Annotated in this window: 55 protein-coding genes (1 of these 55 running past the window's edge); 51 read left to right on the top strand and 4 right to left on the bottom strand. The window is 44.6% G+C overall.

The window, feature by feature from the left end; genetic code table 11:
• From HGO97_RS23150 to HGO97_RS23055, 20 genes are all read left to right on the top strand, one after another.
• Positions 1-1,742, top strand: partial view of a sulfatase-like hydrolase/transferase gene (locus tag HGO97_RS23150; protein ID WP_216245568.1) — the 3' portion only. 478 nt of this gene lie to the left of the window's left edge; the window shows 1,742 of its 2,220 coding nt (coding positions 479-2,220); the start codon falls outside the window, past its left edge; the stop codon is at positions 1,740-1,742.
• Positions 1,739-3,019 carry a bifunctional folylpolyglutamate synthase/dihydrofolate synthase gene (locus HGO97_RS23145; protein WP_216245566.1) on the top strand — a complete coding sequence of 427 codons (1,281 nt, stop codon included), beginning with the start codon at positions 1,739-1,741 and terminating at the stop codon, positions 3,017-3,019. The genes HGO97_RS23150 and HGO97_RS23145 overlap by 4 nt, the downstream gene beginning before the upstream one ends.
• A 93-nt stretch (positions 3,020-3,112) precedes the next feature.
• Positions 3,113-3,250: a hypothetical protein gene (locus HGO97_RS23140; RefSeq protein WP_181368680.1), complete on the top strand. Its 138-nt coding sequence runs from the start codon at positions 3,113-3,115 to the stop codon at positions 3,248-3,250.
• A 23-nt stretch (positions 3,251-3,273) separates the two neighbouring features.
• A complete protein-coding gene (locus tag HGO97_RS23135; RefSeq protein WP_216245564.1) occupies positions 3,274-4,791 on the top strand; it encodes a tetratricopeptide repeat protein in 1,518 nt (505 codons plus the stop codon).
• Between the two features lie 201 nt (positions 4,792-4,992).
• A complete protein-coding gene (locus HGO97_RS23130) occupies positions 4,993-5,307 on the top strand; it encodes an STAS domain-containing protein (protein ID WP_216245563.1) in 315 nt (104 codons plus the stop codon).
• Positions 5,304-5,759 carry an anti-sigma F factor gene (spoIIAB, locus tag HGO97_RS23125; RefSeq protein WP_216245562.1) on the top strand — a complete coding sequence of 152 codons (456 nt, stop codon included), beginning with the start codon at positions 5,304-5,306 and terminating at the stop codon, positions 5,757-5,759. The genes HGO97_RS23130 and spoIIAB overlap by 4 nt, the downstream gene beginning before the upstream one ends.
• The gene (gene sigF / locus HGO97_RS23120) at positions 5,738-6,457 is read left to right on the top strand and encodes an RNA polymerase sporulation sigma factor SigF (protein WP_216245560.1); all 720 of its coding nucleotides are present in this window, start codon (positions 5,738-5,740) and stop codon (positions 6,455-6,457) included. The genes spoIIAB and sigF overlap by 22 nt, the downstream gene beginning before the upstream one ends.
• A 97-nt stretch (positions 6,458-6,554) precedes the next feature.
• Positions 6,555-6,716, top strand: a complete 162-nt coding sequence (locus HGO97_RS23115; protein WP_216245558.1) for a hypothetical protein — start codon at positions 6,555-6,557, stop codon at positions 6,714-6,716.
• Positions 6,706-7,371, top strand: a complete 666-nt coding sequence (locus tag HGO97_RS23110; RefSeq protein ID WP_216245556.1) for a stage V sporulation protein AA — start codon at positions 6,706-6,708, stop codon at positions 7,369-7,371. The genes HGO97_RS23115 and HGO97_RS23110 overlap by 11 nt, the downstream gene beginning before the upstream one ends.
• Positions 7,331-7,747 (top strand): stage V sporulation protein AB, encoded by a 417-nt coding sequence (locus HGO97_RS23105; RefSeq protein WP_216245555.1) that lies wholly within the window; start codon positions 7,331-7,333, stop codon positions 7,745-7,747. Before HGO97_RS23110 ends, HGO97_RS23105 begins: the two co-directional genes overlap by 41 nt.
• A 522-nt stretch (positions 7,748-8,269) precedes the next feature.
• Positions 8,270-9,445, top strand: a complete 1,176-nt coding sequence (locus HGO97_RS23100) for a BMP family ABC transporter substrate-binding protein (protein WP_216245552.1) — start codon at positions 8,270-8,272, stop codon at positions 9,443-9,445.
• Positions 9,446-9,659: 214 nt separating this feature from the next.
• Positions 9,660-11,228 (top strand): ABC transporter ATP-binding protein, encoded by a 1,569-nt coding sequence (locus HGO97_RS23095; protein WP_216245578.1) that lies wholly within the window; start codon positions 9,660-9,662, stop codon positions 11,226-11,228.
• Complete coding sequence (locus tag HGO97_RS23090; protein ID WP_216245550.1) at positions 11,225-12,322, top strand: ABC transporter permease; 1,098 nt, start codon at positions 11,225-11,227, stop codon at positions 12,320-12,322. The genes HGO97_RS23095 and HGO97_RS23090 overlap by 4 nt, the downstream gene beginning before the upstream one ends.
• Complete coding sequence (locus HGO97_RS23085) at positions 12,315-13,307, top strand: ABC transporter permease (protein WP_216245549.1); 993 nt, start codon at positions 12,315-12,317, stop codon at positions 13,305-13,307. Before HGO97_RS23090 ends, HGO97_RS23085 begins: the two co-directional genes overlap by 8 nt.
• Before the next feature lie 209 nt (positions 13,308-13,516).
• Positions 13,517-14,281, top strand: a complete 765-nt coding sequence (locus HGO97_RS23080; protein ID WP_168866633.1) for a coiled-coil domain-containing protein — start codon at positions 13,517-13,519, stop codon at positions 14,279-14,281.
• A 9-nt stretch (positions 14,282-14,290) separates the two neighbouring features.
• A complete protein-coding gene (locus HGO97_RS23075; protein WP_168866634.1) occupies positions 14,291-14,845 on the top strand; it encodes a signal peptidase I in 555 nt (184 codons plus the stop codon).
• A gap of 210 nt (positions 14,846-15,055) precedes the next feature.
• Positions 15,056-15,892 (top strand): transporter substrate-binding domain-containing protein, encoded by an 837-nt coding sequence (locus HGO97_RS23070; protein WP_216245548.1) that lies wholly within the window; start codon positions 15,056-15,058, stop codon positions 15,890-15,892.
• 11 nt (positions 15,893-15,903) lie between these two features.
• Positions 15,904-16,587 carry an amino acid ABC transporter permease gene (locus HGO97_RS23065; RefSeq protein WP_216245547.1) on the top strand — a complete coding sequence of 228 codons (684 nt, stop codon included), beginning with the start codon at positions 15,904-15,906 and terminating at the stop codon, positions 16,585-16,587.
• A gap of 54 nt (positions 16,588-16,641) precedes the next feature.
• The gene (locus HGO97_RS23060; RefSeq protein WP_216245546.1) at positions 16,642-17,376 is read left to right on the top strand and encodes an amino acid ABC transporter ATP-binding protein; all 735 of its coding nucleotides are present in this window, start codon (positions 16,642-16,644) and stop codon (positions 17,374-17,376) included.
• A gap of 39 nt (positions 17,377-17,415) precedes the next feature.
• Positions 17,416-18,588 carry a M20 metallopeptidase family protein gene (locus HGO97_RS23055; RefSeq protein ID WP_216245545.1) on the top strand — a complete coding sequence of 391 codons (1,173 nt, stop codon included), beginning with the start codon at positions 17,416-17,418 and terminating at the stop codon, positions 18,586-18,588.
• A gap of 53 nt (positions 18,589-18,641) precedes the next feature.
• On the opposite strand, the gene HGO97_RS23050 is transcribed toward HGO97_RS23055, so the two are convergent.
• A complete protein-coding gene (locus HGO97_RS23050) occupies positions 18,642-20,918 on the bottom strand; it encodes an extracellular solute-binding protein (RefSeq protein WP_216245544.1) in 2,277 nt (758 codons plus the stop codon).
• A 204-nt stretch (positions 20,919-21,122) separates the two neighbouring features.
• Between HGO97_RS23050 and HGO97_RS23045 the strand changes: the two genes are divergently transcribed.
• The 4 genes from HGO97_RS23045 (at position 21,123) to HGO97_RS23030 (ending at position 24,492) form a co-directional block, all read left to right on the top strand.
• Positions 21,123-22,241 (top strand): substrate-binding domain-containing protein, encoded by a 1,119-nt coding sequence (locus HGO97_RS23045; protein WP_216245543.1) that lies wholly within the window; start codon positions 21,123-21,125, stop codon positions 22,239-22,241.
• 20 nt (positions 22,242-22,261) lie between these two features.
• Positions 22,262-22,627, top strand: coding sequence for a sensory rhodopsin transducer (locus tag HGO97_RS23040; RefSeq protein ID WP_216245542.1), 366 nt, complete (start codon positions 22,262-22,264; stop codon positions 22,625-22,627).
• 74 nt (positions 22,628-22,701) lie between these two features.
• Positions 22,702-23,880, top strand: a complete 1,179-nt coding sequence (locus HGO97_RS23035) for a M24 family metallopeptidase (protein WP_216245540.1) — start codon at positions 22,702-22,704, stop codon at positions 23,878-23,880.
• Between the two features lie 21 nt (positions 23,881-23,901).
• Positions 23,902-24,492, top strand: a complete 591-nt coding sequence (locus HGO97_RS23030) for a sugar O-acetyltransferase (protein ID WP_216245539.1) — start codon at positions 23,902-23,904, stop codon at positions 24,490-24,492.
• A gap of 125 nt (positions 24,493-24,617) precedes the next feature.
• Here HGO97_RS23030 and HGO97_RS23025 read toward each other — a convergent pair whose 3' ends face one another.
• Complete coding sequence (locus tag HGO97_RS23025) at positions 24,618-25,076, bottom strand: SpoVA/SpoVAEb family sporulation membrane protein (RefSeq protein WP_216245537.1); 459 nt, start codon at positions 25,074-25,076, stop codon at positions 24,618-24,620.
• 249 nt (positions 25,077-25,325) lie between these two features.
• On the opposite strand from HGO97_RS23025, the gene HGO97_RS23020 reads away from it, so the two are divergent.
• Positions 25,326-26,276, top strand: a complete 951-nt coding sequence (locus tag HGO97_RS23020) for a CPBP family intramembrane glutamic endopeptidase (RefSeq protein WP_216245535.1) — start codon at positions 25,326-25,328, stop codon at positions 26,274-26,276.
• A gap of 126 nt (positions 26,277-26,402) precedes the next feature.
• Here the strand turns inward: HGO97_RS23020 and HGO97_RS23015 are convergent, their stop codons facing one another.
• Positions 26,403-27,119: a hypothetical protein gene (locus HGO97_RS23015; protein WP_216245533.1), complete on the bottom strand. Its 717-nt coding sequence runs from the start codon at positions 27,117-27,119 to the stop codon at positions 26,403-26,405.
• Positions 27,120-27,333: 214 nt separating this feature from the next.
• Positions 27,334-28,512 (bottom strand): iron-containing alcohol dehydrogenase, encoded by a 1,179-nt coding sequence (locus HGO97_RS23010; RefSeq protein WP_216245531.1) that lies wholly within the window; start codon positions 28,510-28,512, stop codon positions 27,334-27,336.
• A 365-nt stretch (positions 28,513-28,877) separates the two neighbouring features.
• On the opposite strand from HGO97_RS23010, the gene HGO97_RS23005 reads away from it, so the two are divergent.
• The 26 genes from HGO97_RS23005 (at position 28,878) to guaA (ending at position 57,566) form a co-directional block, all read left to right on the top strand.
• On the top strand, positions 28,878-30,821 hold the full coding sequence (locus HGO97_RS23005) for a BglG family transcription antiterminator (RefSeq protein WP_216245529.1): 1,944 nt from the start codon (positions 28,878-28,880) through the stop codon (positions 30,819-30,821).
• A 27-nt stretch (positions 30,822-30,848) separates the two neighbouring features.
• Positions 30,849-31,310: a PTS sugar transporter subunit IIA gene (locus HGO97_RS23000; RefSeq protein ID WP_216245527.1), complete on the top strand. Its 462-nt coding sequence runs from the start codon at positions 30,849-30,851 to the stop codon at positions 31,308-31,310.
• Positions 31,311-31,312: 2 nt separating this feature from the next.
• Complete coding sequence (locus tag HGO97_RS22995) at positions 31,313-31,621, top strand: PTS fructose transporter subunit IIB (protein WP_216245526.1); 309 nt, start codon at positions 31,313-31,315, stop codon at positions 31,619-31,621.
• Positions 31,621-32,706 carry a PTS fructose transporter subunit IIC gene (locus HGO97_RS22990; protein ID WP_216245524.1) on the top strand — a complete coding sequence of 362 codons (1,086 nt, stop codon included), beginning with the start codon at positions 31,621-31,623 and terminating at the stop codon, positions 32,704-32,706. The genes HGO97_RS22995 and HGO97_RS22990 overlap by 1 nt, the downstream gene beginning before the upstream one ends.
• A 78-nt stretch (positions 32,707-32,784) precedes the next feature.
• On the top strand, positions 32,785-33,669 hold the full coding sequence (locus HGO97_RS22985) for a class II fructose-bisphosphate aldolase (protein ID WP_216245522.1): 885 nt from the start codon (positions 32,785-32,787) through the stop codon (positions 33,667-33,669).
• Positions 33,670-33,694: 25 nt separating this feature from the next.
• Positions 33,695-34,408, top strand: coding sequence for a nuclease-related domain-containing protein (locus HGO97_RS22980; RefSeq protein ID WP_216245521.1), 714 nt, complete (start codon positions 33,695-33,697; stop codon positions 34,406-34,408).
• Positions 34,409-34,411: 3 nt separating this feature from the next.
• Positions 34,412-36,019, top strand: a complete 1,608-nt coding sequence (locus HGO97_RS22975; protein WP_216245520.1) for a class I adenylate-forming enzyme family protein — start codon at positions 34,412-34,414, stop codon at positions 36,017-36,019.
• A 4-nt stretch (positions 36,020-36,023) separates the two neighbouring features.
• On the top strand, positions 36,024-37,604 hold the full coding sequence (locus tag HGO97_RS22970) for an acyl CoA:acetate/3-ketoacid CoA transferase (protein WP_216245519.1): 1,581 nt from the start codon (positions 36,024-36,026) through the stop codon (positions 37,602-37,604).
• Between the two features lie 61 nt (positions 37,605-37,665).
• Positions 37,666-38,508 (top strand): 3-hydroxyacyl-CoA dehydrogenase family protein, encoded by an 843-nt coding sequence (locus HGO97_RS22965; protein WP_216245518.1) that lies wholly within the window; start codon positions 37,666-37,668, stop codon positions 38,506-38,508.
• 77 nt (positions 38,509-38,585) lie between these two features.
• A complete protein-coding gene (locus HGO97_RS22960; RefSeq protein WP_216245517.1) occupies positions 38,586-39,764 on the top strand; it encodes a thiolase family protein in 1,179 nt (392 codons plus the stop codon).
• A gap of 250 nt (positions 39,765-40,014) precedes the next feature.
• Positions 40,015-41,289 (top strand): L-cysteine desulfidase family protein, encoded by a 1,275-nt coding sequence (locus HGO97_RS22955; RefSeq protein ID WP_216245515.1) that lies wholly within the window; start codon positions 40,015-40,017, stop codon positions 41,287-41,289.
• 94 nt (positions 41,290-41,383) lie between these two features.
• A complete protein-coding gene (locus HGO97_RS22950; RefSeq protein ID WP_216245576.1) occupies positions 41,384-42,253 on the top strand; it encodes an aldose 1-epimerase family protein in 870 nt (289 codons plus the stop codon).
• Between the two features lie 212 nt (positions 42,254-42,465).
• Positions 42,466-44,106, top strand: a complete 1,641-nt coding sequence (locus HGO97_RS22945) for an ABC transporter substrate-binding protein (protein WP_216245514.1) — start codon at positions 42,466-42,468, stop codon at positions 44,104-44,106.
• A 51-nt stretch (positions 44,107-44,157) separates the two neighbouring features.
• On the top strand, positions 44,158-45,150 hold the full coding sequence (locus HGO97_RS22940) for an ABC transporter permease (RefSeq protein WP_216245513.1): 993 nt from the start codon (positions 44,158-44,160) through the stop codon (positions 45,148-45,150).
• Positions 45,147-45,971: an ABC transporter permease gene (locus tag HGO97_RS22935; protein ID WP_216245512.1), complete on the top strand. Its 825-nt coding sequence runs from the start codon at positions 45,147-45,149 to the stop codon at positions 45,969-45,971. Before HGO97_RS22940 ends, HGO97_RS22935 begins: the two co-directional genes overlap by 4 nt.
• A gap of 73 nt (positions 45,972-46,044) precedes the next feature.
• Positions 46,045-47,007, top strand: coding sequence for an ABC transporter ATP-binding protein (locus tag HGO97_RS22930; RefSeq protein WP_216245575.1), 963 nt, complete (start codon positions 46,045-46,047; stop codon positions 47,005-47,007).
• A gap of 9 nt (positions 47,008-47,016) precedes the next feature.
• Positions 47,017-47,631, top strand: a complete 615-nt coding sequence (locus HGO97_RS22925; protein WP_216245510.1) for an ABC transporter ATP-binding protein — start codon at positions 47,017-47,019, stop codon at positions 47,629-47,631.
• A 235-nt stretch (positions 47,632-47,866) separates the two neighbouring features.
• Positions 47,867-48,301 (top strand): metal-sensing transcriptional repressor, encoded by a 435-nt coding sequence (locus HGO97_RS22920; RefSeq protein WP_216245508.1) that lies wholly within the window; start codon positions 47,867-47,869, stop codon positions 48,299-48,301.
• A gap of 357 nt (positions 48,302-48,658) precedes the next feature.
• The gene (locus HGO97_RS22915) at positions 48,659-48,817 is read left to right on the top strand and encodes a hypothetical protein (protein ID WP_216245507.1); all 159 of its coding nucleotides are present in this window, start codon (positions 48,659-48,661) and stop codon (positions 48,815-48,817) included.
• Between the two features lie 180 nt (positions 48,818-48,997).
• Positions 48,998-49,249, top strand: a complete 252-nt coding sequence (gene spoIIID / locus HGO97_RS22910; RefSeq protein ID WP_216245506.1) for a sporulation transcriptional regulator SpoIIID — start codon at positions 48,998-49,000, stop codon at positions 49,247-49,249.
• Positions 49,250-49,341: 92 nt separating this feature from the next.
• The gene (locus HGO97_RS22905; protein ID WP_216245505.1) at positions 49,342-50,577 is read left to right on the top strand and encodes an ABC transporter substrate-binding protein; all 1,236 of its coding nucleotides are present in this window, start codon (positions 49,342-49,344) and stop codon (positions 50,575-50,577) included.
• Positions 50,574-52,271 (top strand): sensor histidine kinase, encoded by a 1,698-nt coding sequence (locus tag HGO97_RS22900; protein ID WP_216245504.1) that lies wholly within the window; start codon positions 50,574-50,576, stop codon positions 52,269-52,271. The genes HGO97_RS22905 and HGO97_RS22900 overlap by 4 nt, the downstream gene beginning before the upstream one ends.
• Before the next feature lie 29 nt (positions 52,272-52,300).
• On the top strand, positions 52,301-53,884 hold the full coding sequence (locus HGO97_RS22895; RefSeq protein WP_246597732.1) for a response regulator: 1,584 nt from the start codon (positions 52,301-52,303) through the stop codon (positions 53,882-53,884).
• Between the two features lie 124 nt (positions 53,885-54,008).
• Positions 54,009-54,239, top strand: a complete 231-nt coding sequence (locus tag HGO97_RS22890) for an HPr family phosphocarrier protein (RefSeq protein ID WP_216245503.1) — start codon at positions 54,009-54,011, stop codon at positions 54,237-54,239.
• A 155-nt stretch (positions 54,240-54,394) separates the two neighbouring features.
• Positions 54,395-55,768, top strand: a complete 1,374-nt coding sequence (locus HGO97_RS22885) for an MATE family efflux transporter (RefSeq protein WP_246597731.1) — start codon at positions 54,395-54,397, stop codon at positions 55,766-55,768.
• Between the two features lie 250 nt (positions 55,769-56,018).
• Positions 56,019-57,566: a glutamine-hydrolyzing GMP synthase gene (guaA, locus tag HGO97_RS22880; RefSeq protein ID WP_216245501.1), complete on the top strand. Its 1,548-nt coding sequence runs from the start codon at positions 56,019-56,021 to the stop codon at positions 57,564-57,566.
• Positions 57,567-57,671 lie beyond the last annotated feature (105 nt).

The raw sequence follows: 57,671 nt of genomic DNA, 5'->3' as shown, positions 1-57,671 counted from the left end.
ATGCACTGGCGTTGACTGGAAATTATTTCAATACATTTGAACTGGTCCTTTTGATCGTGGGAATTGTGGCAGTCGTTCTGTGGGTTATTTCCATGTGGAGGAGAGGCGGACAGTATACCGGGAAAATGCATCGTTTGATTGCATTGGCTGGTGTCGTATTCTGGATCGGTGCCTATGTGGTGCTGACTAATGTGGCAATTGACAAGCGTGTAGTTTCCAATTATTTTGGAAATATTGCCTTTGCCTATGAGGATTATGGTTTTCCATATTGCTTTACAGCAAGTATTTTTAATACCGGAATCTCGGAACCAACAGGATACAGCGAAGCTACCATGGATAAGATCAGTAACAACGGTGACATTACGAAGAGTGAGACGGGACGTTCAGAGGATGAACTGCCCAATATCATCTTCGTCCAGTTGGAATCTTACTTTGATCCTACAGAGGTAGAGTGGCTGCAGTTCTCCGAGGACCCGATTCCGAATTTGAGGAAAATGTACAAGGAGCACTCACAGGGATATTTTAAAGTACCTTCTGTTGGTGCCGGTACCGCGAATACAGAGTTCGAGGTATTGACAGGGATGAGTATGCGTTTCTTCGGTCCCGGAGAATACCCCTATAAGACTTATGCAAAGACCAAAGTATTGGAGAGTGCGGCAACGGCACTGACAAGTCTGGGCTACGGGGCGGAAGCCCTCCATAATAACGGGGGGAATTTCTACAGCCGTGCACAGGTGTTCAACCATATGGGATTTGACCATTATACAAGCAAGGAGTTCATGAATATTCTGCAGACCACGCCGAAGGGATGGGCGACAGACGATATTCTGATTCCGAATATCCTGGAATCGATGGATACGACCGAGCAGCAAGATTTTGTATTTACCATCAGTGTACAGGGACATGGGGATTACCCGACAGAGAAGGTGATTGAGAATCCGGAGATTGTAGTCAGCGGCGTGGAGGACGAAGGCAAACGTAATGCCTGGGAATATTACGTCAATGAAGTGCATGAGATGGATAAATTTGCAGGAAACCTTGTGAAAGCCATTGAAGAACACGGCGAGCCGACGGTCATCGTATTCTACGGAGACCATCTGCCGACGATGGGGCTGGAAGCAAAGGATCTAAAGAGCAGATACCTGTACAATACGAATTATGTCATCTGGGATAATATCGGACTGAAAAAGCAGGACCGCAATGTCCCGGCATATCAGATCATGGCTGATGTATTTGAACGGCTGGATATCCATTCTGGAACGGTATTTAATTATCATCAGCAGAGAAGGCAGTCCAAGAACTACCTGTCTGATCTGGAGCTTCTGCAGTATGATATTCTGTATGGTAAGCAGTATGTCTATAAAGACAGCGCCAAACCAATCACAGAAGGCCATATGGCTATGGGTGTGAAAGACACATCAATAACAGAACTGGTGTCACAGCTTGACGGGACATACAGTATTTACGGTGAAAACTTTACAAAGCAGAGCAAGGTCTATGTCAACGGTGAAAAGCAGAGCAGCAGTTTCCTGAATAATACAAGGATTGACTTGAAGGATACAAATCTGGTGGATGGAGACATCATCCAGGTAAATCAGGTCGGTTCCAGCAACACGATTTTCCGTACTTCCAAAGAATATGAATATAAAGATGGAAAACTGATAGAGCTTCCGACCGATCCAGATGCAGTGGAACAGGGAAGAAATGCTTTTGTAAATCAGGATACAGGTGAGGAAAAGTGAGATACGAAGAAGCAGTAGAATATATCCTGGACATTCCAAAGTTCACGAAGAAAAATGAACCCTCCCATACCCGACAGTTTTTAAGATGTCTCGGGGACCCGCAGGAGAAGTTCAAGGTACTCCATGTGGCAGGGACGAACGGGAAAGGCTCGGTATGTGCGTATCTGAATGCGATGCTCTTGTCAGAAGGCAGGACGGTGGGACTTTTTGTCTCACCGCACCTGGTGAAAATGAACGAGAGAATCGTCATAAACGGAGAGATGATCACAGATGAGAGTTTTCTGGACATCTTTCAATTTGTTCTTGAAAAAGTAAAGGGGATGGAGGCAAAAGGGCTGCCCCATCCCACCTTTTTTGAGTTTTTATTCGGCATGGCAGTGACTGCGTTCGCAAGGGCAGGCGTGGAATATGCCGTGCTTGAGACTGGGCTTGGCGGACGGCTGGATGCGACGAATACAGTGGAGAAGCCGCTTGTTACAGCAATCACATCGATTGGTCTGGATCATATGGCTTTCCTGGGAGATACAGTCGGTCAGATCGCCTTTGAGAAGGCAGGAATCATAAAGCCGGAGATCCCGGTATTCTATGCGGATACGCAGGAAGAGAGCAACCGGGTCATTGAACAGAGGGCTGCAGATCTTGGAGCACCATGTAAAAAAATAGGGAAAGACGCGTACGAAATTCTGGGAATCCGGGACAAACATATTGCATTTTCCTGTGTAAATGCGTATTATGGAGATACCACATGGAGCCTTAACAATATCGGAGCATATCAGCCAGGGAACGCGATGCTGGCCTTGGAGATCATGAGATATGTTTTAAAGGAGAACTCTCATCCAAAGCTGTGGAGGCAGGCATTAAGGGATCTTAAGTGGGAAGGACGCATGGAAGAGATTCTTCCAGATGTCTATGTAGATGGGGCACATAATGTCAGCGCAGTGGAAGGATTTTTAAGAAGCGTGCCACAGGGAGAAGAGAATATCATTCTTTTTTCCGCGGTCAGTGACAAGGATTATGAAGAGATGATCGCCTGCCTGTGCAGGAATCTGAACACGGCGTTTTATGTCATTACCCTGATTGAGGACAAGCGGGCAGCGGGAATGGAAGAGCTGCAGCGCATTTTTGAAAAGCATACAACAAAACCTGTGATTGTAAAAGAGTCACTAAAGGAAGCATTTTCCTATGTGCTTCAGAATCAGGAGGGCAGGAAGATCTACTGCCTGGGATCTTTGTACCTCACAGGGATGATAAAAGAATTAACATCATCAAGTAAGTAGCAGAGCGGATGTTATATGTCCGCTTTGACTAAGTCATGCGTGTCCGGGAACATCAGAAGGAACGGATGCGTCTGAATAGGAAAAGGAGGCCGCATGATGCTGGATTACGAAGAAGAACTTAAGAAGTTTAAACCAAGCCTGGAAGTAGAAGACATTGAAGATGCAGTTTATCAGGAAGATCTGTCCGACATGACGGACCTGCTTCGGGAAGTTATGGATCAGACGAAGTAAAAGAAAGATTATGGTGAGCATAGATGGACTATACGAAGAAGATCTTATACCAGTCGAACTACTGGTATAACGATGGCCTGAGGAAAGCACAGATAAGGGATATGTCCGGCGCGATTACCTCTCTTCGGCGGAGTTTACAATATAATACAGGCAATATTGCTGCCAGGAATCTTTTGGGTCTTGTATACTACGGACGAGGAGAAGTGGCAGAGGGACTGGTCGAATGGATCATCAGCAAGAACCTAAAGCCGAGAGATAATATCGCAGGATACTTTATCAATCAGGTACAGGCATCAGCCAGTGAACTGGAAGTAGTGAATCAGGCAGTCAAGAGATATAATCAGTGTCTGGCATATTGCGAACAGAACGGCGAAGACCTGGCAATCATCCAACTGAAAAAGGTGGTAACAGCGCACCCGACATTTTTAAAGGCATATCAGCTTCTGGCACTTTTATATCTCCATACGGAACAGTATGCAATGGCAAGGCAGATCCTTAGGACGGCCAGGAAGCTGGATACGACCAATGAGATGACGCTGCGCTATATGCATGAGTTGACGAATTTGCGGGGCAAGAAGGTCAAGGAAGAGAAGCCGAGAAAAGAAGCTGCGGTAGAGTATAACCTAGGGAATGAGACGATCATCCAGCCGAAACATTCGGCGGCCAAGGCTCTGGCGAGCAAGTTCACAGTTATGAATATCGTGGTAGGTGCCCTGATCGGTGCGGCGGTCATCTGGTTTTTGATCGTACCTGCGGTGGATCAGACAAAGAATGCAAAGGTCAACCAGCAGATGGTAGAATACAGTGAGCGTATCAATGCACTGGAGGCTCAGGTCAGTGCCCAGACGAGAACACTGGATGAATATCGCAAAAATGATAAGGATTCGGCGAATAATGCCCAGAGTGCAGCAGGAACGGCCGACAGCTATGAGAATTTACTGACAGCTTATAATCAGTGGATATCCCAGAGCTACACAGATGATGTGATGGCAGATGCCCTTTTGAATGTGAATAAAGACTCTCTCGGAGAGGGTGGAAAGACTTTGTATGACCAGATGTCATCGGATATCTTCCCGGGAGCTTGTGAGACCTTGTATTCAGGAGGAACTGCGTCTCTGGATGTGGCGAACTATGACACAGCGATCGCCTCTCTTGGTAAGGTCGTGAAGATGGATGAGAATTATGACAATGGTGGCGCGTTATTGAATCTGGGACTGGCATATATGAGGAATGGTGACAATGACAACGCGATCAAGTACTTAAAGCGTGTCGGAGAGCTTTTCCCGGATACAGAGAATGCGACCGCGGCTCAGAATGCACTCAACACCATCTCACAGGGAGGAAACCCTGAAGGGGATGCGAATGCCCAGAATGCTGGTGCATCAGGCTCTGACAATGCAGATACAGGCCAGGGGGATGCAGGGACTGCGGATAACACAGGTACTGATACCGGGGGCACTGCCCCGTTAGAGGACGGCACTGGTTATACCGATACAGGCGGGAACGATACTGGCAATATAGACGGTACAGAAGGCCAATAAGAAAGCAATGAAAGATACATAAGAGACGAAAAAAGGAAGAAATTCTATTGTTTCGTCAGCATTACGTAAGAGAAGGATATGCGGATATTGCATATCCTTTTTCTGATGCATAAAAACAGATAGAAAAGGTACGAGTGGAGAAAAGGGCGGGGAGCGCCTTGAACAATAGAGCAGGATTCATTAATATGGAGGAGGAGCATTATGAAATATCAGGTACAGGAAAACTGCCTGACCATCTATCTGCCAAAAGAGGTAGACCACCATAACGCAGAAGAGATGCGGAAGAACGCAGACACATTGATCGAGAAAAATCATATCAAATATGTGATTTTTGATTTTGGACTAACGGATTTTATGGATAGTTCAGGAATTGGAGTAATCATGGGACGGTACAAGATGATTCGGCTGATCGGCGGAGAAGTCTGGGCAGTACACACAAATGCGAGGATTAAAAAGATCCTGACAATGTCGGGAGTGACAAAAATAATGCAGATATATGAGGAGGACGAGGCATGAAAAACACAAATGAAATGGAGATTATATTTGACAGTCATTCGTCAAATGAAGGGTTTGCAAGAGTTTCGGTGGCAGCATTTTTGACACAGTTAAATCCTACTGTGGAGGAGGTCGCGGATGTGAAGACCGCTATTTCAGAAGCGGTGACCAATGCAATCATTCATGGATATGAGAATGAGATACATAAGGTTTCCATCCGCTGCCGGATCGAAGGGGCGCAGATCATGGTGGAAGTGAAGGATAATGGAGTTGGCATAGAGGATGTAGAACAGGCCATGACGCCCTTATATACAAGCAAACCAGAGCTGGAACGTTCAGGGATGGGATTTGCATTCATGGAAGCCTTTATGGATTCAGTAGAAGTCGAATCCGTGCCGGGGGAAGGGACCACTGTGCGGATGAAGAAAACCATCGGTAAAGGAAGTAAACTATGGACCACACAATCGCTTTAATCAAGAAATCACACGATGGGGATAAAGAAGCGAGAGAACAATTAGTAGAAGAAAATGTAGGACTTGTATGGTGCGTGGTAAAAAGATTTTATGGCAGGGGAACAGATGCGGAGGACCTTTTTCAGATTGGCAGCATCGGACTTCTAAAGGCAATCGACAAATTTGATCTGTCCTATGATGTCAAGTTTTCTACCTATGCGGTTCCTATGATATCAGGAGAAATCAAACGTTTTCTGCGGGATGATGGAATGATCAAGGTGAGCCGTTCTTTAAAAGAACTGTCTTACAAAATCTTCCAGACCAGAGAAGCACTGATTGCAAAATTGGACCGGGAGCCTACTCTGGAAGAACTGGCGGAGACTATGGAGGTGGATAAGGAAGAAATCGTGCAGGCGATGGAGGCTGGCGGTGAGGTGGAATCTCTGTATAAGCCAATTCATCAGAAGGAGGGAAGCGAGATCCGGCTTGTGGACAAGCTGGAAGAAAAAGAACGTAAAGAGGATAAGATTCTGGACCATATGTTATTAAAACAACTACTGGAAAGCCTGGACAAAGAGGAAAGGCAGTTGATCTATCTGCGGTATTTTGCAGATGAGACTCAGACCCAGGTCGGGAAAAAACTGGGCATATCCCAGGTCCAGGTCTCCCGGATGGAAAAACGTATTATCGAGAACATGCGAAAACTCGGAACCGTATGATGGGCGGGTTTTCAGCAAAGCTGAAAATTAAGGTATACTTTCCCTGAAATTTCAGATACTAATGGTGTAGTATTTTAGGAAAGGTCAGGTGATTGTTATGGAAAACGGCAGAAGGAAAATACGTATTTGTCTGTTTAGTATTGTGCTTGCAGCGGTGGTGATTGGGATTCTTTATTACTATATGAGTGAAAACAGTCAGATCAGAAGCAGTGAGGGGACTCTGGTTCAGAGGCCGAGGGTGGAATCCTATGGCTGTTAATCATGATACTGTGTACCTTAAGGGAGACCGGAATGTGGAGGTCCAGAAGAAAGATATCACACTCGGGGATATCGTGGAGCTGGAATGCAGTAATAAGGATATCATACCGAAATTAAAGACCCTCAAGCTGCTGAAGATCCCGGATAATGGGAAACAGCGATTTGTAATTTCTATATTAAAGATTATTGCCTGTATCCATCAAAAATATCCAGGACTGGAGGTTCAAAACCTGGGGGAACAGGATATTATCATCACATACGAAGAGCAGAAGACTCCTGGGATGTTCATTCATATACTGAAAACAGCAGTTGTTGTGCTGATTACATTCTGTGGTGCGGCTTTTTCTATCATGGCTTTTAATAATGATGTATCTGCATCAGATCTTTTTAAACAGATATATGAGTTTGTTACGGGAACGAAATCGGATGGATTTACGATTATGGAGGTGACCTACTCCATTGGGATCACGATTGGAATTCTTGTGTTTTTCAATCACTTTGGAAAGAAACGGTTTACCGTGGATCCTACACCAATGGAGGTACAGATGCGCCTTTATGAAAACGATATCCAGACAACGCTTGTCGAGGATGCATCCAGAAGGGAGCAGGAGCTAGATGTGGGTAAATCAAATCATATTAGCAGTCATCGGACTTAGCGGCGGTCTGGTAGTTGCAGGCGGATTGTTCTCCTTTATCATCGAACTGGGAGTGATTGCAGACTTTGCAGACCGGACCCATACAGGAGAGCATATCCTGTTTTACGAAGACTGTGTTGCCATAGGTGGAATCGTAGGTAATTTATTTTCCGTATTTCAGATTCATATCCCCAACGGGGCATGGATTCTTCCTGTCTTTGGACTGCTGGCAGGAATTTTCGTAGGATGCTGGTCCATGGCATTGGCAGAAATTCTGAATGTATTCCCTATTTTTGTGCGCAGACTGAAGATTGTGAGATATATCTCTGTTTTTGTCATTGGGATGGCCTTGGGAAAAGGGCTGGGTTCATTGCTATTCTTTTTTAAACGTTGGTAATGAAAATAGAAGGTCTGATTTAGAGATATCAGAAGGATTGGCTATGGATAATGATCAGTACACAGGGGCAGCTTCCTCATGGCAGCTGCCCCTGTGTACTGTCTTTTTTTACCGGGACGGTAATCGGATATTCCAGATACCAGCTTTTAAATTTTGGGAATGCAGTCTATGAATATCCTCCATCTCCTCTTTTACACCAAGCATCATTTCAGGTAACACCTCCTGTTATATTAGACAATGAGAATCACTCTATGTGACATAAAAATGTTTAAAATATGAAAAAATTTCCTGGAAAAATCTTTTATATTTCCAAACATTGTGGATTCTTTCTGGATATTGTTTTAATTATAAGAGGTTGGGTACATAATATCAATAAACTTATAGACAAATCAGTAAAAGAGGGGACAGATACCTTGACTTATTTTTCACAGCGGTGTAAAATTTAAGTGTAGTAAAAGGCTATCCAAGATAGGAATGTGATTCTTAAAAGGGTAGCCAGTTTTTTTGTAGGAGGAGAAGATTATGAAAAAGAAGATTTTGAGCGCAATCTTGTGCGCGACGATGGTCATCGGCCTGTTAGCCGGGTGTGGTTCTAAGCCGGCGGCTGAATCCGACAGTTCAGGCAAAGACGACAAGAAGACAGAGAGCACAAAGGGGATTGCGAAAGAAGACATCAAAGTAGGATTTGTGCACATCTCTGACGCAAGTGACATGGGATACACATACAACCATGATCTCGGTACAAAAGAGATGCAGAAATCTCTGGGCTTAAGTGATGATCAGATTGTCAATAAGTTCAACGTACCGGAGGGAGCAGAGTGTGACACCGCATTAAGAGAGCTTGTAGATGCAGGATGTAACATTATCTTTGCAACAAGCTTTGGATATGAGGATTATGTAAAAGAAGTTGCTGCAGAGTACCCAGACATTCAGTTCTGCCATGCAACAGGATATCAGGCAAAGGATTCCGGTCTTGATAATATGCATAACTATTTTGCATCAATCTATCAGGCACGTTACCTGGCAGGTATCGCAGCAGGAATGAAGACAGAGAGCAACAAGCTCGGATACGTTGCTGCTTTCCCATTTGCAGAGGTCATCAGTGGATACACAGCATTCTATCTTGGAGCTAAGAGCGTGAACCCAGATGTTACAATGGACATCATGTACACGAACTCCTGGAATGATCCGACCGTTGAATCACAGGTTGCAAAGGCTCTGATCGAGCGTGGCTGCGATGTGATTTCACAGCATTCAGATTCTACCGCTCCGGCAACAACAGCAGAGGAGAACGGTGCATTCCAGGTTGGATACAACAACGACATGATTGACGCAGCTCCGAAGGCTTCTCTGATTTCCGCACGTATTGACTGGGGCATCTATGTAACAGAAGCCGTACAGAATATGATTGATGGAAAAGAACTCCCGACAGACTGGTGCAAGGGCCTTGATGTTGGTGCAGTTTATCTGTCACCTTTGAATACAGATATCGCAGCAGAAGGAACACAGGAAGCGATTGATAAGGCAACAGAAGCATTGAAATCAGGAGAACTTCAGGTATTTGCAGGCCCGCTTAAAGGGACAAGCCCAGATGGCGAGAAAATTGAAGTTGCAGAAGGCGATCATTATCCTGAGCAGGAAGAAGCATCCGCACCATCCTGGTGCTATATCATTGATGGATGCAACGTGGTTGAATAATCGTATTATCAGCCAGAGATTCGTTCAGTTGTTTGACAGAGCCGTTGTTATGACGGCTCTGTTTTTAGGATAAGACAGATTTTCGGACATCACGTAATACATACCTTAGAGGTCCAAAAAGGCGTGCATTACGGGGTACCTGAAATAGGAGAGGAAAAGGAAGGATAAGAAGGAGGGTGAAGAATTGGGCGAGACTACAGAATTTGCAGTTCGTATGCATCATGTCACCAAAACATTTGGAAAGGTCGTTGCCAATAAGGATGTAGACCTGGAACTACGGGATGGAGAGATCCTCGCACTTTTGGGAGAGAATGGAAGTGGTAAGACAACATTGATGAACATGCTTTCTGGAATTTATTTTCCGGACCATGGGGAGATCGATGTTCATGGAAAGCAGGTCACGATCCGTTCTCCGAGAGATGCCTTTGAGTTGGGAATCGGTATGATTCATCAGCATTTTAAACTGGTTGAAGTACTGACCGCGGCAGAGAATATCGTACTCGGCCTGGACGGGAAGGCGACCGTGAATCGGAAGGAAATCAATCAAAAGGTCAGGGATCTGGCTTCCCGTTATGGGTTTGAGCTCGATCCGGCCAAAAAGGTCTATAATATGGCTGTATCTGAAAAGCAGACCGTAGAGATTCTTAAGGTGCTTTACAGAGGGGCAGACATCCTGATTCTAGATGAGCCGACGGCTGTTCTGACACCGCAGGAGACAGAAAAGCTTTTTGCCGTACTGCGGAACATGAAGAAGGATGGAAAGTCGATTATTATCATCACTCATAAGCTGAATGAAGTTATGGCGATTTCAGACCGAGTGGCGATTTTGAGGAAAGGGGAATATATCGGCGTTGTAGATACCGATAAGACGAATCAGGCCCAGCTTACCGAGATGATGGTGGGAAGGCCGATCAGTCTGGCTATTGACCGCCCGAAGGTGGAAGAGAGGCCGGAGAGGCTTCAAGTCATTGGGCTGACCTGTTTGAACGGTGACGGGGTAAAGGCTTTAGATAATGTCTCCTTCTCTGCATACGGCGGAGAAATCCTGGGAGTTGCCGGTATCGCAGGCAGTGGACAGAGAGAACTTTGTGAGGCTATTGCGGGATTATATCCTACGATCGGAGGTTCCGTACTCTACACAGGAGAACATGAAGGCGAACCGATCAAGGAGCGAATCCTGGGATTAAGACCGGATGAGATTGTGAAAAAGGGAATCTCAATGGCGTTTGTTCCAGAGGACAGGCTTGGTATGGGGCTGGTGGCAGGCATGGATATGACCGATAATGTAATGCTGCGCAGCTATAAAAATAAAAAAGGTATTTTTGTAGACAGGAAAGCACCTAAAGTGCTGGCAGAGCAGTTGATCGAGGAACTGGAGATCGTAACTCCGGGCGTGGAGACTCCGGTAGGACGTCTGTCCGGCGGAAATGTCCAGAAGGTCCTGCTGGGAAGGGAGATTGCATTAAGTCCATCCGTACTGATCGTGGCCTATCCGGTACGAGGATTGGATATCAACTCCTCTTACCGAATCTATGAACTGCTGAATGAGCAGAAGAAAAAGGGCGTTGCAGTCATTTTCATAGGTGAGGACTTAGATGTCCTGATGGAACTTTCTGACAGAATCATGGTACTGTGCGGAGGAAAAGTGAGCGGTATTGTAGATCCGAAGGAGGTCACAAAAGAAGATATCGGCCTTATGATGATTCATGTAGAGGATGATAAGCTGGCAAAGGATGAGCCAGAAGGAAATAAGACAGCTAAGAAGGAAGGGGTGGAATCATGAGCAAAGCACACGTACAGGCAAAAGAACCGTTGATCCGTATGGTGAAACGGGGAACCATCTCCCAGGAGAAAGCCTGGGGAATCCGTGCTATTGCATTTGTACTTTCGCTGATTACCGGAGGCCTTCTGATTTTAGTATTGGGGCACAATCCATTAGAGGTATATAAAGCGATGGTGATTGGTGCATGGGGGTCCAGGACCGTTATCCATGAGACCGTGAAACTGGCAGTTCCGCTTCTGATTACGGCAATTGGAATTTCCTTTGCTTTTAAGATGAAGTTCTGGAATATCGGAGCAGAGGGACAGATATTGGTAGGCGCTGTGGCAGCAGGAGCATTTGGTCTGTTTACGGCACACATTTTCCCAAAGCTTCCGCTGGTCGTTTTGATGATGCTTGCAGGAATGGTCGCTGGAGGGCTGTATGGACTTCTGCCGGCAGTCTGCAAGGCAAAATGGGGAACGAATGAGACACTGTTCACCCTGATGCTGAATTATATAGCACTGGCGTTCATTAAATATCTGATGAATGGTCCTTGGAAAGCACCAGGCAGCAGTTTCCCAAAGATTGCTATGCTGGTGCCGGGGGCAAGACTTACCAAGGTGCTTGGTGTTCATTGGGGATGGATATTGGCCTTAGTTCTGGTCGTTGTATCATGGATCTATTTCAATAAGACAAAACAGGGATATGAGATTGCAGTTGTAGGTGAAAGTAACAATACTGCGAGATATGCGGGAATCAATGTCAGCAAGGTCTTTCGGCGTACGATGTTCTTATCCGGTGCTTTATGCGGACTGGTAGGTATGCTGCAGTTTGCAGGCGCGGATTACACAATTACAGAAGGGACCGCTGGCGGCGTCGGCTTCACTGCAATCACAGTAGCCTGGCTGGCTAAGATGAATCCTTATGGAATGCTCATTGTATCCGTGTTTATTGCTATGCTGGAGAGAGGATCGAATACTATTCAGACCAACTTTAAGATACCGGCGTCGGCATCGGATCTATTGATTGGTATTATCCTGTTCTTTATGCTGGGATGTGAGTTCTTTATTACATACCGGCTGATCTTCAGAGGAAAGGAGGAACATCATGCTTAGTACATTAAATAGTTTATTTATTGCAGCAGTATTGGCGGGAACACCGCTGCTCCTGGGCGCATTGGGTGAGATCCTGACAGAGAAATCAGGAAATCTGAACCTTGGTGTGGAAGGTATGATGTTCATGGGAGCAATCACAGGACTTGCCGGTTCTTACTATTATGAGCAGGCAGTCACAAAGGGCGGAGGAACTCCAAGCGGAGCCGTGTCTGCACTGATCGCACTGCTTGTATCCTTTATTGCGGGCAGCTTCGGTGCATTGATCTATAGTTTCCTGACCATTTCGCTGCGTGCGAACCAGAATGTAACAGGATTGACGCTGACCATATTTGGTACAGGATTCGGTAACTTTTTCGGAGAATATATCGGACTTAAGGCCGGAGGTTATGTGACAGTAAGCGGAATCACAAAGGATGCATTCTCCAGGCTGCATATTCCAGTGTTGTCTGATATCCCAGTCATTGGAAAACTTTTGTTCCAATATAACTGGCTTGTATATTTTGCAATCATACTGGCAGTCGTAATGACTTGGTTCTTCAATAAATCACGTGTCGGCTTGAATCTGCGTGCGATTGGAGAAGACCCGGCAACAGCAGATGCAGCAGGAATTAACATTACAAAGTATAAATATATCGCAACCGTTGTAGGTGGAGGAATCTGTGGTATCGGCGGTATGTATATGAGTATGGTCACAACGAAGGGCGTTTGGGTACATGGATGTGTCAGCGGCTATGGCTGGCTGGCGGTGGCACTTGTTATTTTTGCTACATGGAGTCCAGCAAGAGGTATTTTAGTCGCACTTGTATTTGGCGGGCTGACAATTATGCGTATGTATGTGAAGATTCCGGGACTGCCAGCACAGATTTATGACATGGCGCCTTATGTTGCTACGATTATTGTGCTTGTTGTGACAAGTATGAGACAGAGCAAAGAACATGCACAGCCAAAGAGCTGCGGATTAAATTACTTCCGCGAGGAAAGATAAAAAAGAATAGATGTAAATGGGACATAGAGGTGTTCTGTACAATGCAGCCTGGGATTTCCGATGGTATCGTACCAATGGAGGTTCCAGGTTGTTTGTATTTCGGAACATAATAATAAAGTATAAACAAATGACTTTTAGAGGAAAATGTGCTAAAATTTAAGACAAATAAATAGTTTTTGTGAACAGGATTCCAGGAGGGATAGAGGAGTATGGAGAATAATACGAAGGATGAATTTGAAATCAACAGCAGTATTTTTGGCGGATATAATAAAAAGCAGATGGATGCATATGTGCAGGAGCTTCAGGGGATGATCGAAGAACTTCAGACGGAACTGGAGGCTGAGCGCAATGAGAAGGAAGAGATGAAAGAGAAGCTTTCCAAGGCGGAGGCCTGTTATAATAGCCTTTGGGAGAAAAGCAAAGGACAGGATGAAGTGGTCAGGACACAGGACGAGCTGATCGTACAGTTAAGAGCTGATATCAAAGGGCAGGACGAACAGATGAAAGGGCAGGCAGAATTGATTCGGGAGCAGAAGCTTTTGCTCAAGGGGCAACTGCAGGTCCTTAAGAACCAGGAAGTCATGATGAAAGGGCAGGGAGAGCTGATCAGAAGCTTGGAGAGTCTGCAGAAGGGGCATGAGGAGCTGCTGAGAGAACGGGACGAGATGAGAAAGGGACAGGAGAAGCTGATTAAGGATCAGAATGAAGTGGTCAAGAGTCAGATGGAGCTGCTGCGTGGGCAGGAGGAATTGATACGGAAGTTGGAGAGCCTGTTAAGCAGTCAGAAGGGTATTGCAGAGCAGCAGGATACACTGGTTACGAAGGCAGCCATGGAACGCCTGGAACGGAAAATCGATAGATTGGGACGCGCTTTCGAAAAAATGGAACAGCCGACAATCGGGCTTCCAGTCAATTCCCTGGATACCCTTCTTAAGAAGCAGATAAAAAGAGTGGCTAAGAAACGAATCAATTAATGGAGGCGGATGTGGTCAATTATGACGGATGAGCTGTTTGATCCGGTACCGGATGAGCTTCCTTCACCGGAGGAATTATTTCATAAGGAGGAAGGAAACAAAGATAAAAAAGGAAAGAGTACTCCTTCTTCCCATCATACTAGGAAGCCGATTCCACGTTATAAGGTGGTTAAGAGATTCTCAATTGGATTTCTTTTGCTGTTGATTCTTGTGATCTTGGGCGCGGCGAACCTGGGCAGGTTGGGAATACACTTCTACTGTATGGGTTCATCCAGTATGGAGAGTGTCATTCCAAAAGACAGCTTTCTGGTGGTCAAAAGCGTGAAGCCGGAGGAACTAAAAGAGGGGGATATTATCACGTTTATCAATGGCAATCATATATCTGTGACGCATGAGATCATTGAGGTGATATTAGAATACAACAGTGGTCCGGGATACCGTACGAAGGGAACGGACAATGAAGAGTGCGATGCATCCATCACATCCTATGATGATGTCATAGGAAAAGTAGTTTTCCATATTCCATATGTGGGAAGATGGCTGACGTTATGGAAAAAATCATAAGTCTTTTCTAATAGAAGGAGCAGGAATCAGGTCTTTAAAATTCCGGGACGGTAAGAGCAAAAATTTGCTGACAGTCCCGGAGTTTTTCTTTTTCAGCAGCCGTGTGAATATTATAGAGAAAGTCTATATGATCATGAGATATTCCAATTGGACACTCGAATGTTACCAGCAATATAATATACATATTATGGGATAATTGGAGGAAAAAGGATGAAAAAGAAAACATTATGTCTGATTCTTTGCGCTGCTCTAAGCGCAGTAAGCATCGTTGGATGCGGGAACAAGGGAGATGACAAAGAGACAAAAGAGGAGACACAGAAAACAGCGGAGCTTGACCTGGGACTTGATATGGACAAGATTACAGTTGCCACATCTCCTGGCTATGAGCCTTTTGAATATGAAGAGGATGGGGAACTCAAAGGTTATGATGTGGATATCTGGAATGAATTTGAGAAGCGAACTGGAATAAAAGTGGAATGGGAATATACAGATTTCAGTGGACTTCTGGGACTGCTCCAGTCAGGAAAGGCAGATGTTGTAGCAGCACAGATGACACCGACAGAAGAGCGGGAGGAAGAATTTTCGTTCTCTGATCCGGTATCTTATTATGGCTCCTGTGTGATTGTTTCTGAGGATAACAAGGAAATCAAGAGTGTAGATGACTTGGCAGGCAAGGTAGTCGGAGTAGGTGCAGGCAATAATATGCAGGGGGATGTAGAAGCAAAATACCCGAACGGAGAAGTCACTTTTGAAACTTATACATCCGCAACCCTGGAGAATATGTTTGCAGATATGGAATATGGAAGGATTGACGCAGTCCTGGCACAGGATATCCAGACCTATACAGCAATGAAGAATAACAGTAATCTCAAGGTCAAGGTGCTGCCGCCATTTAACTCATCCACAGGGAATCTTGTGATGAGCAAGGATAATACAGAACTTACCGAGGCTGTCAATAAGTTTTTGGGAATCTTGCGGGAAGACGGTACTTTAAAAGAGATTTCTGAGAAATGGATCGGCGCCGATATTTCTGAAGAAAGTAAGTAGAGAATAGGAAAATGGCATACTTAACAGAAACTTTTTTACCATATGCAAAGATGCTGATTCCCCTTTTGCTGGAGGGACTATGGATTACCATATATGTATCAGCGGCAGCGTTTGTTCTTAGTATCGTATTGGGAGCCGTTTTAGCGATAATCCAGCATTTTAAGATTAGAGGGCTGCATCAGCTTACAAAGGTATATGTGTCTTATTTCAGAGGGACCCCATTACTGATACAGTTGTTTTTGTTCTATTATGGACTGCCGATTATATTTGAAGCGATGAAGGGCTGTCCTAAGCATGTGGCCCTGATTGTTTGTTTGGCATTAAATAGTGCGGCATATATTTCCGAAAGTATCAGAGGCGCAATAGACAGTGTTGATCAAGGCCAGTACGAAGCGAGCCTGGCTTTTGGAATGACACATTTTCAGATGATGACGAGGATTATTCTTCCCCAGGCAGCGGTAGCGGCTATCCCGCCTATTACAAATTCCTGTATGGATATCATCAAAATGTCCTCCTTGGGAATGACAATTGGAATCCAGGATATTATGGGAGAGGCACAGTTGACGGCGGCTACCTATTACAAGACATTTGAGACGTATATACTAGCGGCAGCATTTTATTGGATATTGGCGGTAATTTTAGGACGGGTGCAGAAAAAGATTGAGAAAAGAATCAGTACTGCATACCAGAAATAAAGAAGGGTGCTGATGATCAGCATCCTTCCTTTTTAGGAGCATGAGGGAAGAAAGATGATAGAGATAAAAAATCTTACAAAAAAATTTGATCAGCAGGAAGTACTGAAAGATATTGACCTAAAGATAGAAAAGGGAAAGGTCTTTGTTATTATCGGACCATCCGGGACAGGAAAGTCTACGCTCCTGCGCTGCATAAATATGTTAGAAAAGCCAGACAAAGGCAGCATTAGACTGGAAGATTTTGAAGCAGATTTTACAAATATTACAAAAAAACAGATACAGACGTTGCGTTCCAGAACATCGATGGTTTTTCAGAATTCCAACCTCTACAGAAACAAGACTGCGCTGGAGAATATTACGACACCTTTAATATTGGTCAAGAAGATGAATAGAACAGAGGCGGAAAAAATAGGGATGGAGCTGCTTAACAGGGTAGGTATGTTGGAAAAAAAGGATTCTTATCCAGAGACGTTGTCGGGAGGAGAACGGCAAAGGGTCGGGATTGCCCGTGCAATGGGGATGGAGCCGGATATTATTCTATTTGATGAGCCTACCTCTGCTCTTGACCCAGAGCTGGTAGGAGAAGTCCTTGAAGTTATTAAAAATCTGGCAGCACAACATACAACAATGCTTATTGTGACACACGAGATGAAGTTCGCACGAAACGTGGCGGATCAGATCGTATTCATGGAAAAGGGACATATAGTTGAAATGGCACCGCCGGAGGAATTTTTCGAGCATCCAAAGCAGGAGCGTACAAGACAATTCATTAACAGGCAGGTGCAATAGAAACATTAAAATTTGATTGCAGTAGAAAAAAGAGGTATCATGCAGACAGCGGATAAGAATATGGACTGGGAACATCTGCTCAAGGTTCGTAGAGAGCTCCATCAGAATGCGGAACTGGGGCTCCAAGAATATCAGACTTCTCAGATTATAAAAAGAGAACTTAAACGTATGGGGATTCCTACAGAAAGTATATATGGTACAGGTGTGGCGGCTGTCATCCGGGGAGCACGTCCGGGAAAAACGCTTTTATATCGTGCTGATATGGATGCGCTTCCTGTAGTCGAAGATACAGGGCTTTCTTACGCTTCAAAGAATTCAGGGGTGATGCATGCCTGCGGGCATGATATTCATATGGTCTGTGCACTGGGAGTGGCGGAAATGATTTCCAGGATGAGAGGCAAAATGCATGGGAACCTGAAACTGATGTTCCAGCCCTGTGAAGAAAATGTTCCTGGTGGAGCAAAGCAGATGATAGAGGCGGGAATACTGGAACATCCCAAGGTAGATGCGGCCTTTGCATTACATGTGCTGCCAGATTTTTTCGCGGGACATTATCTTGCTGATATCGGGGCGGTGACAGCAGCACCATCCTGGTTTGAGATAGAGGTAGAAGGTCGCGGAGGACATGCCTCAGAACCAGAAAAATGTATCAATCCGATGGATTCGGCAAGCCGGATCTATCTGGAAATTCAAAAACTGCATCACCATTACGCAAAAGCGGCCAATAAGACAGTAGTCTGTCCTACCATGTTTCATAGCGGGAACGCACAGAATATTATCCCTGATTTATGTACCATTTCAGGAACAGTCAGGACATTTTCAGAGGATGATATTTCCAAGATTCATCAAGATCTAAAGGTAATCTGCAGCCAGGAAGAAGAAGGAAGTGGAGCCAGATGCACACTTCACTTTCGTACTTCCATGAATTCGGTTGTTAATCATCCTGAAATGACCAGACTGATGCGAGAGACGATTCAGAGCATGTATGGTGACAGCGCATTAGAAAAGCGGCCATTTTATTTTACAGGTGGTGAGGATTACGCATTCATATCAGATCTCGTACCCTCTGTTTTTTTATTTGTAGGAGCAGGCAGGATTGAAAAAGAGAACTATCCTCTGCATAATTCGAAGTTCTGCCCGGACGAGGGGATGATTGCTCCTACCATAAACTTACTCAGTCATTTTGTACAGAAATATCTGGCGCTTCCATGATTGCTTTCTCTGCAATTTACAAGCAGGCGTAAAGGCCTGCTTGATTTGGAATCCTATTTGAGATATTTCTGTACCAATTCTTTTAATTCTTCATGTGTATTAGTAATGGTCTCCTGGACTTTTATCTCTGATTCAAGAAGCTTATAAATCCATTTACAGACAATTTCATCTATTTCATATTGGGGCACTACCTTGTTATTAGCAAGCTTCGGTGGAAATGTGGGCTTGGTATACTTATAAATGTCGTGATACAGAGGCAGCCAGGGATAGAGCTCTCCCAATTCATCATTCAGATAAGAACTATTCGTAGCGGGCAGACTGCCTGTTAGGATCGAATAATTCGTAATCTGCTTTTCACATGTCCACTTTAGAAATTCAAATGCGGCATCCTTGTTCTTAGACTGGCTGCTGATTCCCAGACTCCAGCCGCCAAGCAAAGGGGCACGTCCGGGTATCAGGTGGTATCCGATGGAACCAACAATACTGTTCTTGCGCAGATCGGTGACATCCCTGAGAAATGAGGGATAGGAGATCAGCATCGCTGTTTCACCTGCCAGAAAATCGTCCACAGCACTGTTATCTGTTGCAGTCCTATAATCGGGCTTGGCATATTTTATAGAGCGGACAAAATTGATATAGGCCTTGAGCGATTGGTCACAATCAAGGCATACCTGTCCAGAAGGTGTGAAGAGATTACTGCCGAAAGCGCGCAGGCGCATATAGATTTCGGGGGTCAGGCATTCACTGTATGCGGTGGGAACAGAAATCCCATATGGAATCGCAGAAGTTTTATTCGTAAAGAAGTCCGCGATTGTATTAAATTCCTTCAATGTAACTGGCGGGCGAAGGGAGATCTTATTCTTTTTCTTATAATCTGCCTTAAGTTCCGGGTCTTCAAACAGATCTTTCCTGTAATAGAGAATCTGTGGTGCGTACATAAAAGGTATGCCATAAAAGCGTCCGCTGAAAATACTGTAATATTTGAGGCAGTCAGGCAGGAATATATTGGTATCGAGAGAGCTTATCTCTTTCGAAATATCAGCCAATATGTGTTCGGAGGCAAGAGAAGGCATCCAAGGGATATCATACATGATGACATCATAAGGATTCTCCTGACCAGAGCTATGATTTTCTAAAATAGTCTCGTACAGGAAGTGATGGGGCAGAATGGTAGCCTCGACTGTTGTTCCTGTCCGAATCTCAAAATTCCGAAGCAGTCTCAAAAGATAATGTACCTGCGGGGTGTCCAGTAATAATGCGCGAATGCGGCGAGGGGATGAGCCCTCTTTTTCAGGCATACACATGCTCTTTGGTGAAACTCTGATTCCAGAAGACGGCTGCGACATACTACTGAATTTCCGCCCGCTTAAAATGACTCGTTCCGTCTCTTTGGTAAGAGGGGAGTTGAGCTGTTCTATCAGGAGCCTGGAGGCAGTCTGTCCTAACTTAATTGCAGGCCGTACCGTGGAACCGGAGGAAAAAGAATGGGTATGCAGATTCCAGTGCTCCTCACCTAATGTAAATACGGGGATATCATCTGTGGTGTAACCGAGGATAGTAATCCCCTCTATGACTCCCGCGGTCAATGACTCAGACGTGGTTACAATGACCTCAGGGATTTCTGCATTCAAAAGTTTAATCGTCTTTCTGAACGCATCTTCCTTACTTAGTTCCGTCTGGATAAAAAATTTCTCATCCAGATTCATCCCATAATTTTTATAGGCATCGCAAAACCCCCGCATACATGCCGCTTCACAGTCAAATTTTTCGGGACCGGATATCAGGTAAATTCGTCTAAAGTCCATCTTTAGCAGGGATTCTACCATGTCTTTGAGCAGGACTCGGTTGTCAAAGGATACGAAGTCCGTATCAAGGCTGCGGATATTCCTGTCGATCAGAACCATAGGGATATGTTTGGAAATCAGATTGTCATAGTAGAATTTCCAGTTATCCGGCTGGCAGGATACGAGGAATAATCCGCAGATCTGTTTTTTTAAAAGGCTTGTGACAATATTGGTCTCGAATTCAGGGATATTCTCTGAAAAAGCCAGGTTCATATAATAATCTGTGTTCTGAAAGCAGGATTTGATTCCTTGGAAAATCTGCACATAATAGGAATCATTTAAACTGGGCAGAATAATTCCTATGTCCGTACTTAACTTCGATTTCAAATTTTTGGCATATTGGTTCGGGGTATATTTAAGCAGATCTATGGCCTGCTGTATTTTCTCTGAAACTTCTCTGCTTACGGGCTTTGTATGATTTAAATAATTGGACACTGTACCAATGGAAACACCTGCCAATGAGGCAACATCTTTGATCGTAGCCATATATGTACTTCTCCTCTCACTGAATGAAGTTTAGTAGTTGTGTTTAACATATCACAAACAGAGAGTGAAGTAAACAATAGTAAAACGTTTAAATTGAATTTGGTGAAATAATCAGTGAAACAATTGACTATGTGACGACTGAAACATAAAATGAGGGCAGATTCAAAGAGGGATAGAAACAACCAAAGTAAAGGAGGAGCACACATGAAAAAGAAACAAATAGCCCTGACATTAGCGGTTTGTATGATTGCGGGGTTGGCTGGGGGATGCCAGAAGGGTACGGCGGATACGAAAGAAGAAAGTCCTTCTGCAAAGAGCACGACGAAGCAAGAATACCAGTTCAAGATCATCGTGCAGAGTTACCAGTCTACATACTGGCAGGCAGCTATCCAGGGGATTAACAAAGCGTCAGAAGAGCTGGGTATCAAAGTTGTCTGCACAGGGCCAAATTCAGAATCTGATATTGCAGATCAGGTGAATATGCTGAATAATGCCATCAACAGTAAGCCAGACGGTATTGCAATTGCACCATGCGATCAGAACTCCGTACATGAATCGCTTCAGACCGCATTGGACAGGAAAGTGCCGGTGGTCTGTTTTGATTCAGGCGTAGAGAGTGCGCCAAATGGGGCCGTATACTGTACGATCGCCAGTGATAATTATGCTTCTGGAGAACTCGCAGCAGAGAATTTATATGCAGGTCTAAAAGATAGAATTGCTGCTGCACCAGGGCCAGTCAGAATTGGAGAGGTCAATCAGGAGTCGACCTCTGAAAGCATCAGTTCAAGAGGACTTGGTTTTATAGATAAGTTCAGTGAACTGGCAATTGCAGATGGGAAAAAGATTGCGGTGATCGGAAACGATTATTTTGTAAAGAACTGTAATGTGGATGGGGTTCCAGAAAGTGAAGCGGATATCATCTTTGAGGTAGCTGTGCCTTCACAGACAACAGTGGAGCTGTGTGCAACAGAATCATCCAACCTTTTGAACAAAAGTGATCTGATTGCGATTTTCGGCTCTAATCAGGTTGCAGCAGAGGGAATCCTGACCGCGAATTCCAATCTGTCTGTATTGGGAAATGATCCAGATCACACAGTTGTTGCAGTCGGGTTTGATGCAGGAACGACAATTAAGGCGGCAGTCAGGGATGGACTGTTATATGGTGCTATCACTCAGTCACCAGTGGAAATGGGAGAGAAGACCGTAGAAACATTGTATCAAATTGCAGAGGGCGAAGAGGTCAAGGATATCACAACAGACTGCTATTGGTATGATGCGGATAATATGGATGACGCAGAAATCGCACCGAACCTTTATGATTAGGAACACAGGGAGATACAAAGATGGAATTCGGAAAACAGAGATGGATTTTTCCAGATGCAGAGTGTCCACCGGAAGGTGTCAACAGTATTTTAGGGCATGAATCGATTATCATATTGAATACAGGAGATCTGGATGCACATGTAATAGTCAAATTTTTTTATACAGACAGGCCGCCTGTAATTGCAACCAAGATCACAATAGAGGCAGAACGGGTACGCTGTATCAAGACAAATGAGCAGAAGATTTTCGGGGAAAATAAAGCAGTCGTAGGAGAACAGTATGCAATCATGATAGAGAGCGACATTCCTGTAGTGGCACAGTATGGAAGAGCAGAGACAAGGGAGGTAGCGTTCTATACAACTCCTGGATATGCATGTGGAATATGACAGAAACAAAAGAAGAACAAAATAAAATATGGCCGGACACATCATTTGCGGCCCAGCTTAAGGAGGAACATAAAATGAGAGAGCACGGAAACGTATATATTCCAGATGAGGAATATAAAGAGAGAGTAATCAGAGCAGCAAAAATATTACAGAGAGAAGGATTAGATGCACTGATCGTCAATTCTAATGAGGCAGACTACGCAAATGCCAGGTATTTTTCTGGATTTTGGCCGCTGTTCGAGAGAGCAGGAGTGGCGATCGCACCTAATGGAGAGGCTGCCCTGTTGGTGGGGCCGGAAAGCCGTGAGTTCGGAGCTGACCGTTCCAGGCTGGACAAGGTCTTTGTACTAAAAGAGTACAGGGAGGGAGCAGATCCGGCATATCCTGAATTACAGGCAGATACATATCAGGATGTATTTCATGCACTTGGAATCACAGGGAAAAAGCTTCGGATCGGAGTGGCAAGTTACCTGGATACTTCAGTGGTGATCATGGAGGGTATTAAAACAGCATTTCCAGAGTCTGAGATTGTACGTGCGGATCATATTATGGTAGAGCTGCGTTCTATCAAATCAGTCAATGAGATTCAATGTCTGAAAGAGGGATACCGTATCGCAGAGCTCGCTACACAACAGGTCATCCGGGAAATACAGCCGGGCATGACAGAATTACAGATGGTAGGGGTTGCAGAGCGTGTGATTTATGAAAATGGTGCAGAATATGAGGGACTTCCCATGTATGTCTTTTCAGAAGCTTCCACCAGGCATGCGATTTCCAGGTCCTCCTATCGGAAATTTCGAAAGGGAGATATTGTACAGCTTAATCTGTCTGCAAGAATCGACGGATATTCTGCATCCATAGGATATCCTATCGTACTAGGAAAACTGGAGGGAGCAAGAAGAGATGCCGTAATGTTCGGTCTCGAGGCACATAGATGGACACAGAATCAGGTAAGGGCCGGAGTTCAGGCATCCGAAATTGCAAAGAATTTTTATCAATATTATGTAGAACACGGTTATCAGGATCATTTTGTATATGGTCCGCTCCATGGGACCGGCATGATCGAGGTCGAGGCGCCGTGGGTGGAGACAAGTTCAGATTATAGATTGAAACCGAATATGACATACCAGATCGACACCTTTATTTCTACGGCAACATTCGGTGTACGCTGGGAAAAGGGAATCGCAGTGACAGAGACCGGATGTGAGGTGCTTTCACCGGAAATAGGAACATTATATGAGCTTGAATTTTAAGAGAATAAGGGGAGAAGAAAGATGACCGAAGAGGAGAAGGCACTTGCCGGGATGCTTTATTATGCAAAAGAGGAAAGTCTGCAGAAGGAACGAGAGAGGAGCCAGGAGTTAAGCTATGCATATAATCAACTGCGGCCCTGCCAAGTTCAAGAGCGGGAAGAAATGATACGCAGGGAAATGAAAAAGACAGGGAAGAATTTTCGGATAGAGGAACCTTTTCACTGTGATTTCTGGGGGCGCGTTACCTTAGGAGAAAATTTCTTTGCGAACTATCATTTGGTCATTCTGGCGGGAAATGAGGTCACCTTTGGAGATGAGGTCATGATTGGCCCAAGCTGTGGAATCTATGCGGCCGGACACCCATTCGACACGGTACGAAGGGATGAGGGATTAGAGTACGCACTTCCCATCCATATCGGAAATCACGTCTGGATCGGAGGACATGTGTCGATCGTATCCGGTGTGACGATTGGAGACAATACGATCATCGGAGCAGGAAGTGTTGTAGTAAGCGATATCCCATCCGGTGTCCTGGCATGCGGAAATCCCTGCAGAGTAATCAGAAAAATAGGACCGGGAGATGATCAAAAATTCCTTGGAAACGGTTTCTAATATTGGCTCTATAGAACGCTCTATTGATCGTTTACTACAGCATAAAATAAGAATCTGGTGCTGACAACCTCCTGACATCAACACCAGATTCTTATTTTTATAGAAATATTTCAAGTTTTTTCCAATCAGAGTAATTTATAAATCCAATAGACAAATCCCAATACCCAGCTCGTGAAGATTCCATATAGTATCACAGGTCCGGCAATCGTAAAAATCTTACAGCCGATACCAAAGACCTGTCCTTCTTTTTTATACTCGATGGCCGGGGCTGCCACAGAGTTGGCAAAACCAGTGATCGGGACCAGTGCACCGGCACCACCCCATTTTGCAATCTTAGGATAAAGATTGATTCCGGTCAGGATGACACTGAGAAGGACTAAGAGCATGGAGGTCCAGCCGCCGCATTCTTCCTTTGAAAGCTTCTGCAGCTCACAGTAATTGTAAATAAACTGCCCAATCGTGCAGATGATTCCCCCAGTGATAAAGGCTTTAAGCATATTGACATAGACATTGTGGACGGGCGTCTTCTGTTTGACGTACTGCTCATACTGTTTCTCCTGTTTCATCTTTTCTACCTTATCCATAATAACGTCTCCTTTAAGTTCATGATTAAGGATAGTATCTGGCAAAATAGAAAAAATATACCATATCATTACAGATTGGAAGAATTGTTGTTATTACGTAAATCTGGAATTGGAAAAAGAAAAATAATACGTTAATGATAAAATTATGATATGATGATAAAAGAAAGATATTGAATTTAAAAATTAAATTAGCCAATTCGTCATTTAACTAAGAAGAAATACTGCTAAAAGTGGGCAGTGAGGGGAAATATGAATAAAAAAATTAGTGAGCTTAGTATATTTTTTTTAGTGACATATGGTATTAACTATCTTTTAGGAATCCTGTTGTTAAGGAATGCCTTTTTAAATCCTAATCTATTTATGGGAGAGATGGTATTGCTGCCAGCAAGTGGCGTGTTTCTGGCAAAAAGGTATAGTCATGATGATAAGATAGAATCAATACCTTCTGTAATCCCAGGTTTTTGTATGTTTTATGGAATTATAATTATCATCAAAATTATTACGGGAATCAATGAAAGTAGAATTCTGCTGTTAGGAGAGTATGCCACAATTGTCGTCAGTATCATATTATTGGTGCGACAAACAAGAGGTCGAAATGAAAATAAGCCATTTTATAAATTTGAACTTGTACATAAAGATTTTGTGCTCTTTATTGTAATAATGACAGGAAAGGCTTTTTTAGATATGCTGCCATATTTAAAAGAGAATAACACCATGATATTTGGCCTTATTGGTAATGTATTGATGATAGCTTTTATATTCATTGGCAGTGGTATAAGAGTTTTGGGGGAAGAGTACGGCTGGAGGGGGGATTTGCAGCCCATTATGCAGAAGAAATTTGGAAAAAGAGCGGGTGTGATTTTATTAGGGATATTATGGGAATACTGGCATATACCACTTTGGTTTACGGTATATGATTTGAAATTATGGGAAATTCCATTCAGAATATTGCTTGCAATTAGTTTTTCAATCTTTCTTGGATATGTATATATGAGAACCAATAATGTCTGGTTATGTGGATTGGCACATAGCGCATTTGATACAATGTCACATTATGGGACACAGGGCGTGAATGTAGAAGACAAAAATATAGGATATCATATTATAATTGTTCTTTTTTTAATATTAAGTTTGTCATTATTCATTTTGAAAAAAGAATATCAAAATATTAAAAGGACTGATGAAATAATATCATTGTAAGTGCTCAATTATTGGGTCACTATACTTTTATCACCTTATCATTTATAATTCTGTTTTTGACATATGTGGGAATATATAAGTGCCACAACCCTTTGAAAATGCTGGGTTTGTGGCACTTTTTAACTTTTAATGTGGATGATCAATTTTAATATCTCCACCAAAATTTTTGATGTCGATTACCACCTTCATACTACTCATGTTGCTGCGTGCATCAACAATTTCTTTGGCATCATCTTCGGTGATACCATTTAGTATAAGTCCTCCGATTTCATCGACTTTATCAGATTCAGTGAGATCTACGATGATTCTCTGGACAACTTCCGTTTTTAAATCAACATAATATTCTAATTTAATTGTACAAGGCAAAGTTATTCTCATATTACTATCTGCAATTACATTTTCCTTTTCATACTCAGATGAAAATACAGATAATTTACAATCGTCAACTTTTTCATCACGAATATATGTAAATTTAAGATTATCTCGGATATATAACTCACTTCCTTTTTCAGCTTTATATGTTATATATTTGTTTTTTCCATCGTTTGTGCTGAGTTTTATATCTCGATAAGTGCTGCCTTCTTTTTCATATGCATAGACTTCCTCCATATCTCCTTTTTCATATTGTTGATATGGGTCTGAAATCAATTTCCCTTGCATCTCGTATAAGCACTTTTCTCCTTGCCCTGGTTCATAGCTGTAACCTTTCAGAGTATACTCATAATTGCCTTTACGAAATTGTTCAATTATATCAATTATTTTCTCATTTTTGTTTGGGAGACGCTGACATCCTATAAAGGAAAGGGAAATAAAAACGAATACAATCATTACCAATTTTCTCATATGATCACCACTATTTCGCTAAAAGGGGGTACTTAGAAATAAATTCTTTTTTTCATGTTAAGATATATTTCGCGAATTGTCAATGCAATACAAATTGTTTATAGCGGAAATAAAATACTCCTTTTCAATAAGAATCGTCAAATCTTCATTCTTATCAAAAAGGAGTCATTTTTAACAAAGCTATCCCTTCATTTACATTGCTATATGCAGATTTTTATCTGGACATCTCGTAAATCTTGATCACGTCATCTTTGTATAAGGTCTGGAAGAATCCTACATGTCCGCCGCCTGTTGCAACGCATTTTTCTGCCAATTCTTCAATTTGTGCATCTGTCGGTGTGATACCGAGTTCGCGCAGATTTGTCGGCATTCCAATCTTACGGCACCAGTCCTCCCATGCCTCGATTCCCTTGAGTGCGGTAGTTTCAGCATCATAGAAATTCTCGGCTACATCGAATACACGAACAGCAAATTGTGCAAATCTTGCCGGATTGGTCTTATATACATATCTTGCCCAGCTTCCCCATACTGCACATAAGCCTGCCCCGTGTGCAACATCGAACATACCGCCCAACTCATGCTCGATCTTATGGGATGCGAAGTCAGACACACGTCCTGTTCCGGTCAGTCCATTATGGGAAAGGCTTCCTGCCCACATCAGTGTGGCACGTGCTTCATAGTTCTCTGGGTCCTTGACAGCTACCTTTGCGGCTTCGCGGACAGAGACGAGCAGGCCTTCAGCCATACGGTCAATCAGATCAACATCTGGGGTATTCGTGAAATAACGTTCCATAGTATGCATCATGATATCAGATGCACCACTGGCAGTCTGGTAAACTGGCAGTGTATAAGTAAGCTCTGGATTCATGATCGCAAATTTAGGTCTTGCACAGTCATGGTTATAGGAGCGTTTCAGCATGCCGTCTTCAATGGTGATTACCATAGAGTTACTTGTCTCAGAGCCGGTAGCAGCGATGGTGGAAATACATCCGATCGGTGCAATCTTATCTGTGGTGACTTTTCCAAGGAGCAGGTCTTCCAGAGGAAAATCATTCACAAGTCCATAACCGATTCCTTTAGCTGAATCGATTGCACTTCCTCCTCCGATTGGAAGCAGAAAATCAACTCCTTCCTCTTTACAGAGTTTAATTCCTTCTTTAACAAGTCCGAGACGCGGGTTCGGAACGACCCCTCCTAAGTCTACATATTCCAGACCTGCATCCTTGAGCCCCTGGTGGACTCTGTCCAGCGTTCCATTTTCCTGTAGAAATGTTCCACCGAAATGAACCAGTACCTTGTGTCCGCCGAGTGCCTTGATCTCTTTTCCAGCCTCAGCTTCAACGCCTTTTCCAAAGATTACCTTTGTTGGATTGTAAAATTCAAAATTAATCATGTACGAACCTCCTTAGAATCAATCTTACATTATATAAATGTGAGTTTTGTTTTGCTATGGTTTCATTATAAGTATTCTTTGTGAAAATGAATAATCGAAAAATTGCACTAAGTAAGTGAAATAAAATTGTAAAAAGTATAAAATTTTTATAAACTAGACAGTGTGCACAAAAGTGGAAATGCTGATTTGGTGAAAAAATCTATTGACTGGACATAATTAACAATAAATAATCAATTAACTGCGTAAATCACCAAATATTAGACAAAAATTGCACCAAGTTTTGCAATGCAAGTGCAATTATATGATTTGTAAAAACGGCTGGACGGCAGATATAATATGCTCAAACAGCAAGGAAAGGTGGTCAAATGTTTTTACCAAGAGAAAAGAAAATATTAAGTTTGCTCTTAAAAAATGAAACGAAGTTTACCACATCACAGATTGCTGCGGAACTAAAGGTAAGTCCCAGGACAATCAAAACGGATATCAAGAAGATTAATGAGGAGTTAGAAAAACATTCCTGTTATATCCGAACAAAACAAGGTGTGGGGCTCTGGCTTGATTATGATACAGAAGGAGAACAGTTTCTAAAAACGGCCCTTTACGAAGAGCAGGATTCCTATATTTCATCAGAAGTCAGAAAGTATTACATAGCGGCAAAGCTTCTTAATAATGTAGAGTATACCTCCATGGAAGCGATGTCCAACACGTTTTTCGTAAGTAAAGGTACAGTTGTCAATGATCTGAATGAACTGGAAGACTTTTGGAGGAAGTTCGGAATTACCTTCACAAAAAAGGTGAAATATGGAGTGAAGGCAGAAGGCTCTGAACGGCAGATCCGGTTAGCACTGGTCGATGCACTTAAAAAAGCAGCAGGCCGTCCCGGAAATGCAGCATTGGAGAAGATACAGCCTCTATTTGAACATGTGGACCTTGGATCCCTCAGGGAGATTGTCAAGGGGACAGAAAAAAGATTCCATTTTGTATTGACGGATATTTCGTTCGATGAATTTCTTCTGCAGTTAGCAGTGATGCTTCAGCGCATACAGATAAGTTGTCTGATAGAAAATGAGGGAGATATCTCTTCGAATGTAGAAAGAAAAGAGTGGTTCGTCAGTCAGTTCTTAAAAGAACAGATTGCAGAGTATCTGCAGATCGAGATGCCTAAGGAGGAGGTCTCTTATCTGATTACTTGTCTACAGGGGATGCGTTTCCTGATTCCGATGAGGAAGGAGAATGATAAAGTCAAACTGCGCTCCCGGGCACCAGAGATGTTCGACTTTATGATGGATATCTTAAGACAATTGGATGAAAAGTACCACCTGGATCTGGAAGATGACGATGAATTGGCATGTGCCATGTTCGATCATCTGGAATGCATGGTACATAGGATACAGAGTAAGATGTATCTGGCGAACCCCATTCTGGAGTCTGTGAAAAAGGAAATGTTCTATGAATACGAGATTGCTTCTTATTTAATTGCAAAGTTCAACTCGCGATATGGAATCGAGGCAACAGAAGATGAAATCGGCTATATCACCTTCCATATCGGTGCATCCATAGAACGGATGGCCCAGAAGAATAAAAGAAACCTGTCTGCAACTATCGTGTGCATGACTGGAGTAGGAACCTCACAGTTTATTTCTATGAAATTAAAGAGGGTCTTCCCAAATTTGGAAATTAAACGCATTGTTTCCGGTAATATGGCGGAAGGCCTCACAAAGGAGGATCAGGATTTTGTGATTTCCACGATTCCGCTCTATCTGGATGGGATTGATGTGATACAGGTACTGCCTGTTTTGAATGAAGAAGATATACGCAGGGTTCAAAAGTATATCCATAAGAAGGAAAACCGCCAGGATGAAGAACGATGTGTATATTCTTACCTGAAAGGATTTTTGCATGAAGAAATTTCGATTCTTAATTGTGATCTGAAATCGAAGGAAGAGGTAATAGAACTTCTTGGAGGCCGGATGTGCCGGGAGGGATATGTAGATGAAGGATATGTAGCCTCCATCTTCGAGAGAGAAAAGCTTTCCGATACCTCCATAGGCAGTCTGATTGCAATCCCTCATGCATTTGAAGGACATATCAGAAAACAGGGGATTGGTCTTCTGACATTACAAAGACCGATTACCTGGGGAAATGAAAAGGTACAGATCGTGTTCATGCTTGCTTTAAATGCCAATGTGGATAACCATTTCCAAGGAATTTTTGGAGAAATACTGGATCTGACAAGAAACTTAAAAGATACCGAACAAGTATTGAAAGCAAGAAAGTTCCATGAGATAGAGATTTTCAAAAAGAGTTAGGAAGATAAAAGAAAGGGAATTAGTTACATGAATATTGCAGAAATGATTGACGAGAAATTAGTAAGTTTTGATTTTGACGCCAGGACAAAGGATGATGTGTTAAAGGGTCTTGGTAAGATGATGTATGATGCAGGTAAAGTAAATGACCTGAACAGATATATAGAAGGACTTTACGAAAGAGAAGCCGAGTTCTCGACAGGGGTAGGGAATGGCGTTGCAATCCCCCATTGCAAATCCGACTGCGTCAGAGAGGCAGCATTTACACTGGTAAAACTAAAAAATCCGGTTGAATGGGAAACGCTGGATGGACGTCCGGTTGACTATGTGATTATGCTGGCCGCACCAAACACATCAGATAACGTACACTTAAAGATGCTTTCTAAGCTGGCTGCGAATCTGATGGATGATGATTTCCGTGAATCACTGAAAAGTGCAGGGACTGTAAAGGAAATCGAAGATTTATTTTCATCAAAAAAGGAGGAAGAGTAAGTATGTATATTCTGGGAGTCACAAGTTGTCCGGTAGGAATCGCACATACCTATATGGCAGCATCTAATCTGGAAAAATGTGCTAAGAAAAAGGGCCTGGAAATCAAGATCGAAACCCAGGGAGCAACAGGCGTAGAGAATGAAATCACAAAAGAAGACTTGAAAAGAGCCGACGGTGTAATCGTCGCAAGTGATGTAAGAATCAAGAACGGGGAACGTTTTGATGACCTTCCAACACTGACTGTTGGTGTCAGCGAGGCAATCAAGGATGCAGATGGAATAATTGAAGAATTACTGGAGGCGTTGGAATAATGGCAGAGATAAAGAGAAAAACGAAAAAGAAAAGTCAGGGTGCATTTTTAAGAGATTCTATTATGACAGGTATTTCCTATATGATTCCTGTCATCGTAGGTGCAGGTGTGATTCAGGCGATTGCTAAGGCGATGGGCGGATATGATATCGGAAACCATATGGATCAGATCGATACTTTAGCAAAAGCGATCATGCTTCTTGGACAGAACATGATGAACTTCGTAGTTCCGGTCATCGCAGCATTTATTGCCTATGCGATGGCAGATAAGCCGGGTCTTGCACCAGGTTTTGTAATGGGTGCATTGGCAGGTGCAATCAATACTGGTTTCGTTGGTGGTGTTGTCGGCGGTATCATGGTTGGTTACTTTGTACTGGCAATAAAAAAGATTAAAGTTCCGAAGGCAATCCAGGGCATCATGCCTATTTTGATCATTCCGGTTGTTACGACGTTAGTCTGTGGTCTATTGATGTATTATGTTGTTGGTGTGCCGATTCGTCTGTTCATGGAATGGGTAACAGCAGGATTGACCTCCTTAAGCGGTGGTTCTAAATTCTTACTTGGTGCAGTAATCGGTGCTATGATCTGCTTTGACCACGGCGGACCGATCAATAAGACAGCAGCCCTGTTCGTTAATGGACTGAATGCAGATGGTTTCTTAATTCCTACTTCCGCTAAAATGTGTGCAGGTATGACTTCTCCTCTGGGAATCGGTCTGGCTTGCTTCATCGGCGGAAAGAAGAAATTTACAGATGGAGAGAGAGAGCAGGCAAAATCTTTATTCATTCTGTCCTGCTGCTATGTTCAGGAGGGTGTTATCCCATTCCTGATGAAAGATCCGATACGTGTTGCTATTTCCTGTATGACAGGTGGAGCGATCACAGGTGGTCTATGTATGATTTCCGCATTGGAATCTCCGGCTGTACATGGTGGGGCATTTGTTATTGCAATGACCTCTAATCCGCTGATGTTCATCGGATACTGGCTGTTGGGCGGATGCATCACAGGTGTTCTGTATGCAATCTTAAGAAAACCGCTGCCGGAAGGATACGTTGAAAGCGAAGACGATATCGTTTCTATTATTTAGTACATTGTAAAAACAGGAAAGGAAGAAGCTTACCCGGCTTTTTCCTTTCTATCATTCAGGGGATAGGAGATAAAAAATATGTATGTATCTATGAAAGATATGCTGCTGCATGCACATAAGAACCAGTATGCAGTCATGGCAATCAATTGTGTGAATATGGAGCAGGCGAAGGCAATCATCCAGTCAGCAGAGGAGGAGAGATCAGCAGTCATTATCAATATTTCTCCGCGTCAGATGAAAGCTCATGGCCACGGTGATATTCTGGCTCCGATGATCAAAGGAATGGCTAAGAAGGTGTCTGTCCCGGTCGCATTCAACCTGGATCATGGTGCAGATCTGGAGGATATCACAAATGCGATGAAGTTTGGATTTTCCAGTGTCATGATCGATTCCTCCAGTTATGAGTTCGAGGAAAATGTAAGAAGAACACAGTTAGTCGCTTCCCTCGCCCATGGAATGGGACTTTCCTGCGAAGCCGAGCTGGGACACGTGGGAATGGCCAAGGATGCGGATAACGAGAAAGCGGATCTCTATACCGATCCACAGCAGGCGAAAGAGTTCGTAGAGAGAACAAAATGCGACTGTCTGGCAGTGGCAATCGGTACGGCCCATGGGAGCTATCCGAAGGGATTCGTTCCGAAGCTTGATTTTGAAAGGCTGAAACTATTAAAAGAAACATTGGATATGCCTCTCGTACTCCACGGTGGTTCAGGAGCGGGTGAGGAAAATATTAAAAAGGCAGTTGCATGTGGAATTAATAAAATTAATGTCTGCACAGATTTATTTAAACATGCTAGGATCGCAACTGCAAAAACATTGGAAGAAAATCCTGAGATTGATTATATGGACTTGTGTATTGCTGCACAGAATGCCATGAAAGATTTCATTAAAGATTATATGAGAGTGATCGGTTCCAGTGGAAGATATGATTTTGAAAAATATCAGGGACCAGAGCTGGATTAATTATAAAAGAAAGTGAGGTGGGAGTATGCAGGATGCATGGCTTGATCTGCTGCCGGGGCTTCTCCTGGTCGTTGGGATCATTCTGCTTATAAAGGGCGGAAGCGGTTGGTATCTGTTCCGAAGGAGCATTTATAAAGAAATCTATTCGAATTATCTGGAATATGTGATGAGAAAGAAGAGTCTCTCAAAGCTTTCAGAAAGTTATTTTCTGGACTCCCGCCTTGGAAAACACAGGATTTATTATCAATTGGCCGCTCCAAAGGGAGAAAAAACGCCCCAGGCTTATGTGGTGCTGATTCTGACGAGCGGCATGTATCTTTTGGATATTAAGAAACAGACCGGTGACATCGAGGCATCCGCCAGAGGTGATTTTAAATATGAAATGGTCACGAAGCAGAAAGGTGAGAAGCCGAAAGTAGAAATCAAGATTATGAAGAATCCAATGGATGAGGTCCGGTATTTTCAGAAGAAGCTTTTCCAGAAGCTGAGAGGAGAGGAAATCCCGGCATTTCCAGTCGTAGTCTTCCCGAATACCAGTACCATTCGTTGGAAGGAAGCAGAAAAGGAAATTCCGGTCATTCAAAGGAAAGAAGTCTATCAGACAGTGAAAGGACTGCATGATAAACAGGAAAAAGTATTAAAGGAAGAAGATATAGACCGTATCTACCTTGCCTTAGCGGGGGAGGTACTAGAAGCCGAGCGAAGAGTAAGACCCGGCTTTAGAAAAAATGAGGTGTAGATCATGTTAGCAGGAAAAGATGTATGGAACATATGGTTTCAGAAAGATATGGAGGAAAGACAGTTCGGGGACCGTACCGTTTATACATTTCCAGATATGAAGAATAGTTTTTACGAAATGCTGGAAGAAACAGCAGAGAGATATCCAGATAAGACAGGGTTGTGCGATAACTGGAACAACAGCTTTACATATCGGGAGTTCTTACAGATGGTGGATTCGATGGCGGCATATATGAAAGAGGTGCTGCATGTGGAGAGGAAATGCCATGTAGGCCTGCTTTTAAATAATGGGATTGAATTTGCAGTGTCTTTTTATGCAGTATGTAAGCTGGGGGCGGTCGCTGTCCCGTTTCCTACAAAATATAGGGAGCCTGAGATACAGGCATTGGTAGAAAAAGCAGATCTGCATTGTATTCTGGTGAGTGAGGATTATGGGAAATGGACACCTGTCTATGAAGAGATGGGAATTGTGGTGGTACTGACCAGGGGGGAGGAGAATGGCTACGGCTTTGGTTATTTGAACCTGCCTGAGGAGAAGCATACAAAGGGCTTAGGAAGACCAGAGGATGAAGTGATTCTGATGTTTACCTCCGGGACTACCTCGGCCAGTAAGGGCGTCATCCTGAAAAACTACAATGTGAATCATGCAGTGATGGTATATGAGCGCCTCCTGGAATTGGGGGAGGAGGATAAGACGATTATTCCGGTGCCGATCTACCATATCACAGGGCTGGTTGCACTTTTGGGGCTGTTTGTCTATATCGGTGGGACCATATATCTGTATAAACGGTATGATGCGAAGCGGATTTTGGAAGGGGTCGTGGAGCATGGAATTACATTCATGCATGGTTCACCAACTGTATTTGCCCTGCTGCTTGATTATCAGGAGGAATTTCCAAAGCTTAGCAGTATTCGGACCTTGGCATGTGGCAGCAGTTATATGCCGGTGGAGACGATGAAGAGGCTGCATGGCTGGATGCCGGAGATGAAGTTTCAGAATGTCTATGGAATGACAGAGACTGCCTCTCCGGGAACTGTATTTCCTTACGATGCGGCTACCAGCATCTATCCCGGCTCTTCTGGAAAGCCAGTCCCGGGTCTTCTGGTGAAGATTCTGGATGAGGAAGGCAGGGAGGTACCGGATGGGACAGTCGGTACGATTTATTTTAAGGGAACCAATATCTGTGAGTATTATTATAAGATGAAGTCCCCCTTAATAACAGAGGATGGATGGCTCAATACAGGGGATATGGGATACATCAATGAAGATTCGTATGTTTTTATCGTGGATCGGAAAAAGGACATGATCAACAGAGGCGGGGAAAAGATCTGGTGTACTGACGTGGAGGATGAAATCATTTCCCTGAAAGGCGTGAAGGATGCGGCGGTCGTGGGAATCCCGGATGAGGTATATGGAGAAGTAGCGGCAGCGGCGGTAGTGCTGGAAAAGGGATGCCGGCTTACGCAGGAAGAGCTGATAACCAAGTTAAAAAGCAGGATTGCCAGGTTTAAAATCCCGGAGAAGGTGATTTTTATGGATGCTATTCCCAAGACGCCGGGCCTTAAGACCGATAAGAAAACGATTAGGACACTGTTTGAGAAAGGAATTTGATGATATGCTGAAAGCAAATTTTATCAGCGCAAAAGAGGCTGCGGCGAAGGTAAAGGATGGAAATACAATCTGTACCATTGCCATGACTCTTGTAAGTGCGAGCGAGTCGATTTTAAAGGAGCTGGAAGCCTCCTTTTTAAATACAGGACATCCGTCAGGACTGACACTTCTGCATTCCTGCGGACAAAGCGACAGAAAAGATGGCATCCAGCATCTGGCTCACGAAGGGATGGTCACAAGGATCATAGGTTCTCATTGGGGACTGCAGCCAAGATGGATGGAAATGATTGCGAACAGCCAGGTGGAAGCGTACTGTCTGCCACAGGGACAGATTGCACAACTGTACAGGAGCATGGCGTGTGGGCTGCCGGGAAAGATGTCTAAGGTAGGGCTGGGGACATTTATTGATCCGCGTATTGAAGGCGGCAAGATGAATGAACGCACCAAGCCTCTGCCGGATATTGTAGATATCCTTACTTATAATGATGAAGAATATATGTTCTATAAAGCGGTTCCGATTGATGTCTGCGTGATTCGTGGTACGGTATGTGACGAGATGGGAAATCTCACGACCACTGAGGAGGCCATGAAGCTGGAGGTGCTTCCGGCGGTCCTGGCGGCAAAGCGCTATGGTGGAAGAGTTATTGCGCAGGTGAAGCAGGTGGTGCAGACAGGGACCATCAATCCGAAGGATGTTACAGTGCCAGGTGTATTTATTGATGATATCGTCGTGTGTGAGAATCCGATGGAGGACCACAGGCAGACCTCTTCCTGGTATTTTGATCCGTCCTACTGTGGACAGGCCAGGGTGCCTCAGGGAAATATTTTGCCAGCACCTTTTAATGAAAGAAAATTTATTGCAAGGCGTGGAACACAGGAGCTGTACCATGGTGCAGTCGTGAATCTGGGAACTGGTATTCCGAATGATATGGTAGGAAAAGTATGCAATGAAGAAGGTGTCTCTGATGACATTATGATTACGGTCGAGTCCGGCATCTATGGAGGGGTACAGGCTGGCGGAATCGATTTTGGAATCGGGCAGAACCTGTATGCCATGATTGGACATCATGAACAGATGGATTATTACAATGGTGCCGGTGTGGATATTACCTATATGGGACTCGGGGAACTGGACGAGGATGGAAATGTCAATTCTACGAAAATGGGACCTCGCTGTACCGGGGCCGGTGGATTTATCGATATTACGCAGAATGCAAAGAAGGTCGTCTTTTTGGGAACCTTCACGGCAGGCGGTGCAGAATATGAATTTTCTGATGGGAAGCTCACGATTCGGAAAGAAGGAAGAATCCGCAAGATGGTAAAGAAAGTGGCGCAGTTGTCCTTTAACGGTCCGATGGCGAGAAAGAAGGGGCAGGAAGTGCTGATCGTTACGGAAAGAGCGGTTTTTTGTCTTGTGAAGGAGGGTGTGGAACTGATTGAAATCGCACCTGGAATTGACCTCCAAACACAGATATTGGATAGGATGGATTTCGAGCCATTGATAAGTCCAGATCTCAAAGAGATGGATAAAAGACTGTTTGTGCAGGACGGGACTTTTGGTCTGGAACTAAAAGAAAGAGATTAGGAAGAATTAGCATAAGTTGGGAATAAATGAGATTACATATTTTAGAAAAGAGGAATTTATTATGAATGTAGCAGTAATTGGAGCAGGATTGATGGGAAGCGGGATTGCACAGACCTGTGCACAGGCCGGATATAATGTGAAGAATATCGATGTATTTGAGCCGGCAATTGAAAAAGCGAAGGCAAACATGGAGAAGCTGTTCGCGAAGAAGATCGCAAAGGGAAGCATGACAGAAGCACAGAGGGACGAGATCTTCGCAAGAATGTCCTACAGCAGTAACATGGAGGATGTCAAAGGGGCAGAGATCATCATTGAAGCCGTGCCAGAAAAGATCGAGCTGAAGAAATCCGTATTCGGACAGGTCGATCAGGCAGCAGACCCGGAGGCGGTCATCGTATCCAACACCTCTGGACTGAGCATTTCCGAGATGGCAGCAGTGACTAACAGGCCGCATAAAGTGATGGGAGTCCACTTCTTCTATCCGGCCCCGGTCATGAAGCTGGTGGAGCTGGTGCGCGGCATCGCCACGGACGATGAGACTTACAATAAGGTGAGAGAGTTCGCGCTCAGCATTCAGAAGACCGTCGTAGATGCACCGGAATACCCGGGCTTCATTGTGAACCGGATTCTGGTACCGATGCAGAACGAAGCTGCTTTTCTGGTCATGGAGGGCTGCCGGCCTGAGGATGTGGACAACGCCATGAAGTTAGGTGCGAACCACCCAATGGGGCCGTTAGAGCTGACCGACTTCGTCGGGATTGACGTCATGCTCGCGACCATGACCGGATTATATAACGGATTCCATGACAGTAAGTACAGGCCGTGCCCACTGCTGGAGACAATGGTGAAGGCCGGGCATCTGGGACGTAAAACAGGCCAGGGATTCTACAAATACGATAAATAAGACAGGATATTTTGAACATGGAGAGCAAAGGGGCCTGGCCCCTTGTATATCCGCAAACAAAGAGAGGAGAATGAATCATGAGAGATGTAGTAGTAGTCAGCGGTGTGAGACTTCCGGTAGGAAGCTTTGGAGGAAGTCTGAAAGATATTTCAGCAATCGATATGGGAGCAATGGTCGTGAAGGAGGCAGTGGACCGTGCCGGGATCCAGCCGTCCGATGTGGATGAGGTCATTATCGGCCAGGTGGGCGAGGTCGCAGAGAACGGCTTCGTGGCAAGGGCCATCAGCTTAAAGGCCGGAATGCCGAAGGAGACCACGGCATATTCTGTGAACCGTCAGTGCGGCTCCAGCCTGCAGTCCATCGCAGAGGCTGTGATGGAGATCCAGACCGGACAGGCAGACGTAGTTGTTGCAGGTGGTGCGGAGAGCATCTCACAGCTTCCTTACTATATTAAGGATGCACGCTGGGGAGCAAGAATGGGACACAAGACCTTCGAGGATGGGGTCATCGATATCCTGACCTGGCCTCTGGATGGAAATCACAACGGTGTGACCGCAGAAAATGTTGCGACGAAATATAATGTATCCAGAGAAGAGCAGGACGAGTTCGCACTGCGCAGCCACCAGAAGGCATGTGCAGCGATCAGGGAAGGAAAGTTCAAGGATGAGATCCTTCCGGTAGAGCTAAAGGACAGAAAAGGGAATGTGACTGTGTTTGATACAGATGAAGGCCCGAGAGACGGACAGACCATTGAGAAGCTCGCAAAGCTGCGTCCATGCTTCGTAAAGGACGGAACAGTCACAGCAGGCAACTCCTCCAGTCTGAATGACGGTGCAGCGGCGGTTGTCGTGATGGCAAGAGAAAAGGCAGAAGAGCTCGGAGTGATTCCGAAGATGAAGATCGAGGGCTATGCAGTGGCAGGATTTGATGCAGAGCTGATGGGATATTCTCCGAAATTCTCCAGTGAGAAGCTGGCAGCCAAGTTAGGACTGGACTTAAAAGAGATCGATATGTTCGAGATCAATGAGGCCTTTGCGAGCCAGGCATATGCAGTCAGCAGGGATCTGGGCTTAGACCCGGAGAAGGTCAACATCTACGGCGGCGGAATCTCCATTGGACATCCAATCGGTGCGACTGGTGCGATTCTGACTGTAAAGGTAATGTACGAACTGATGCGTACTGACAAGAAGGATGCTATGATCAGCATGTGCATTGGTGGAGGACAGGGAATCTCCATGTACTTTACAAAGTGCTAAAAAGACAATGATCCTTTATATAGAAACAGGTCAAAGTATTTCCTATCATTTGGCCTGAATGAATTACACTCCTAAAGTGCGGCAGGGGCCGTTATGGTGTTTCACCATAACGGCCCCTGTCCCATGCTGTGGAAGAAAAAAACCACCAGCGAGTTGGTTTTAAGGTTCTTGCACTTTCTCTCATAATAGTGTACATTTGTAATATGTAAATCGGATAATCATACCGGTATGTTTTGGAAGGAGAAATCAAATGAAGAAATCAGATGTAAAGTATCAGGCTTATGTACAGATACTGAAAGAAGAACTGGTTCCTGCAATGGGGTGCACGGAGCCGATCGCACTTGCGTATGCGGCTGCAAAAGCCCGGGAGGTATTGGGGTGCCTGCCCGAGCGTGTGCATATTGGGGCGAGTGGAAGTATCATTAAGAATGTAAAGAGTGTAATCGTGCCTAATACGGATCACTTAAAAGGAATTCCGGCGGCAGCGGCAGCAGGTATCATTGCAGGACGTCCGGAGAAGGAACTGGAGGTTATCTCAGAAGTTTCTAAGGAAGAGATTCGGGAGATGCAGGAGTTCCTCGATGAAAAGGAAATCAAGGTGGAGCACATTGATAATGGAATCACTTTTGATATTATCGTTACCGTTTCCGCAGGAGAATCTTATGCACAGGTCAGAATTGCCAATTATCACACGAATATCGTACATATTGATAAAGATGGTGAGGTTCTTCTGGATATCCCGGTACTCGGTGAGACGGAAGAGGGCCTTACAGACCGCAGCCTTCTGACAGTGGAAGGAATCTGGGATTTTGTACAGACAGTTGATATCGAGGATATCCGGGACGTGCTGCAGAGACAGATTGATTATAATACTGCGATTGCCCAGGAAGGCTTGCGTGGTGATTACGGTGCGAACATCGGAAGCGTGATTCTGGATTCCTATGGGGATGATGTCAGAAATCGCGCCAAGGCTATGGCAGCGGCAGGTTCCGATGCAAGAATGAACGGATGCGAGCTTCCGGTCATCATCAATTCCGGCAGCGGCAACCAGGGGATGACCTGTTCTCTCCCGGTTCTGGAATATGCACAAGAACTGAATGTGGATAAGGAAACAATGTTCCGTGCCCTGGCATTATCTAACTTGGTAGCCATCCATCAGAAGACCGGAATCGGCCGTCTGTCTGCCTATTGCGGCGCAGTCAGTGCGGGAGCGGCGGCAGGTGCAGGAATCGCATATCTGTGCGGCGGTGGTTATGAGGAGATTGCACATACCGTTGTGAATGCTCTGGCAATCGTGTCCGGCATGGTCTGTGACGGCGCAAAAGCGTCCTGTGCAGCCAAGATCGCGGCATCTGTTGACGCAGGAATCTTAGGCTATCATATGTACAAGCATGGACAGCAGTTCTACGGCGGTGATGGAATCATTACCAAAGGTGTGGAGAAGACCATTCAGAATGTTGGCCGTCTTGGAAAAGAAGGTATGCGTGAGACGAACGAAGAAATCATCAAGATCATGGTAGAATAGCGAAGGAAAATGTGTAGTTGGAGGAAGCCTGTAAATGGGGAATACAGAAGGGCTTTTGTCAGGAAATACATGTTTTAGAATGGAGGAATTGGATATGAAGCTTGAAAATGAATATCTTTGTGTGGAAATATCAGAGGAAGGTGCTGAGCTCACAAGAATTTATGACAAACAAAAAAGGAACGATATATTATGGGAGGGAAATCCGAAGTATTGGAAGCGTCACTCTCCAGTGCTGTTCCCGAATGTAGGAAAGACATACCATAATACAGTCCGCATCCAGGGAATCCAATATCCGACTTCTCAGCATGGGTTCGCCAGAGACAACACCTTTACCTGTATCACAAGTAAAAAGGATACGGCGCAGTTCCTCCTGCTTTCTAATGAAGAGACGAAAGAGGTCTATCCATTTGATTTTGAGCTTTATATTACCTATACATTAAAAGGAAAGACCATTGATGTGCAGTGGAAGGTCAGGAATCCAATGGATGAGACCATCTATTTTACCATCGGTGGACATCCTGCATTTCGTTTTGCAGAAGAAGAGGGAAAGAAGGCAAATTATTGTTTGCGTTTCCCGGAAAAGGAGTGCCTGAGCTATATCCTGATCAATCCGGAATCTGGTACAGGCAATGTGGATGAAGTCTTTGAGATGGCGCTTGAGGATGGAGTCTATCCGCTGTCAGAGGAGATGTTTAAGAAGGATGCCCTGATATTTGATAATGGCCAGATTGAAGAGGTTTGGATCTGCACAAAAGATGGAAAACCATATGTGGGAATGCGGTGCGAGGATTTCCCGAACTTTGGCATCTGGTCTGTGAAGGATGCACCTTTTGTGTGTCTGGAGCCTTGGGCGGGGAGGTGTGACAACCACGGCTTTGAGGGAGAGATTTCCGAGAAGCCAGGAATCAATGAGGTAGAAGGCCGCGGCACCTTTATCAAGGGATATCAGATTATAGTAGCTTAAGTTTCGTGCGGACAGGTCCGGTTACATTGTGTAACCAGCGAGACGGAACATGAACGGCTATGTCAAGACCAATCTAAAAGCATGTTATCTATGATTTATAAAGTGATGTTTTTCTATAGCACGACCCCCGGTGAGTTCTATCCCCCACCGGGGGTTGTGCCGTAAAAATCCCAATGTTATACTGAAAAAAATCAGGAAAATGGGGGAACGTGATGAAGAAAAAACTGATCAGTATTCTATGTGCAGCAGGGCTTGCAGCCAGCCTTCTGGCAGGGTGTGCCGGGCAGGCAGATCATAAGGGTGCCAAGAAGGAATCGGATCTGGAAAAAGTACAGCAGAAGGATGATGCAGGAGAGGCTTCTGTGATTGTGACCATGCCGACGACATCAGAGCCGGAGGCAGGATTTGATCCCGCATATGGGTGGGGAGCGGGAGAGCATGTACATGAGCCGCTGATTCAGAGCACTCTGACGACGACAACAAAGGATTTAAAGATCGAGAATGACCTGGCGGTCGATTATCATGTGAGTGAGGACGGGCTTACATGGACAGCTACAATCCGTGATGATGTAAAGTTCACGGATGGAGAACCGCTGACAGCCAGGGATGTCGCATTTACATATAACAATTGTAAGGAAAAAAGCACGGTCAATGACTTCACGATGCTGAAAGAAGCTGTTGCCGTTGATGATAAGACTGTAGAATTTAGAATGACGAAGCCATTTTCAATCTGGCCTTATACAATGGCGATCGTAGGAATCGTTCCAGAGCATGCCTACGATGAGAGTTACGGGCAGAATCCCATTGGATCTGGACGTTATATTATGAAACAGTGGGATAAGGGGCAGCAGGTGATATTCGAGGCAAATCCAGATTATTACGGGGAGCCGCCGAAGATGAAAAAGGTGACTGTGCTCTTTATGGAAGAGGATGCTGCTCTGGCTGCAGCTATGGCAGACCAGGTGGATGTTGCCCACACGGCCGCATCTTACAGTGATCAGACGATAGAGGGCTATAGTTTGATGAAGGTGCAGACGGTGGATAATCGTGGATTTAATCTTCCAGCTTTGGAACCAAGGGAAAAGGATGGGATTACCTATGGAAATGCATTTACGTCCGATGTCAATGTAAGGAGAGCAATCAACATCGGGATCGATCGGGATGAGATGATTGAAAATGTACTGAATGGTTATGGGACCAAGGCGTATAGTGTGTGTGACAAGATGCCATGGTATAACAGTGAATGTGAAGTGGAATATGATCAGGAAAAGGCAAGACAGCTTCTGGATGATGCGCTCTGGAAAGAAGGAGAAGACGGGATTCGTGAAAAAGATGGTGTGAAGGCCGCATTTACGCTGATGTTCAGTAACGGAGATTCCGTGCGCCAGGCATTGGCAGAAGATGTATCGAACCAGTTAAAGGAAATTGGAATCGAAGTGACCACAGAGGGTGTGGGCTGGGACGTGGCTTACGACAGGGCGCAGTCAGAGCCTCTTATGTGGGGCTGGGGAGCACATACGCCGATGGAACTGTATAATATTTATCATACACTTGCCCAAAAGGGAATCGGTCAGGCACAGTATTCACCGTATGCCAATGAGACAGTTGACCGATATATGGATGAGGCGCTAAAGACCAGTACCCTGGAAGAGTCCTATGAGCTGTGGCAGAAGGCGCAGTGGGACGGTACGACAGGAATCACACAGGAGGGCGACATCCCGTGGATCTGGCTGTGCAATATTGACCATTTATATTTTGTGAAGGATGGTCTTCGAGTGGCAGATCAAAAGATTCATCCTCACGGACATGGCTGGTCTATTGTCAATAATGTGGACCAGTGGTCTTGGGAATAAGCAGCTTAAAAGAACGATCTATCATAGAGGGATGAAAAGGAAGGAGGCAGTATGAATCAGCATTTGGGAAAACGCATTGGAAATAAAATGATACGCATGATTCTATTAGTGATTGCATCGAGCATTCTTACATTTATGCTGATGAAGGCCTCTCCGATTGATCCGCTCCAGGCGAATGTAGGACAGGCGGCACTGGGGAGCATGAGCCAGGAACAGATCGAAAAGCTGAATGAATACTGGGGTGTCGGTACATCTCCAGTGAAGCAGTATCTTAATTGGGCCTTTGATTTTGTGAGGGGAGATATGGGGACTTCTCTGTTATACCGTCAGCCGGTATCAGAGGTGATTGCTGTGAAGCTGATGAACTCGCTTTTTTTGATGGTGATTGCCTGGGGCTTATCTGGGGTTCTGGGATTTTTTCTGGGGGTACTTTCGGGAATGAACCGAGGGAGATGGATCGACAGGCTGGTGAAGGGGTATTGCCTCTTGATTTCAAGTACACCTGCATTCTGGCTGGCGCTGCTGCTTTTAATGATCTTTGGTGTATGGCTGAAAGTCCTTCCCATCGGTCTGAGTGTTCCAATTGGCGTGGAGGCGGCGGGAGTGACCCTGCAGGACCGTTTATATCATGCGATTCTGCCGGCTCTCACATTAAGCATCACAGGTGTATCCAACATTGCGCTTCACACCAGAGAGAAAATGATTGGAATCATGGACAGTGATTTTGTGTTGTTTGCAAAAGCAAGGGGCGAAAAGGGGTGGATTTTATTTCGGAACCATGGTTTTCGCAACGCCCTCCTTCCTGCCCTTACCCTTCATTTCGCGGCAATCAGCGAAATCTTTGGGGGCTCTATCCTGGTGGAGCAGGTGTTCTCCTATCCGGGCCTGGGTCAGGCGGCAGTATCGGCAGGTCTGGGAAGTGATATGCCGCTTTTGATGGCGATTGCGATCTTGAGTGCACTGATTGTTTTTGGCGGAAATATGATTGCTGATATCCTGTATGGAATTGTAGACCCCAGAATCAGAAAGGGGGGAGCAGGATGAGAGATAAAAATTTAAGACAACGGGTGCTGATCGGACTGATCGTCGGTGCAGCGATTCTACTCGCCATTTGTGTTGGCGGGCTTTTTTGTGCTGAAGCGGCTAAGACCTCTGACTTTACACGGAAGAATCTGCCGCCTTGTCTTACGTATCCTTTTGGAACGGATTGGCTGGGGCGGGATATGCTGGCGAGGACCCTTCGGGGGATTTCACTCAGTATTCTGCTGGGAATTTTTGCGGCGGCAGTGAGCGCCTGCATCGCGCTGTTGTTAGGAATTGCTGCAGCTACGCTGGGGCGGACGGCGGACGCTGTGATTACATTCGTGATTGATCTGCTGCTGGGAATCCCTCATATTCTTCTTTTGATTTTGATATCTGTGGCTCTGGGGAAAGGCTTTGCCGGTGTTGCGTGGGGAGTGGCGCTGACGCATTGGCCGTCTTTGGCCCGCCTGATCCGGGCGGAGGTCATGCAGCTAAAGGAGAGTCCCTATATCCAGATTGCAAGGAAGCTGGGAAAGACCAATTGGTATGTTGCGAGAAAACATATGCTGCCCCATCTGCTTCCGCAGTTCCTAACGGGACTTGTACTGCTTTTCCCACATGCGATCCTGCACGAGGCAAGTGTAACGTTTCTGGGATTTGGATTATCCTCGGAACAGCCTGCAATCGGGATTATCTTATCGGAGTCTATGAAATACCTGGTAACTGGAAAATGGTGGCTCGCCCTCTTTCCGGGAGCAGCTTTGGTTATGGTAGTTGTTCTTTTCTATGCGGCGGGAGAAAATGTGAGGAAGCTGACAGACCCAGCCAGCGTACATGAGTAAAAAGGGACAGAGGACAGGGGCGAGGAACTAAGATAATGATTCGATGGAAAAAAGTCTGAAAGGGAGTGGACAGATGCGCAAGGAGAATCAAGCAGATATCGTAAATACATCAGAGGAAGGACCGATCCTTAAAATTGAACATTTGAATATTTCTTTCCGCCAATATGAAAGCGGGACCCATCAGACGCAGCTTGATGTAATCCGGGACCTGGATGTAGAGGTGCGGGCAGGGGAGATGGTCGCAGTAGTCGGTTCCAGCGGCTCCGGCAAGAGTTTGCTTGCCCATGCTGTCCTGGGTATTCTGCCCTATAATGCAGTCCAGGGCGGGAGGATTTTCTACCGTGGCAGCGAACTGACCCGGGAACGTATTGAAAGACTTCGTGGGAATGAAATTGTAATGGTTCCCCAGAGCTTGTCCTATTTGGATCCTCTGGTAAAAATCGGGAAGCAGATAAAACGAGGTAGGAAAGATAAGAAAACGGCGGATAAGCTGAGAGGGATTTTTAAGAGATATGACTTAAACGAAGAGGTGGAAGAGTTATATCCCTTCGAACTTTCCGGCGGCATGAATCGAAGAATCTTGATTTCGACTGCTCTGATCGAGGAACCCAGACTGGTGATCGCAGACGAGCCGACTCCGGGACTGGACTTAAGAGTGGCAAAACGGGCGATGGGACATTTTCGTGAACTGGCAGATATGGGAGCTGGTGTGCTGGTTATTACCCATGATCTGGAACTGGCGTTGGAGACGGCGGACCGGGTGGTCGTATTCTATGCCGGATGTACCATCGAGGAAGCGTATCGTTCAGACTTTGAGAAGGAAGAGAATCTGCGTCATCCTTATACAAAGGCGCTCTGGCGGGCATTGCCGCAGCATGGCTTTCAATTCATCGAGGGAACACAGCCATATGTAAAGGAGATGCCAGAGGGATGCCCCTTCTCACCTCGCTGCGACATGTGCACGCCGCAGTGCAAGGGGGAGGTCCCGTACCGTGAGATGCGGAAAGGACGGGTACGCTGTCTGTATGCAAAGTAGGAGATTACGATGAAATTAGAATTGAATCAAGTATCTTATCAGTATAAAAAGGAAAATAAAAAAATATTGGAGAACTTTAGTCTGTCAATGGGGGATACGGAGCGGGTCGGTTTGATCGCGCCCAGTGGATATGGGAAGACGACACTGTGCAAGCTGATTGCCGGTTATCTGACACCTGACTCGGGTGAGATACTTTTGGATGGGAGACGAGTATCTTCTTATAAAGGATATTGTCCAATTCAGATGATCTGGCAGCAGCCTGAGCTGGCGGTAAATCCACGGCTTCGGATGAGGGAAGTGATTCTTGAGGGGGACGAGGTAGAACCACGGATCCTTGAGGCTCTCGGTATAGAAAAAGCTTGGATGGACCGTTTTCCAACGGAATTATCCGGCGGGGAACTGCAGAGATTCTGTCTCGCCCGTGCATTGGGGAAACGGACACGCTTCCTGCTGGCAGATGAAATCAGCACGATGCTGGATCTGATTACACAGAGCCAGATATGGAATTTTCTGTTAAAAGAAGTGAAACAAAGGCAGATTGGGGTGATTGCAGTCAGCCATAACCAGGCACTTCTGGAAAAGGTGTGCACCAGGCAGGTACGGCTGGATTATGCTATAAAGTGAGAACATATTCATATTAGGTTCGTTTGTAGATGTTAGTTTGATTGTAGATTTGTGTCCGGATGTGGTATGCTGCTCGAAGTTGTCGAGGTTCTTTCGAGCCTGCGAAGATAGATACCTAAATCATTAGCGAGGTATTTCCCGAGCTTAGGATTTATGATATAATCTGTGGTATATTGGCTGTGTCGTTTAGATAAGAGACACAGGTAAAATACAGAAGGCAGGAAAGACAGGATCTATGAAGATAAATACGGAGATTCATGAACATCAACATGAGCACGAGGAGCACAGTCATGCCGGGGCGGACCATGTGTACACTCACGACACGGGGCATTCACATGACCATGCACATACTTACGACGCGGCTCATCCACATGACCATGCACACACCCACGGTCACAAGCATGTGCACAGTGCGGCGGAGAAGAAGGCAGTGATCAACCGTCTGTCTAAGGCAATCGGGCATCTGGAAGCTGTGAAGAGGATGGTGGAGAAGGATGAGGACTGCAGCGAGGTACTGATTCAGCTCGCGGCGGTGCGGTCTGCAATCAATAATACGGGAAAGGTCGTTTTGAAGAATCATATGAATCACTGTATCGTAGAGGCGGTGGAAGAGAATGATGAAGAAGCGATTAAATTGCTGAATCAGGCGATTGATAAATTTATTAAGTAAGGTTTATAGCCAAAAAGATAACTGCTGTATCTGTGGGATTTTACGGGTACAGCAGTTATTTTTCGTTGTGCTAGTATCATGGATCCGCTATTTGCAATCGCTATGCAATAATATCTAATAAAAGTAAAGTTATTGCAATCCAATGCAAAAACTAAATGTATATAGTAGAATTTTTCGCACATCCTCCAGTTTGACAAAAGAGTAGTGTTCCTGAATATACTAAAGTAGTGCAAGCCGCTACACATATACCTTATGTGAGAAGACAGATGTGAAACTTGGGAGGATTTGTGAATTGCTGGAGATGGCTGGGAAGTAGCAGGGGAAGAAAGGTCAGATATTTTTAAATATGATGTACATTTGACTACACCAACGGATACTGACTATTGGAAATATCATTCAGAGTCTTTTTCACAGAATGGTGTGAAGAAGTGGGGAAGGAGCAATGCATCTCAGAATCAGGGAAATAATTATATCGCCAGTTCTCAGAACAGGTCTGTAATCATTGGGAAAGCGTAAAATCGCTTTGTATAAGTGCAAAATTGTTTGAAGAGGAGATTGTAAAGTGGCAGAGATGTCAAGAGATGAATGATAAAGAGAAAGCAGCCATTTATAATTGGAGGTAAAGATTCCAGAAGAGGTCATACTCCTTCTTCCCCCAGCATACATTGTAAAAACAATGATTGCAGGGGGATTTTTTTGAAAGATTATATTGAAGAAAGAGCCGTGGAAATCGCCAATTATATCATAGAAAACAGCGCCACAGTACGGCAGACGGCGAAGAGTTTCGGAATCAGCAAGAGTACCGTACATAAAGACGTAACGGAGCGGCTCCTTCAAATTAATCCTGCATTAGCGGGAGAGGCACGCAAGGTATTGGACATGAATAAGTCCGAGCGGCATATACGCGGCGGACTTGCCACCAGAGAAAAGTATCTCCATCAACATTAAAACAAATACGAGTTCAGTAGATTTATGATATAATGGATATAATTATATTTAAAATCTAACTGACGAATGACTGACTTATAGGAGAGAGATACGTGAAAAGATACCATAGAATTAGTGCCGTCCTGCTTGTTTTTTTATTGACAGCAGGGCTGACCGCGGGATGTGCGAAGGAAGAACAGGTTGTTAAGGTAAATAAGGAGAACATCACGCTCTGGTATTATTGGAGCCAGAGTTATAGCAAGAAAGAGCTGGCATATCTGGTGGACAGCTTCAACCGCTCGCAGGACGAAATTGAAGTGACCACCCAGTATGTGCCGGACGAGGATTTTAAGAAGAGGCTGGCATACAGTATGGCGGACGGAGATATGCCAGATCTTGCGCTGGTGGATTCCTCTGATTTCCAATATTTTCATGTCATGGAGCCTTTTGTGGATCTAACAGATGAGATTGAAGGAATCGAGGAATATCTGCCGGAAGTAAAGGAAGCATGTACAGTAGACGGACGGATTATGGGGCTTCCCTATGGGATGAACTGCGCCGTGTTGTTCTATAATAAAGAAGTGTTTGAGAAACGCCAGATTCAGGTACCTCAGACATGGCAGGAATTGTATGATACCGCCGTTGAGCTTTCAGGAGAAGGACACTGTGGATTCGCTATGCCGGCGCTGGCAAGCGAAGAGAGTGTCTATTGTTTCCTTCCTATTCTATGGTCCATGGGGGGAGATGTGGATGCTCTGGATTCCTCCGGGAGCAGGGCAGCATTCCACTTTTTACGGGAACTCACGAATTCTGACGCCATGAGCAGGCAGACAATCAATCTGACTGCAAAAGATCTGCTGCGGCAGTTTGTGGAGGGGAATATTGCCATGATGATCAATTCAACGTCAATGATTGATTCCGTAGAGGTATTGAATCCTTATTTGGACTATAGCGTTACAAGTCTTCCTGCTGCAGAGGATGGGACAAAAACGACAGTACTCGGTGGAGAGGTTTTTGGGGTGACGAATGGCCGGCACCAGAAGGCTGCGATTGAATTCCTCAGATATATCAGCGATAAAGAACGTATGTCAGAGTATATGGAACGGTCCTCCTACATGGCTCCGCGCGCAGATGTCCTTGAAGATCAATACAAAGAAAATGCTCTCAAGAGAAGTATGATCCAATTGACCCAGTCAGCAAGGCTGAGGGAATTCACGGTGGAATGGCCGTATATTTCCCAGGTCATTACAGATACCATGGAGGCAGAGATCATTGGCGATCGGAATGAGGATGAGCTCATAACAGAAGCTGCTGCCAGGATGAAGGAAATTCGGGAGGAGAACCGATGATAAAGGAGCGTACATTAAGACGAAAAATGACTCTTGGATTTCTTCTTGCAGCTCTGATACCGGTCAGTATTTTCGCTGTATTCTCCCAGATTCGCCTAAGGAGCAGCCTGGAAGATAATATCAATGGAAAAATAGCTAGTAATATGAGCAATGCAGATCAATGTCTGGAGATGGTGTTGGACAAGTATGCGACCATTCTGTATGATATGTGTACGGATGACACGATTATTGATACCGTGGAAGCGCTCATAAAGGAGCAGGATGACCTGGACGCTAATACCAGTATCCTCCGCCATGAGTTAAGCCATATCTGCAACCGGAACCCGGGAATCGAGGGGATTACGATTTATCTGGAGAATGGCGGAGTCATTTTTTATGATCGTCTGAACTCCTCCTCGACAGACAGTATATGGGCGGACCAGATTCACATACCAAAGATTACAAAGGGAGAGGCTTACCAGGGCGTTACAGTCCCCGTGACAGCCAATGAGAAGAAGAACTATCTGTTCCGTATTGCACGGAAGCTGGTAGATTATAAAAACATTCATGAACAGCTCGGAACGGTCATTGTGAGCATCAATGAGGAACAGATTAAGGCAGCGCTCGTGACAGGGCCGGATAATCAGACGTATCTGTTGGATAATGATATTGTGATCAGTGCGCCGGATTCAACCCAGATTGGAAAGAAGTTCACCCGCCTGCAGAATACGGTTGAGAATAAATATACAAAGGCGGTGAATACAAAGAGCGGTTTTATCATTTGTAATGAACAGCCTTTGGAGGATTACAACAAGGCAATCTGGGAACAGGTCATTTTTCTCTTTGTGATTGCTGCTGCATCTGTTATTACGATGCTGCTCTTGATTTATTCCTTTACAAAGCCATATCTTCTGGCCGTGGATTCCCTGGTAGATGGAATGAACGAAGTAGAGCGCGGAAACTTTGAAATCCGTGTAGAACCTCCGGAAAATATGCCTGTGGAGATTAAGCGGATTGGTTCAGGATTCAATGAGATGGTCGTTCATATAGAAAGCCTGATCGCCCAGGTGAAGGAGGCTGTGGTGGAGCAGAAGAATGCAGAGCTGTCCGCACTTGAGGCACAGATCGATCCACATTTTCTATATAATACGCTGGATACGATCAACTGGAAAGCAATCGAAAATGAGCAGTATGAGATCAGTGGAATGGTGGGGGCATTGGCAGATATTCTGCGCTATACAGTAAAAAATGCAGGTGGTACTACGACCATCCGTCAGGAGTTAGGATGGCTTAAGGAATACATTATGCTGCAAGAAGCAAAGCTTGGTAAGGGAGTCTGGGTGGACGAGCAGGTATCAGAAGAAATCATGGGCTATCAGATTCATAAGCTGTTGCTGCAGCCTTTTATTGAAAATTCAATGAAGCATGGTTTCCGTGGAAAAGACGGCGAATGCAGGATTGGGATAAGCATGAGGCTGGGAGTAGGGCAGATTCACATTATTATAGAAGATAATGGAAATGGAATTGAGCCTGATATATTGAAAAAATTGAATGACCAATCCCAAGAGATGGAGGGGCATGTGGGGATTACAAATGTGCGCAAGCGTCTGAAACTGTACTATGGAGAAGAAGCTGATATTTATTTTGAAAGTCAGCCGGGCAGTTATACAAGAGCACATCTTTTCATTCCTTATCGCATGGAGAGGGAAGGATAATCGTTCAAGAAACAGGAGAAGAGATTCATATGTCCAAGTGGGGAAAGGACAAGAAACAGACAGAGGAATCGGGAAAGGAGGTCACATATATGCGTATTGTCATTGTAGAGGATGAGGCACCGATCCGGGAAGGAATTGCAAAAATACTCCAGAAGATTAATCCCGATTATGAATTGGAGGGGACTGCGGCTGATGGGCAGGAGGGGTATGCCCTGATCTGCCGGACCAAACCGGATCTAATCATTATGGATATTGAGATGCCAAAGATGAATGGGTTAGAGATGCTTGCGAGGCTGCGTGAAGAGGGATATCAGTGTAAGGTGCTGATTCTATCCGCTTATTCTGATTTTAATTATGCGAAGCAGGCAATCGAATTGAATATTGAAAATTATTTGTTAAAACCAATCAAGATACCAGAATTGAAAAAAGCGCTTCAGCAGGTGGAGGACAGTCTGGTAAAAGAACAGAACCGGGAGAAGGCATTCTCTATAGAAGGGATTTTTCTCTCCTGTCTGAACGGACAGATCAAACCCGACGAACAGTTTCACAGCATGACCCGGGAGCGTTTTGGATTTGCGTTGGAGGAGCCGGCGGAGGTATTCGCAATATGGCTGGGAGATGGCTACGAGGAACAAAAAAAGCGGGCGAAGGAGTTGCTGGAGGATGTGGGAGCCCATACGGTCAAGTTTGCATCCTACGTAATCGAGGCTGATGCATGGAAAATGTTGATTATGATTTTATACCGGCTGGACGGCAGCTCCCAGTATACATATTTTCAAAAATCTGTCTCGCCCATGTTGTGCAGCAATTTAAACTCCCCGATTGTCCTGTTGTGGCGTCATGTAGATAATCTGCTGGAGCTTTCCACAGTGATGGAGGAAATGCAGCAGGATCGGGAATGGAATCTTCTTTTGGGGAAAGGTTTTTTGATTCGACGCAGAGATGTGGAAAACATTAAGACGGTTCCATTGAAACATCCTACAGAGCTAGAGGATCAGGCATGCCAGGCAGTAAAAAGACTGGATAGAGAGACTGTGTCCCGCTGTTTTAAAGCCTTGTTCCAATATTATCAGGAAGTACAGCACACCCCTGAAGAGGTAAAGAAATCATTGATCCGTTTCACCTGGTCAATGATAAATGCCTACAAGGAGGTGAATGAGATCGATGTGGATCTGCAGATTCAGGGGATTTTACGAGAAATATCGGAGGCAATAAGCTGGAATCAGATCGATGCGAGCCTGCATAAACTTTTTGATCTTATCAATGAGGAAAATAAGAAAGAAGAGCTTCCTGTCAGTGTGCTGGTCCAGAAGGCGCAGCAGATGATCCGCAAATATTACGACCAGGGGATTACACTGGATGAGATTGCCAATAAACTGTTCGTGTCAGAGGAATATTTAAGTGCCCAATTTAAAAAGGAGACGGGTGCAACTTTTTCTGAGACGATTCGAAAGTACCGAATCGAGAAGGTAAAAGAGCTTCTTTTGAATACGCATCTGAAGCTGAATCAGATTGCAGAGCTTGCAGGATACTCAGATCCCAAGTACATGAGCCGTGTTTTTAAAGAGGAGGTCGGGATGCTTCCAAACGAATTCCGTAAGTCAGCCCATTAAATATTTCTACCTTTTTCAGAAATTTTATCCTAAAATTTGTCAAAAATTGTGATATGATGTCGATAACAAAAAAGAGAGGCTAATCAGTAGGAGAATAGATAATCTGGAAAAGGAGAGAAAAGCAATGAGCGAAATGATGATCAAATTCAGTAACCCTGAAGAAGTATTGGAATTCGTAAATAAGGTAGCAAAATATCCATATGATATGGATATGAAACGCGGCAGATTCGTTGTTGACGCGAAGTCTATCCTCGGTATCATGAATTTGGGATTCAATAACCCAATTGAACTGAAAATATATGACGAAGACTGTGCAGACCTGAAAAAAGAGATTTCCAAATATGCAGCTGCATAGCATCAGAAAGCGCCAAAGACGCGATTTTGCGAATGGCGTGAGTGAATAGTAACTGAATTTATAAGAAAAAATGCAGAAAAGATGCAGTTAAATTGGTTCATACTTGTTTACAGAAACTTCTCGGCGTATAATAAAATACGCTGAGGAGTTTTTATTTGGAGGAACGTAGAGTATTGAAAACAAAAGTAGACAGAAGTGCTTATTTATTTGATAATAAGGCACTCAAAGCATTGATCATCCCATTGATCATAGAACAGCTTCTTGCGGTTCTGGTGGGTATGGCAGATTCTATTATGATTGCAAGCGTAGGGGAGGCAGCAGTATCGGGCGTTTCCCTGGTAGATAATATCATGGTATTGTTTATCAACGTTTTTGCAGCCCTTGCAACAGGAGGGGCGGTGGTATCAGGGCAGTATTTGGGACAGAAGAATGAAAAGTCTGCCTGTGAGGCCTCCACACAGATTGTCTGGTTCATCACAATTATTGCGATAGGAATCATGGCAATTATATATTGCGGGAAATGGTTCATCCTGCATGTCGTATTTGGTTCAATCGAAGCAGATGTTATGGGGCATGCGAATACCTATCTGATGATCGTGACCGCATCCATTCCGTTTATTGCACTGTATAATGCGGGCGCGGCAACATTTCGGGCGATGGGAAATTCCAAGGTTTCCATGCAGGTCTCCATCATTATGAATATCATTAATATTGGTGGGAACGCCCTGTTGATCTATGGATTTCACAGAGGAACAGAAGGTGTGGCGATTCCAACACTTGTATCCAGGATGGTAGCCGCAGTCCTGATCATCGGGCTTTTGTGCGATCAGAAACGACAGCTTCATGTAAAACGGAGCCTGAAATACCGGCCTGAATGGAGGATGATCAAGAGGATATTGACCATCGGAATTCCAAACGGATTGGAAAACAGTATGTTCCAGCTCGGTAAGATTCTGGTACTGAGTCTGGTTTCTACATTCGGTACATATGCAATTGCGGCAAATGCAGTCAGCAATGCAGTTGCTCTTTTCCAGATTCTTCCCGGAATGGCATTGAATCTGGCAATTACATCTGTAATCGCCCAGTGCGTAGGTGCCGGAGATTATGAACAGGTGCACTATTATACCAAGAAACTGATGGGGATTGTTTATGTGCTGATGTGGATTATGAATGCGGTGATCTTTATGCTGCTTCCGCTTATACTTAGGGCTTATAATCTGTCAGACCTGACAGCGGAGACCACAAGACAGATCCTTTATTTCCACAGTATTAGCTGTATGATCGTATGGCCGTTGTCCTTCTCTGTACCTTCGACATTGCGGGCCGCAGGGGATGCGCAGGTAACCATGGTGATTTCTATTTTTTCTATGTGGGTATTCCGAATTATATTCAGTTATATCCTGGGACGTTATATGGGAATGGGTGTTTTCGGTATCTGGGTAGCTATGGTCATTGACTGGTGCTTTAGAGCCGTGTGCATGTGTATCAGATATCGACGTGGAAAATGGAAGCTGAAACGAACGATTTAATCTCATCAGGGAAGTAGAAAATAGTTGAAATTTTGTTGCTGTATACCTTCAAAAGGCGTGAACAGTAACAGAATTCAGGCCATCAGGAGATTTTTTTGTAAACAGAGGCTTGATAAACGGAAAGTGCTCCATTATAATAGGCTAGTACATTGAGTACCAGCCGCTAAGCGAAACAAACTTTAGTGGTACCAGTAAATCAGAGATAGGTTTCAATATGTATTGATTCCATATTTTGAGTAGGAGGAAAACTTTGAAGAACGAATTAGTGATTGTCCTGGATTTTGGCGGGCAGTATAACCAGTTAGTCGCAAGGCGTGTCAGAGAATGCAACGTATATTGCGAGATTTATTCTTATAAGACAGATATAGAAAAAATCAAAGAAATGAATCCGAAGGGAATTATCCTGACGGGAGGGCCGAATAGCTGTTATGAGGCCGATTCACCGACTTATACGAAAGAACTTTTTGAACTGGGCGTGCCTGTTCTTGGACTGTGCTATGGTGCGCAGTTAATGATGCATGTGCTCGGCGGAAGAGTAGAACGTGCTGAGGTGCGTGAGTATGGAAAGACAGAAGTATTGATTGACAAGCAGACTTCTAAAGTGTTTGAAAATGTATCGACACCGACAATCTGTTGGATGAGCCATTTTGATTATATCTCACAGGCTGCTCCTGGTTTTGAAATTACAGCCCACACGGCGGACTGCCCAATTGCAGCGGCAGAAAATGAGGCGGCAGGTCTGTATGCGATTCAGTTCCACCCGGAAGTTCTTCATACAGTAGAGGGTACAAAGATGATCAATAACTTTGTAAAGAATGTATGCTGCTGTGCTGGAGACTGGAAGATGGATGCGTTTGTCGATGAGACAATCAAAGCAATTCGCGAAAAAGTCGGAAATGGAAAAGTGCTCTGTGCCCTGTCAGGCGGTGTAGACTCTTCTGTAGCAGCAGTGATGCTGTCTAAGGCAATCGGATCCCAGTTGACCTGTGTGTTCGTGGATCACGGTCTTCTGAGAAAAGATGAAGGCGATGAGGTCGAAGCTGTTTTTGGACCAGAGGGCAATTATGATTTGAATTTCATCCGGGTAAATGCTCAGGAGAGATTTTATGAAAAACTGGCTGGTGTTACTGAGCCAGAGGAAAAAAGAAAGATTATCGGTGAAGAATTTATCCGTGTGTTCGAGGAAGAAGCAAAGAAGATTGGTACAGTAGATTTTCTTGTGCAGGGAACCATCTATCCAGACGTTGTAGAAAGTGGTCTGGGTGGAGAATCTGCAGTAATCAAGTCTCACCATAATGTAGGCGGGCTGCCGGATTATGTAGATTTTAAAGAAATAATCGAACCGCTGCGGGATCTGTTTAAGGATGAAGTCCGTAAAGCAGGACTGGAGCTGGGAATACCAGAGAGATTGGTATTTAGACAGCCATTCCCAGGGCCGGGACTTGGAATTCGGATTATTGGAGAGATTACCGCGGAAAAAGTAAAAATCGTACAGGATGCTGATGCGATTTACCGCGAAGAGATGGATGCAGCAGGAATGAATAAGATCGTGGGACAGTATTTTGCTGCACTGACGAATATGCGGTCTGTAGGAGTTATGGGGGATGAAAGAACCTATGATTATGCGGTCGCATTAAGAGCTGTCAATACAATTGATTTTATGACTGCAGAATCCGCTGAGGTACCATGGGAGGTGCTGCATCGGGTGACAAGCAGGATTGTCAATGAGGTGAATCATGTAAATCGCGTATTCTACGATTTGACAGGGAAGCCACCTGGGACGATAGAATTTGAATAAATCGAGTTGCTTAAAAAAGCCAGTGTTTATGCGGGTTTCAGCGATTTCGATTAGTCTTTTGATAACAAATTGATAACAGTCATAGCAAGTGCCATTATTCTTGTT

This window comes from Faecalicatena faecalis (assembly GCF_012524165.2).
Classification (GTDB): domain Bacteria; phylum Bacillota; class Clostridia; order Lachnospirales; family Lachnospiraceae; genus Faecalicatena_A; species Faecalicatena_A faecalis.
The sequence above is the reverse complement of the archived record's forward strand: the minus strand, read 5'-3'. Positions and strand labels throughout refer to the sequence as shown.

What these genes read in the sequence shown, in the direction of transcription:
- HGO97_RS22960 (WP_216245517.1), top strand. Translation starts at nt 38,586, where the DNA reads ATGAGAGATGTAGTAGTAGTCAGCGGTGTGAGACTTCCGGTAGGAAGC.
- HGO97_RS23040 (WP_216245542.1), top strand. Translation starts at nt 22,262, where the DNA reads ATGGAATTCGGAAAACAGAGATGGATTTTTCCAGATGCAGAGTGTCCA.
- HGO97_RS23075 (WP_168866634.1), top strand. Translation starts at nt 14,291, where the DNA reads ATGTGGTCAATTATGACGGATGAGCTGTTTGATCCGGTACCGGATGAG.
- HGO97_RS23070 (WP_216245548.1), top strand. Translation starts at nt 15,056, where the DNA reads ATGAAAAAGAAAACATTATGTCTGATTCTTTGCGCTGCTCTAAGCGCA.
- HGO97_RS22970 (WP_216245519.1), top strand. Translation starts at nt 36,024, where the DNA reads ATGCTGAAAGCAAATTTTATCAGCGCAAAAGAGGCTGCGGCGAAGGTA.
- HGO97_RS23025 (WP_216245537.1), bottom strand. Translation starts at nt 25,076, where the DNA reads ATGGATAAGGTAGAAAAGATGAAACAGGAGAAACAGTATGAGCAGTAC.
- spoIIAB (WP_216245562.1), top strand. Translation starts at nt 5,304, where the DNA reads ATGAAAAACACAAATGAAATGGAGATTATATTTGACAGTCATTCGTCA.
- HGO97_RS22965 (WP_216245518.1), top strand. Translation starts at nt 37,666, where the DNA reads ATGAATGTAGCAGTAATTGGAGCAGGATTGATGGGAAGCGGGATTGCA.
- HGO97_RS22895 (WP_246597732.1), top strand. Translation starts at nt 52,301, where the DNA reads ATGTCCAAGTGGGGAAAGGACAAGAAACAGACAGAGGAATCGGGAAAG.
- HGO97_RS23060 (WP_216245546.1), top strand. Translation starts at nt 16,642, where the DNA reads ATGATAGAGATAAAAAATCTTACAAAAAAATTTGATCAGCAGGAAGTA.
- HGO97_RS23030 (WP_216245539.1), top strand. Translation starts at nt 23,902, where the DNA reads ATGACCGAAGAGGAGAAGGCACTTGCCGGGATGCTTTATTATGCAAAA.
- HGO97_RS23105 (WP_216245555.1), top strand. Translation starts at nt 7,331, where the DNA reads ATGTGGGTAAATCAAATCATATTAGCAGTCATCGGACTTAGCGGCGGT.
- HGO97_RS23110 (WP_216245556.1), top strand. Translation starts at nt 6,706, where the DNA reads ATGGCTGTTAATCATGATACTGTGTACCTTAAGGGAGACCGGAATGTG.
- sigF (WP_216245560.1), top strand. Translation starts at nt 5,738, where the DNA reads ATGGACCACACAATCGCTTTAATCAAGAAATCACACGATGGGGATAAA.
- HGO97_RS22920 (WP_216245508.1), top strand. Translation starts at nt 47,867, where the DNA reads ATGAAGATAAATACGGAGATTCATGAACATCAACATGAGCACGAGGAG.
- HGO97_RS23085 (WP_216245549.1), top strand. Translation starts at nt 12,315, where the DNA reads ATGCTTAGTACATTAAATAGTTTATTTATTGCAGCAGTATTGGCGGGA.
- HGO97_RS23115 (WP_216245558.1), top strand. Translation starts at nt 6,555, where the DNA reads ATGGAAAACGGCAGAAGGAAAATACGTATTTGTCTGTTTAGTATTGTG.
- HGO97_RS23045 (WP_216245543.1), top strand. Translation starts at nt 21,123, where the DNA reads ATGAAAAAGAAACAAATAGCCCTGACATTAGCGGTTTGTATGATTGCG.
- HGO97_RS23090 (WP_216245550.1), top strand. Translation starts at nt 11,225, where the DNA reads ATGAGCAAAGCACACGTACAGGCAAAAGAACCGTTGATCCGTATGGTG.
- HGO97_RS22950 (WP_216245576.1), top strand. Translation starts at nt 41,384, where the DNA reads ATGAAGCTTGAAAATGAATATCTTTGTGTGGAAATATCAGAGGAAGGT.
- HGO97_RS23135 (WP_216245564.1), top strand. Translation starts at nt 3,274, where the DNA reads ATGGACTATACGAAGAAGATCTTATACCAGTCGAACTACTGGTATAAC.
- HGO97_RS23100 (WP_216245552.1), top strand. Translation starts at nt 8,270, where the DNA reads ATGAAAAAGAAGATTTTGAGCGCAATCTTGTGCGCGACGATGGTCATC.
- HGO97_RS23005 (WP_216245529.1), top strand. Translation starts at nt 28,878, where the DNA reads ATGTTTTTACCAAGAGAAAAGAAAATATTAAGTTTGCTCTTAAAAAAT.
- HGO97_RS23080 (WP_168866633.1), top strand. Translation starts at nt 13,517, where the DNA reads ATGGAGAATAATACGAAGGATGAATTTGAAATCAACAGCAGTATTTTT.
- HGO97_RS23065 (WP_216245547.1), top strand. Translation starts at nt 15,904, where the DNA reads ATGGCATACTTAACAGAAACTTTTTTACCATATGCAAAGATGCTGATT.
- HGO97_RS22985 (WP_216245522.1), top strand. Translation starts at nt 32,785, where the DNA reads ATGTATGTATCTATGAAAGATATGCTGCTGCATGCACATAAGAACCAG.
- HGO97_RS22980 (WP_216245521.1), top strand. Translation starts at nt 33,695, where the DNA reads ATGCAGGATGCATGGCTTGATCTGCTGCCGGGGCTTCTCCTGGTCGTT.
- HGO97_RS23140 (WP_181368680.1), top strand. Translation starts at nt 3,113, where the DNA reads ATGATGCTGGATTACGAAGAAGAACTTAAGAAGTTTAAACCAAGCCTG.
- HGO97_RS22925 (WP_216245510.1), top strand. Translation starts at nt 47,017, where the DNA reads ATGAAATTAGAATTGAATCAAGTATCTTATCAGTATAAAAAGGAAAAT.
- HGO97_RS23000 (WP_216245527.1), top strand. Translation starts at nt 30,849, where the DNA reads ATGAATATTGCAGAAATGATTGACGAGAAATTAGTAAGTTTTGATTTT.
- HGO97_RS23050 (WP_216245544.1), bottom strand. Translation starts at nt 20,918, where the DNA reads ATGGCTACGATCAAAGATGTTGCCTCATTGGCAGGTGTTTCCATTGGT.
- HGO97_RS23035 (WP_216245540.1), top strand. Translation starts at nt 22,702, where the DNA reads ATGAGAGAGCACGGAAACGTATATATTCCAGATGAGGAATATAAAGAG.
- HGO97_RS23015 (WP_216245533.1), bottom strand. Translation starts at nt 27,119, where the DNA reads ATGAGAAAATTGGTAATGATTGTATTCGTTTTTATTTCCCTTTCCTTT.
- HGO97_RS22900 (WP_216245504.1), top strand. Translation starts at nt 50,574, where the DNA reads ATGATAAAGGAGCGTACATTAAGACGAAAAATGACTCTTGGATTTCTT.
- HGO97_RS22995 (WP_216245526.1), top strand. Translation starts at nt 31,313, where the DNA reads ATGTATATTCTGGGAGTCACAAGTTGTCCGGTAGGAATCGCACATACC.
- HGO97_RS22975 (WP_216245520.1), top strand. Translation starts at nt 34,412, where the DNA reads ATGTTAGCAGGAAAAGATGTATGGAACATATGGTTTCAGAAAGATATG.
- HGO97_RS22945 (WP_216245514.1), top strand. Translation starts at nt 42,466, where the DNA reads ATGAAGAAAAAACTGATCAGTATTCTATGTGCAGCAGGGCTTGCAGCC.
- HGO97_RS23020 (WP_216245535.1), top strand. Translation starts at nt 25,326, where the DNA reads ATGAATAAAAAAATTAGTGAGCTTAGTATATTTTTTTTAGTGACATAT.
- HGO97_RS22990 (WP_216245524.1), top strand. Translation starts at nt 31,621, where the DNA reads ATGGCAGAGATAAAGAGAAAAACGAAAAAGAAAAGTCAGGGTGCATTT.
- HGO97_RS23095 (WP_216245578.1), top strand. Translation starts at nt 9,660, where the DNA reads ATGCATCATGTCACCAAAACATTTGGAAAGGTCGTTGCCAATAAGGAT.
- HGO97_RS22935 (WP_216245512.1), top strand. Translation starts at nt 45,147, where the DNA reads ATGAGAGATAAAAATTTAAGACAACGGGTGCTGATCGGACTGATCGTC.
- HGO97_RS23010 (WP_216245531.1), bottom strand. Translation starts at nt 28,512, where the DNA reads ATGATTAATTTTGAATTTTACAATCCAACAAAGGTAATCTTTGGAAAA.
- HGO97_RS23130 (WP_216245563.1), top strand. Translation starts at nt 4,993, where the DNA reads ATGAAATATCAGGTACAGGAAAACTGCCTGACCATCTATCTGCCAAAA.
- HGO97_RS22930 (WP_216245575.1), top strand. Translation starts at nt 46,045, where the DNA reads ATGCGCAAGGAGAATCAAGCAGATATCGTAAATACATCAGAGGAAGGA.
- HGO97_RS22890 (WP_216245503.1), top strand. Translation starts at nt 54,009, where the DNA reads ATGAGCGAAATGATGATCAAATTCAGTAACCCTGAAGAAGTATTGGAA.
- HGO97_RS22940 (WP_216245513.1), top strand. Translation starts at nt 44,158, where the DNA reads ATGAATCAGCATTTGGGAAAACGCATTGGAAATAAAATGATACGCATG.
- HGO97_RS22955 (WP_216245515.1), top strand. Translation starts at nt 40,015, where the DNA reads ATGAAGAAATCAGATGTAAAGTATCAGGCTTATGTACAGATACTGAAA.
- HGO97_RS23055 (WP_216245545.1), top strand. Translation starts at nt 17,416, where the DNA reads ATGCAGACAGCGGATAAGAATATGGACTGGGAACATCTGCTCAAGGTT.